Below are 46,117 nucleotides of genomic sequence, written 5' to 3'. Positions count from 1 at the left end.
GGGGGGGGGGGGGGGGGGGGGGGGGGGGGGGGGGGGGGGGGGGGGGGGGGGGGGGGGGGGGGGGGGGGGGGGGGGGGGGGGGGGGGGGGGGGGGGGGGGGGGGGGGGGGGGGGGGGGGGGGAGAAATTGGGAACCTTTTGGGGTAGAACCCCACGACTCCCGACGATCGGGCGGGCGCCCCCACCCAGGGTCGCCCGGCCTGCACGCCCCGACCCCCATCGGAGCGCGTCGGCCCACCTCGCCATCCCCCACGGTTGGAGCGGCGGGCACGTGATCCATCCTGCGCGCCGTCCATGGATTTCCAGTGACCGGAGTATGTCCACTTCTTGACAATCGGCCACGGGTCGGAACGGCAGGTCACGGGTGGTGTGCGGCGGCCCGTCCCCGGTGCGGCATGTCCATGGCCGCGGCCGCGGAGCGCCGTGGGGCCGTCGCCCTCGCCGGCTGGGCCGCTCGGCGTACCCTGGGAGCCTGACCCGGCCCCTGCGTTCCGCGTGCCGGGCCCATCACGCTGCCCGGCGGCCGCAGGTCACGCCACCGGGCGCTCCGCCTGGATGCAACGGGACAGAAGAGACTTCATGAGCCTGACCGGTTTGCTCGACGTCGTGGCCCGCGACGCCGCCCTCGCCGAGGCGATCGAGGCGGCGGCGGGCGGCCACCGCCCCCATCTCGACCTGGTCGGTCCGCCCGCCGCCCGGCCCTTCGTGGTCGCCGCGCTGGCCCGCTCGCTGGCCGCGGGGGCCGGCGAGCGCGGTCGCCCGGTGCTCGCCGTGACGGCCACCGGTCGGGAGGCCGAGGACCTGGCCGCCAGCCTGCGCTCGCTGCTGCCGCCGGACGCGGTGGCCGAGTTCCCCGCCTGGGAGACGCTGCCGCACGAGCGGCTCTCGCCGCGCTCGGACACCGTCGGGCGGCGGCTCGCGGTGCTGCGCCGGATCGTCCACCCGCTGGCCGAGGACGTCACGGCCGGCCCGCTGCAGGTGGTGGTGGCGCCGGTCCGCTCGGTGCTGCAGCCGCAGGTCAAGGGGCTGGCGGAGCTGGAGCCGGTGGCGCTGAAGCACCGGGACACCGCGGACCTGGCCGAGATCGCCCGCCGGCTCTCCGCGGCCGCCTACGCCCGGGTCGAACTGGTCGAGAAGCGCGGCGAGTTCGCGGTCCGCGGCGGCATCCTGGACGTCTTCCCGCCGACCGAGGAACACCCGCTGCGGGTGGAGTTCTGGGGCGACGAGGTCGAGGAGATCCGTTACTTCAAGGTGGCCGACCAGCGGTCGCTGGAGATCGCCGAGCACGGGCTGTGGGCGCCGCCCTGCCGCGAACTGCTGCTCACCGATCAGGTCCGGGCCCGGGCCGCCGAGTTGGCCACCGGGCACCCCGAACTCGCCGAGATCCTGGGCCGGATCGCCGAGGGCATCGCGGTCGAGGGCATGGAGTCGCTGGCCCCGGTGCTGGTGGACGACATGGAGCTGCTGCTGGACGTGCTGCCGGCCGGCTCGGTGGCGGTGGTCTGCGACCCGGAGCGGGTCCGCACCCGGGCCGCCGACCTGGTGGCGACCAGCCAGGAGTTCCTGCACGCCTCCTGGGTGGCCGCGGCGGCCGGCGGCGAGCGGCCGATCGACGTCGAGCAGATCGACGTCTCCGCCGCCTCGCTGCGCTCGCTCGCCGAGGTGCGCGAGCACGCGGCCGAGATCGGTCTGTCCTGGTGGTCGGTCAGCCCGTTCGCCACCAGTGACTCGGACGTCAGCGCCATCCTGGAGTTCGACACCAACACGCTGACGCTGGGCATGCACGCGGTGGAGGCCTACCGCGGCGACACCGCGCGGGCGATCGCCGATGCCAAGGAGCGACTGGCCGCCGACTGGCGGGTGGTCATGGTGACCGAGGGTCAGGGTCCGGCCTCCCGGCTGGCCGAGGTGCTCGGCAACGAGGGCATCCCGGCCCGGCTGGTGCCCGAGCTGCTCGACGCGCCGACCCGGGACGTGGTCTACGTCAGCTGCGGCTCGATCGAGCACGGCTTCGTGGACGAGGCGCTCAAGCTCACCGTGATCACCGAGACCGACCTGTCCGGCCAGAAGTCCTCCACCAAGGACATGCGCCGGATGCCCTCCCGCCGGCGCAACGCGATCGACCCGCTGGCGCTGGCCGCCGGCGACTACGTGGTGCACGAGGCGCACGGCGTGGGCCGGTACGTCGAGATGGTGCAGCGCACCGTGCAGGGCGCCACCCGCGAGTACCTGGTGCTGGAGTACGCGCCGGCCAAGCGCGGCCACCCCGGCGACCGGCTCTTCGTGCCGACCGACCAGCTCGACCAGGTGACCAAGTACGTCGGCGGCGAGGCCCCGACGCTGCACCGGCTGGGCGGCGCGGACTGGGCGAAGACCAAGCAGCGGGCCAAGAAGGCGGTGAAGGAGATCGCCGCCGACCTGATCAAGCTCTACTCGGCCCGGATGGCGGCCCCCGGCCACACCTTCGGCCCGGACACCCCCTGGCAGCGCGAGCTGGAGGACGCCTTCCCCTACGCGGAGACGCCGGACCAGCTGACCACCATCGCCGAGGTCAAGGCGGACATGGAGAAGTCGGTCCCGATGGACCGGCTGATCTGCGGTGACGTCGGCTACGGCAAGACCGAGATCGCGGTCCGGGCGGCCTTCAAGGCGGTGCAGGACGGCAAGCAGGTGGCGGTGCTGGTGCCCACCACGCTGCTGGTGCAGCAGCACTTCTCCACCTTCGCCGAGCGGTACGCCAACTTCCCGGTGGTGGTGAAGGCGCTCTCCCGGTTCCAGACCGACAGCGAGGCCAAGGCGGTGCTGGAGGGGCTCTTCGAGGGCTCGGTGGACGTGGTGATCGGCACCCACCGGCTGTTCTCCTCGGAGACCCGGTTCAAGGACCTCGGCCTGGTGATCGTCGACGAGGAGCAGCGCTTCGGCGTCGAGCACAAGGAGCAGCTGAAGAAGCTGCGGGCCAACGTGGACGTGCTCACCATGTCCGCGACCCCGATCCCGCGCACCCTGGAGATGGCGGTCACCGGCATCCGCGAGATGTCCACCATCACCACCCCGCCGGAGGAGCGGCACCCGGTGCTGACCTTCGTCGGCCCCTACGACGAGAAGCAGATCTCCGCCGCGATCCGGCGCGAACTGCTCCGCGAGGGCCAGGTGTTCTACATCCACAACCGGGTCGAGTCGATCGACAAGGCGGCGGCCCGGCTGAAGGACCTGGTCCCGGAGGCGCGGGTCGCCACCGCGCACGGGCAGATGGGGGAGACCCAGCTGGAGAAGGTGGTGGTCGACTTCTGGGAGAAGGAGTTCGACGTGCTGGTCTCCACCACGATCGTCGAGTCCGGCATCGACATCTCCAACGCCAACACGCTGATCGTGGAGCGCGGCGACACCTTCGGCCTCTCCCAGCTGCACCAGCTGCGCGGCCGGGTCGGCCGCGGCCGGGAGCGCGGCTACGCCTACATGCTCTACCCGCCGGAGAAGCCGCTCACCGAGACCGCGCACGAGCGCCTGGCCACCATCGCCCAGCACACCGAGATGGGCGCGGGCATGTACGTCGCGATGAAGGACCTGGAGATCCGCGGCGCCGGCAACCTGCTCGGCGGCGAGCAGTCCGGGCACATCGCGGGCGTCGGCTTCGACCTCTACATGCGGATGGTCGGCGAGGCGGTGGCGGAGTTCCGCGAGTCGCTGGCGAGCGGCGGCGAGGTCGAGGAGGAGCCGCTGGAGGTGAAGATCGAGCTGCCGGTGGACGCCCACGTGCCGCACGACTACGCCCCCGGGGAGCGGCTGCGGCTGCAGGCCTACCGGTCGATCGCGGCGGTCAACTCCGAGGCGGACATCGAGCAGGTGCGGGCCGAGCTGACGGACCGTTACGGCAAGCTGCCGGACCCGGTGGAGAACCTGCTGCTGGTCGCGGCGCTGCGGCTGTACGCCCGGCGCTGCGGCGTCGCGGACATCACCTTGCAGGGCAACTTCGTCCGGTTCGGGCCGGTGGAGCTGCGCGAATCGCAGGAGCTGCGGCTGAACCGGCTCTACCCGCGCAGCCAGGTCAAGGGGACCACCTCGCAGCTGCTGGTGCCGCGGCCGACCACGGCGCGGATCGGCGGCAAGCCGGTGGTCGGGCGGGAGCTGCTCGCCTGGTGCGGGACCTTCCTGAGCACCATGTTCGAGGAGCTGGCGGCGGGGAAGAAGTAGGCGTTCTCGCAGGAGGCGAGGTGAGCGGCGGGCGGCCTTCGGGTCGTCCGCCGCTCTTCTTGGTGTGCGCGGCGCTTGGTGTGCGCGGCGCTTGCGTGGACCCGGTGCGGTGATCAGGTGTGCGGTGGCCCGGTGTGCGGTGGTCGGGTGCGCGGTGATCAGTTGAGGGTCCACTGGCCGGTCTGGTCGGCGAAGCCGCTGTCCAGGCCGAACTGCGCCTTGACGATCTTGGCGGTGGCGGGCACCTCGAAGGTGACCACGCCGAGCGCGCTGTCGCCGGGGGCCAGGTTGACCGGGGTGGCGAAGGCCTGCCCGGCGGTGGTGTCGGTGACCGCCTCCGCGCCGTAGGACTGGCCCTGGTCGTCGACCACCTTCGCGCCGTTCTCCGGCGCGTCGCTGTAGGCCGCGGTGCCCGTGTTCTTGAGCCGGAACTGCACCGCGATCCACCGCTTGCCGTCGGCGGGCTTGAGGTAGCCGTCGGTGCTCTGCACGTTGTCGGTCACCTTGACCACGGTCACGTCGTCGGACGCGCCCTTGTCCATGCCCTTGAGGCCGATGGTGTCGCCGACCTTGGCGGTGCTGGACGGCTTGCTGCTGTTGCTGCCGGCCGCGGGGCTGCCGGGGGTGCCCACGCCGGAGGTGGAGGCGGCGGCGGAGGTGGCGCCGGCGGCGGCCTTGGGCTTGGTGGTGACCGAGCTCCCGTTGTCCGGGCCGCAGGCGGTGGTGGCGAGGGCGAGCAGGGTGCCGCCGGCCAGCAGTGCGACGGAGGTGGAGCGGCGGCGGGCGGTGGCGGTGCTGCGCATGGCTGGTTCCTCGGTTCGGTCGATGGTCCGGGTGTCCCGGTCGGGGCGCCCCGTTCGGCGATGGCTCCATCAGAGCAGATGACTGTGAACGTCGTCAACAGTAAAATGGAGAAGTGCTCTGTTCACGCGTGAACATGGATCTCCGAGTCGGCTGGCTATGCTGGGTGATCACACGCCGTCGTCCAGCGAGGAGCCGCCATGCCGCCGAGCCCTGAGGTGACCGCCGTCGAGATCGCCCGGCTGGCCGGGGTCGGCCGGGCCGCCGTGAGCAACTGGCGCAAGCGGCACGCCGACTTCCCGCAGCCGGTGGGCGGCAGCGACAGCAGCCCGACCTTCGCGCTCACCCAGGTCGAGGAGTGGCTGCGGCGCCAGGGCAAGCTGGCCGAACTGCCGCTGGCGGAGCGGTGCCGCCGGCAACTGGACGCGCTGCGCGACCCGGCCGGCCACCCCGCGGCCCCGTTGCTGCCGGCCGGCGCCTTCCTGCTGCTGCTGCACCGGGCGCCCGAGCGCTGGGCGGAGCTGGCCGGTCAGTCCGACCCCAAGCTCGCCCTGGCGCTGCCGCGGGCGGTCGGCGAGGTGGTGCGGGCCGCACTCGGTGAGCAGGCCGGGGAGCTGGAGCTGCCGGCGCTGTACGGCAGCACGCAGCTGGAGCTCTGCCGGCTGCTGGCCGAGCTGGCTGCCGGGGAGTCGCCGGCCGGGGCCTACGAGGCGCTGCTGGCCGGTGCGCGGCAGGTGCACCAGCTGCCGGGTGAGGCGGCGGCGCTGCTGGTGGCCCTGGCGGGGGACGCGCTGTCGGGGGAGGGCGCTGCCGCGGGAGAGGACGGCGCGAAGGGGGAGGGCGGCGCGTTGCTCGACCCGAGCTGCGGGCTCGGGCAGCTGCTGCTCGCGGCGCCGGTCGCCGGCGTGCGGCACGGGCAGGAGCGGGACGCGGTGACGGCCGGCGCCGCGCTGCTCCGGCTCGCCCTGCGGACCCCGGCCGCGACACCGGGCCCGCTGCCGCTGCTGGTCCGCGGCGGGGACGCGCTGCGGGCCGACGGCCACCCGGGGCTGCTCGCCGACGCGGTGCTCTGCCGGCCGCCGTTCAACGAACGGGACTGGGGGCACGAGGAGTTGCGCTACGACCCGCGCTGGCTCTTCGGCCAGGCACCGCCCCGCGGCGAACCCGAACTCGCCTGGTTGCTGCACTGCCTGGCCCACACCCGCCCCGGCGGCCTGGCCGCACTGCTGCTGCCGCCCACCGTCGCCTCCCGCCGCTCCGGCCGCCGGCTGCGCGCCGAGCTGCTGCGCGCCGGTGCGCTGCGCGCGGTGGTCGCGCTGCCCGCGGGCGCCGCCCCGCCGCACGGCGTCCCGCTGCACCTGTGGCTGCTGCGCCGGCCCGACCCGCAGCAGCCGCCCGCCCGGCGGCTGCTGCTGCTCGACGCGACCGCCGAGCAGCCCGAGCAGTTCGACTGGCCGACCCTGCACCGGACCGTGCTGACCGGCTGGCAGGCCTTCGACCGGGGTGAGGCGGTGGACCGTCCGGGAGCGGCCCGGGTGGTCGACTCGATCGAGCTGCTGGACGACGACACCGACCTGGCCCCCGCCCGCCACCTGCCTCCGCCGCCCGCGCCGGGCGGAGCCACGGGCGTGGACCGGCTGCGCGGGCAACTGGCGGAGCTGCTCGGGCCGTTGGCAGAGCTGGATCGGGCACTGCCGGCGGTGACGGCGGCAGCGGCCGACCCGGGGGCCGGCCCGCTGCTGACCACGCTGGGGGAACTGGCGCGCGGCGGGGCGCTGGAGCTGTTCTCCTCCGGCACCGGCCCGGCCACCCGGCTGCCCGCCGAGGCCCCGGGAACCACCGCGGTGCTCACCGACCAGGACCTGGCGGCCGGGCGGGGGCCGAGCCTGGCACTGGCCGAGCCGGACCAGGCCGCGGTGCTGGCCCGCCCCGGCGACGTGCTGGTCCCGGTGCTGGGCGGCGGCACCGCACTGGTGGTGCGGGCCGGCGAGCCGGCGGACGGCGCGGCGCTCGGAGCACGGCTGCACCTGCTGCGGCCGGATCCGGCGCTGCTCGACCCCGAGTTCCTGGCCGGCCGGCTGCGCTCCACCGCCGCGGCCCGCACCGCCGCCACCCACGCCTCCACCACCGCTCGGCTGGACGTCCGCCGGGTGCAGCTGCCGCGGCTGCCGGTGGCGCAGCAGCGGGTGCTGGGCGAGGCGTTCCGCCGGGTCGCGGCCTTCGAGGCGGGGGTGCGGCAGGCGGCGGAGCTGGCACGGGAGTTGGCGCAGCAGCTGACCGACGGGCTGGCGGAGGGGGTGCTCGGGGTGGAGTGAGGGGTGGCGTGCGGGATACCGCCCGGGATGGGGCGGGGTCACGGGCCGGTAGCGGTGTGCGCAAGGCCGGGCGCGGGTGGGGGCGCGGGCGGTACCTTGGTGAAGATCATCGTCGGGGACCACGTCGCGGGGGCGGATACGCATGGCAGGCCAGTTTCCCGGGCAGTTCGGGCCGGCACCGGTGCCTCCGGCGGGTCCGGCGAAGGGGCCGTTCGGGATCGGCGGCAAGGTGCTGTTCTGCCTGATCGGGGTGGGCTCGATCGGGCTGCTCGGGTTCGTCCCGGCACTCGCGCTCGCCATCCGGCACCGCCGGCGGGCCGACGTGGCGGGGGCCGTGGTGTTCGCCGGGCTCTGGCTGCTGATGGTGGTCTGCGCGGCGGTGGCCGGGGCGAACCGGCAGGCCACGGTGCCCAACACCATCGGGATGGTCACCATGGTGGTGCTGATCCTGGCGGCGCCGACCCACTTCCTGCTGATGGACCGTCGCGGCCGGACCGCGGGTCAGGCGCCGCCGGGGTGGGGGGTGGCGGGGCCGAACCCGGAGGTCCTGCCGTACCCGCCGGCGAGGCAGCCGGCACCGCCGTACCAGTGGCTGGAGGTCACGCACCCGCAGTACGCGCAGCCGCAGTGGGCGCGTCCGGATCACGCGCAGCGGGGGTACGCGCAGCCGACCCCGCCGCCGCAGCCGGTCCTGTCCCCGCACCCGTCTCCGACCCCGCACCCGACCCCGGTCCCGCCGGTTGCCGAGCCGGCCGACCGACCCGTCCAGACGCCCACCGAGGAGCTCCGGCAGCTCGGTGAACTGCTGCGCCGGCAGGCCGAGGGCGGGCAGCAGTGAGTGCCGCCGCGGAACGGGTGATCGGCGGACGCTACCGGCTGGCGGAGAAGATCGGCCACGGCGGGATGGGCCAGGTCTGGGCCGGTTACGACGAGCGGCTCGACCGCCGGGTGGCGGTCAAGCTGCTGCGCACCGAGTCGCTGCTGGGCGGCCCGGGCAGCGGGGAGCCGGCCGACCGGGAGGACGAGCTGCGCCGGCGGTTCCTGCGCGAGTGCCGGATCACCGCGGGGCTGGACCACCCGGGACTGGTCACGGTCTTCGACGCCGGCGAGGACGCGGGCGAGCTCTACCTGGTGATGCAGCGGCTGCCCGGGGTCGGACTGGGCGACCTGATCGCCGAGGAGGGCCCGTTCCCGATCCCGTGGGCGGTCTCGGTGGCCGCGCAGATCTGTGCCGCGCTCTCGGTGGTGCACGCGGTGCCGGTGGTGCACCGCGACCTGAAGCCGAGCAACCTGATGGTCCGTCCGGACGGCCGGGTGGTGCTGCTGGACCTGGGCATCGCCACCGCGCTGGACGGCAGGCACACCCGGCTCACCATGACCGGCGTGCCGATCGGCAGCCCCTCCTACATGGCCCCCGAACAGGCGCTCTCGGGCGTGGTGGACGCCCGCACCGACCTCTACGCACTGGGCTGCCTGCTGCACGAGATGCTGGCCGGCGAGGAGCCGTTCCGGGCGCCCACCGCGCTCGGGGTGCTGCGCCGCCAGGTGGACGAGGCACCGGAGCCGTTGCGCCGGCGCCGGCCCGAGGTGCCGGCGGAGCTGGAGGTGCTGGTGCTGGACCTGCTGGCCAAACCACCGGCCGACCGCCCGGCCGACGCGCAGACGGTGTACCAGCGGCTCGGCCCGCTGCTGCCCGCGGCCCTGGCCGGGCCGTGCCCGCCGTACGGGCCGCAGCCGGACCCGACCACGCCGTTCCACTACCCGCACCGGCCGCTGCCGTGGAGCACGGTGGCGGGGGCGGGCGGTGGCACCGGTGCTGCTGCGGCGGTGCCGGCGGGGGCGGCGATGATCTTCCCCGCCGTCCAGGCCGGGCCCGCTGCGTCGGGGGTGGCCGGGGTGCCGGCGGTAGCCGCAGCGGCGGACGGCCCGGCTGCACCGGCCGACCTGGCCGCCGCCTGTGCCCAGGTCTCCGACCTGCTCGCCGAGCACCGCTACGCCGAGGTGATCGACCTGGCCGCCCGGCTGCTCCCGGTCGCCCGCGCCACGCACGGGGACGGCGCGCCGCTGGTCGGCACGCTGCGCACGATCTACGCCCGCACCCTGCTTCAGGAGGGCCAGTACCGGGCGGCGCTGCCGGAGTACCAACTGCTCGCCGCTGCGGCGACGGCCGCGGGCGGACCGCTCGACCCGCAGGCACTGGACCACCGCCGCAAGGCCGCCGCCTGCCTGGAACAACTCTGCCGCGCCCCCGAGGCGCTGGCCGAGTACCGCGCCCTGCTGGGCGACCACACCACCCGGTTGACCAGCGGCCAGGACACCGACCCGGCCCGCTGCTTCGACCTGCGCGAACGGATCGGCCTGCTGCTGGCGGGCGCCGGGGACGCCGAGGGCGCCTGGGAGTGGCTGCTCGCGCTGCTCTTCGACCGCGAACCGCTCCAGGGCCCGCACCACCCGGAGGTCCAGCGCCTGCGCAACCACCTGGACCGGCTGCAGCACCACCGCCGCACCGGCCTCCAGCCCCTGGACCCGCGCACCGGCAGCTGGCCCCGTCCGCAGCCGCCGGGCGGGCGGTAGCGGTTCCGGGTCAGCCCGACTCGGTGCTGATCACCATCGCCCGGCCACGAATTGATGATGAGTCAGGTGATCTGACCGTGCTCACTCATTCGGTGCAACATCTGGGCAACCCGCACCCCGCCTCTCTATCCTCGTGTCCCGTCAGGAGTCAGACGCCACCGCAGCCCCGCCCGGGAGGCCCCGCGTGATCCGCAGTTACTCCGTCCTCCGCTCCCGCCCCAGCCGGCCCGAGCTCCGGTCTGAGCTCAGGCCCGAGCTCCGGCCCCGCTCCCGAGGGCGGCGGCTGCTGCCGGCCGTCGGGGCGGTGCTGGTCGCCGCGGTGCTGGCCGGGTGCGGCAGCCAGCCGCCGCGGCCCGGGGCGGCGGCGCTGGTCGGCCACGACAAGATCAGCGAGGCGTCGGTGCAGGCCCGGGTGGCCGACTTCCGGGCCCAGGCGTCCCGGCTGCCGGGCAACGGGCCGTACCAGGACCCGGCCGGGTTGGTGTCGATGACCGTCAACGGGATGGTCTTCAGCGACCTGGTGGACCACGCGCTGGCCGACCACCAGCTGAGCGTCACGCCCGGTGAGGTGGCCCAGCTGCGGGCCGACGAGACCCAGGCGGCCGGCGGCGAGGACGCGCTGGAGCGGATGCTGCTGCTCAAGTACGCGGTGCCGGCGCAGGACATCGACGCCTACTTCCGCGAGCAGGTGGGCCTGCAGAAGCTGGCCGCGCTCGGCGGGCAGCAGGTGGCGACCATCGAGGGGAACCGGACGGTCAACCAGTTCCTCACCCAGGCCGCCACCGAGCTCAAGGTGACGGTGAACCCGCGCTACGGCCGCTGGGACGACCAGCAGTCGGTGCTGGACCAGCCGGGCGAGGACTGGCTGCCGCAGTCCGGGGCCGCCTCGTAAGTCCGGGGCGGCCTCCTCGCGGTAGGTTCGAGGGGTGGACACGGACACCCCGCAGAACGACGTCGCGAAGACGGCCGGCACCCCGAAGCTGACCCTGCTCACCACCACCCACCGGATCGCCCCCGGCCTGCTCAGCTGGCCGGCCTGGTCGGCGCTGCACGCCGCGCCGCTGGTGCTGGCCGCCGACCCGCAGCACCCGCAGCTGCCGGCGCTCGCGCAGGCCGGGGTGGTGGTCGAGCAGCTGCCCCGCAGCACCGCCCCCGCGCTGGCCCGCGCGCTCGTCGAGCGGGCCCCGGTGGTCTTCCTGGGCAGCCCGGACGGCGACCCGGGGCTGACCGACGCGCTGGCCCGGATCGCCGTCGAGGAGGCCGGCCGGGCGCCGGAGATCGAGCTGTTGCCCGGCTCCTACGACCTGCCCGGCGCCCGACTGCTCGACCTGGTCGCGGTGATGGACCGGCTGCGGTCGCCCGGCGGCTGCCCGTGGGACGCCGAGCAGACCCACGAGACGCTGGTGAAGTACCTGGTCGAGGAGGCCTACGAGCTGGTCGAGGCGATCGAGGAGGGGGACCGGCAGACCCTGCGCGAGGAGCTGGGCGACGTGCTGCTGCAGGTCTTCTTCCACTCCCGGATCGCCGAGGAGCACGCCGAGGACCCGTTCACCATCGACGAGGTGGCCGGAGAACTGGTCGAGAAGCTGATGTACCGGCACCCGCACGTCTTCGGCGACTCGGACGCGAACACCGCCGACCAGGTGGAGGCGAACTGGGAGGAGCTCAAGGCGGCCGAGAAGCAGCACCGGGAGTCGGTGCTGGACGGGGTGCCGGCCGGTCTGCCGGCGCTGGCCTACGCGGCCAAGCTGGTCTCCCGGGTGCGCCGGGCCACCGAGGAGCAGCGGCAGCGGCTGGCCGGGGTGCCGGACGCGCCGTACGCGTTGCCGGCCGAGCTGACCGAGGAGACGGTGGGCGCGCTGCTGCTGGCCGTGGTGCAGCGCGCGCACGACGCCAAGGTGGATCCGGACGCGGCGCTGCGGGCGGCCGCGCGGGGTTACCGGGACGCGGTGCGCTCGGCCGAGGGGCTGTCGGCCAGCTGAGTCGCCGCCGCCCGCTGGCGCGGGACGACCTCGCCGATCGCCTCGCCCAGCGGGTCCAGCAGCTCGGCCAGCCGGTCCAGCTGGCCAGGCAGCTCGGCCATGGTGACGATCCGCTCGCCGTCGGGGCCGGCCACGCAGAAGAGGTCGATCGGACCGAGGTGCTTCTCGGCGGTGACCACCAGGGCGGCGATGTCGCTGGGCTGGTGGACGTCGGAGCTGACCCCGATCACCGGGCAGCCGGGCCGGTCCAGGGCGGCGGCCAGGTCCTCGGCGACCCCGGGGTGCGGGTCGGCGACCAGCAGGCCGGCGGCGCCGGCCGCGGCGAACCGGCGGGCGGGCGCGTCGCCGTCACCGCCGTCGAGTACCGCGATGACCACGACTGCCCCGGCTACTCGCATGGCCTGCTCCTCCCTGAGGGACGCCGCCGCACCGGGCGCCCGCACACGTACCGGAGGATCGTAGGCTCTCCTGACCCTCCGCAACAGGGATTACCCGCCAGGTGACCAGGCTCACTCCTGCCCGGGACGGGTTACCGTCGAGGCATGCCGGAGCCGCTCGAGTCTTCCCCGCCACCCCTGTTCACCTGGGAGTTCGCCGCCGACCCCTACCCGGCGTACGCCTGGCTGCGCGAACACGCCCCCGTGCATCGGACCACCCTCCCGAGCGGTGTCGAAGCCTGGCTGGTCACCCGGTACGCGGACGCCCGGCAGGCGCTGGCCGACGCCCGGCTCTCCAAGAACCCGGCCCACCACAGCGAGCAGGCGCACCGCACCGGCCGGGTGGGGATCCCGGGGGAGCGGCAGGCGGACCTGATGACCCACCTGCTGAACATCGACCCGCCGGACCACACCCGGCTGCGCCGGCTGGTCTCCAAGGCCTTCACCCCGCGCCGGGTGGCCGAGTTCGAGCCGCGGGTGCAGCAGCTGACCGACCGGTTGATCGACGGCTTCGCGCAGCGCGGCTCGGCGGACCTGATCCACGAGTTCGCCTTCCCGCTGCCGATCTACGCGATCTGCGACCTGCTCGGCGTGCCGGCCGAGGACCAGGACGACTTCCGGGACTGGGCCGGGATGATGATCCGACACGGCGGGGGTCCGCGCGGCGGGGTGGCCCGGGCGGTCAAGAAGATGCGCGGCTACCTGGCCGAGTTGATCCACCGCAAGCGGGCCGACCCGGGCGACGACCTGATCTCGGGTCTGATCCGGGCCAGCGACCACGGCGAGCACCTGAGTGAGAACGAGGCCGCGGCGATGGCCTTCATCCTGCTCTTCGCCGGCTTCGAGACCACCGTGAACCTGATCGGCAACGGCATGTTCACGCTGATGCGGCAGCCGGCCGAGCGGGACCGGCTGCAGGAGTCGCTGCGCCGCGGCGAGCGCGCCCTGCTCACCACCGGGGTGGAGGAACTGCTGCGCTACGACGGGCCGGTGGAGCTGGCCACCTGGCGGTTCGCCACCCGCCCGGTGACCATCGGCGGGGTGGAGATCCCGGTCGGTGACCCGGTGCTGGTGGTGCTGGCCGGGGCGGACCGCGATCCGAACAGGTTCGAGCACCCGGACGTGCTCGACCTGGCCCGCAGCGACAACCCGCACCTGGGCTTCGGGCACGGCATCCACTACTGCATCGGCGCCCCGCTGGCCCGGTTGGAGGGGCAGGCGGCGCTGGCCACGCTGCTGACCCGGCTGCCGGACCTCGCGCTCGCGGCGGACCCGGCCGAGCTGCGCTGGCGCGGCGGTCTGATCATGCGCGGACTGCGCGAACTTCCGGTTTCTTTCACTCCGGAGAAAGAGAACGGTCAGGCCCGTTAAGGCATCTGACGTTATGTCGTCAGATGCCAATTCAGGATCGTCTGAATGCGCATCAAACCGGACAAAGCCGAGCGGTTAGTAGGCGACCCACGACTGCCCGTGATTCCGGTGTGATGTGGGCGATATGAGCTTGTGATTGCTCCGTCAATCTGCTTACCCTCCCAGGAGTTCGCAGCTGCGAACCCCGCGCGCGGTACGCCGAGTCCTGCCCACCGCGCCGTCGGGACACCGACCTACACCTGGGGCAGGGGCGGGGGACCCACGATTTCTGCCGGATCCCTCGGCTAGGGGTGAAGCCGCGTCAAGCGGCCGGGCCAACCTCACGGGCCCGAACCCGACAGCTCACCTCGCAGGCGTCCGGAGAGGGACAGTTCATGCTGCTCAAGGGCAATGGTCGCCATCGTCGTCGCACCCAGGCCGAGAAGGCGGTCGCCGCGGCGGGTGTCGTCGGGGCGGGCCTGGCGGTGCCGCTGCTCACCGCGACCGGCGCGCACGCGGCCCCGGTCTCGGTCTGGGACAAGGTCGCCAACTGCGAGAGCACCAACGACTGGTCGATCAACACCGGCAACGGCTTCTACGGCGGCCTGCAGTTCACCTCCTCGACCTGGGCCGCGTACGGCGGCACCCAGTACGCGCCGCAGGCCGACCAGGCCAGCAAGGCGCAGCAGATCTCGGTCGCCGAGCGGGTGCTGGCCGACCAGGGGCCGGGCGCCTGGCCGGTCTGCTCGGTGGCGGCCGGGCTCTCCCGCGGCGGTGCGCCGGCCGCGGTGGACGCCGCTGCCCCGGCCGCACCGCAGGCCAAGCCGGCCGCCCCGCAGCAGCGCAGCGCCCCGAAGCCGCAGGCCAAGCCGTCGGCGGCGGCGCCGCAGTCGGCTCCGGCCGCGCAGTCGGCCGCGCCGAGCTTCCCGGGCAAGGCCGGCTGGGACGCGAACGGCAAGGTCTTCTGGTACCAGCACAACGGCGGCTGGTACTGGACCAGTCACCAGAGCGTGTACGACCAGTACGCCGCGCCGCAGGCCCCGGCGCAGACCCAGGCGCCCGCCCCGGCCGCCGCGCCCGCCGGTCACGACTACACCGTGCAGGCCGGCGACACGCTCTCCTCGATCGCCCAGGCCCAGCACCTGAGCGGTGGTTGGCACGCGCTCTACCAGGACAACCAGCAGACGGTGGGCCAGGACCCGAACCTGATCCTGCCCGGCCAGGTGCTGCACCTCGGCTGACCGGCAGCGTGCTCGGCCCGGCGTCCGAGGGGCGCCGGGCCGCCCCGCACCGCCGGCCGGCCGCGGGGCGCGGGCCCGGGTGACCCCGCCCGTGCATTCAGGTGAACTACCGTCGGGTAGCCGAGCCACACCGTGAGACGGACGCCGGGTCCGGGTCTGAGCCGCGGCCGGTGCGGTTAGGCTCTGGTCGTAACGACCCGTATCCACGTCCGCTGGACCGCTTCCGCCTAGGAGATGCCTCGTGCCGTCCATTGATGTCGTCGTCGCCCGTGAGATCCTCGACTCGCGCGGCAACCCCACGGTCGAGGTCGAGGTGGGCCTCGACGACGGCAGCACCGGCCGTGCCGCTGTCCCGTCCGGCGCCTCCACCGGTGCCTTCGAGGCGCTGGAGCTGCGCGACGGTGACAAGAACCGCTACTTCGGCAAGGGTGTCGAGAAGGCCGTCCTCGCCGTCATCGAGCAGATCGGCCCGGAGCTGGTCGGCTACGACGCCACCGAGCAGCGGCTGATCGACCAGGCGATGCTCGACCTGGACGCCACCCCGGACAAGTCCTCGCTCGGCGCCAACGCGATCCTCGGCGTCTCGCTGGCCGTCGCGCACGCCGCCTCCGAGGCCAGCGACCTGCCGCTGTTCCGCTACCTCGGCGGTCCCAACGCGCACGTGCTGCCGGTCCCGATGATGAACATCCTCAACGGTGGTTCGCACGCCGACTCCAACGTCGACATCCAGGAGTTCATGATCGCGCCGATCGGCGCCGAGTCGTTCTCCGAGGCGGTCCGCTGGGGCGTGGAGGTCTACCACACCCTCAAGGCGGTGCTGAAGGAGCGCGGCCTGTCCACCGGTCTGGGCGACGAGGGCGGCTTCGCGCCGAACCTGGACTCCAACCGCGAGGCCCTGGACCTGATCACCGAGGCCATCAAGAAGGCCGGCTACGTGCCGGGCCAGGACATCGCGCTGGCCCTGGACGTCGCCGCCACCGAGTTCCACCAGGACGGCGCCTACCAGTTCGAGGGCAAGTCGCTGTCGGCCGCCGAGCTGATCGACTACTACGCCGAGCTGGTCGACAGCTACCCGCTGGTCTCCATCGAGGACCCGCTGAGCGAGGAGGACTGGGACGGCTGGAAGGCCATCACCGACCGCCTCGGCAGCAAGGTCCAGCTGGTCGGTGACGACCTGTTCGTGACCAACCCGCAGCGCCTGGCCCGCGGCATCGAGACCGGCACGGCCAACGCCCTGCTGGTGAAGGTGAACCAGATCGGTTCGCTGACCGAGACCCTGGACGCCGTCGAGCTGGCCCAGCGCAACGGCTACCGCTGCATGATGTCGCACCGCTCGGGCGAGACCGAGGACGTCACCATCGCCGACCTGGCCGTCGCCACCAACTGCGGCCAGATCAAGACCGGTGCCCCGGCCCGCTCCGAGCGCGTGGCCAAGTACAACCAGCTGCTGCGCATCGAGGAGATCCTCGACGACGCCGCCGAGTACGCGGGCCGCGCGGCCTTCCCGCGCTTCCGCTCTGCGGAGTAACAAGCACAGCCGCTCCGCGGAGTAACAAGCACAGCCGCGCTGCGGAGTAACAGGCACAGTCGCCACGAGGGCTGATCGGCCACAGAGGCCGATCGGTGCAGCCCGTTCGAGGGCTGACCAGTCCTGCCTGACCGGTGCCCTGGCCGCCACCCCGTAGGGTGGGGGCCGGGGCACCGGCACGAGTGGGAGGGGTCAGGAGATGGCAGGCTGGAAGATCCCGGGCCTGGGCGGCCGGCCGCGGTTCACCAGCCGGGCCACCGTGCTCGTCCTGGTGCTCTGCTCGCTGGTGGCGATCCTCGCCTACCCGACCCGGCAGTTCATCAACCAGCAGGACCAGATCAGCGCCCAGCGGGCCAAGGCCGAGCAGGCCCGCCAGCAGGTCCAGCAGCTGACCGTGGCGTGGGCCCGCTGGCAGGACCCGGCCTTCGTCAAGGCGCAGGCGCGCGAGCGGCTGCACTACGCGATGCCCGGCGAGACCCCGTTCGTCTCGGTCGACCCGTCCCCCTCGGCCAACCCCGCCCCGCCCACCGCCGGTGGCCCGCAGACCGCGGCCCGGACCGCCGCCCAGGCGGCCAAGCCCTGGTACGCCACCGTCTGGGACTCGGTGGACGCGGCCGCGACCCCCGCGCCCGCCCCCGTGGCCAGCAGCGCTCCGTGACAGGCAGCGCCCCGTGACGCGTCCGCGAGAAGCCGGCCCCCGCGAGAAGAACAGCAACTGACATGACACTTGAGAACCAGCCGGTCGCCGACCGCGACCTGGCCGCCGTGGCGGCCCAGCTCGGCCGCGTCCCGCGCGGCACCCGCGCGGTGGCGCACCGCTGCCCGTGCGGCAACCCGGACGTGGTGGAGACCGCCCCCCGGCTGCCCGACGGCACGCCCTTCCCCACCCTCTACTACCTCACCTGCCCCAAGGCCGCCTCGCTGATCGGCACCCTGGAGGCGGACGGCGTGATGAAGGAGCAGAGCGCCCGGCTCGCGGCCGACCCCGAACTGGCGGCCGCCTACCAGAAGGCGCACGAGGACTACATCGCCCGCCGCGACGCGATCGAGGTGCTGGAGGGCTTCCCCTCGGCCGGCGGGATGCCGGACCGGGTGAAGTGCCTGCACGTGCTGGTCGGCCACTCGCTGGCGGCCGGCCCCGGGGTCAACCCGCTGGGCGACGAGGCGCTGGCGATGCTGCCCGAGTGGTGGCGCAAGGGCGCCTGCGTGAGCGAGCAGCAGGTCGAGGACGGGGTCGCGGCGCTGGCCGAACAGCGCGCAGCGGCCGAGGACCACGAGGCCGTGATCGCGGCCAAGGAGCAGAAGACCGCCGAGCGGGCGGCGAAGCGGGCGGCGAAGGCGGAGGAGCAGCAGTGAGCGTCACCCGGGTCGCCGCGATCGACTGCGGCACCAACTCGATCCGCCTGCTGATCGCCGACCTCGACCCGGAGACCGGCGCGATCACCGACCTGGACCGCCGGATGCTGATCGTCCGGCTCGGCCAGGACGTGGACCGCACCGGCCGGCTGGCCCCGGAGGCGCTGGAGCGCACCTTCGCCGCCTGCCGCGAGTACGCCGCGGTGATCGCCGAGTACGGGGTGGGCCCGGAGCGGACCCGCTTCGTGGCCACCAGCGCCTCCCGGGACGCGGAGAACAGCGCGGACTTCACCAAGGGCGTGCGGGAGATCCTCGGCGTCGAGCCGGAGGTGGTCACCGGTGACGAGGAGGCGCAGCTCTCCTTCACCGGCGCCACCAAGGAGCTGACCGGCGGCGCGGTGCCGGCCCCCTACCTGGTCTTCGACCTGGGCGGCGGCTCCACCGAGTTCGTGCTGGGCGGCGAGCACGTGCACGCGGCCCGCTCGGTGGACATCGGCTGCGTCCGGCTGACCGAGCGGCACTTCGCCGGCACCGAGGTGCCGACGCCGGCTCAGATCGCGGCGGCCCGGGCGGACATTTCGGCGGCGCTGGACCTGGCCGCCGAGGTGGTGCCGCTGACCGAGGCGGCCTCGCTGGTCGGCCTGGCCGGCACGGTCACCACGGTGGCGGCCATCGTGCTGGAGCTGCCGGAGTACGACTCCACCCGGGTGCACCACGCGCGGGTCTCGCTGGCCCAGGTCCGCGAGGTGACCGAGCGGCTGCTGGCGGCCGACCACGCCGAGCGGGCGGCGATCCCGGTGATGCACCCGGGCCGGGTGGACGTGATCGCGGCGGGCTCGCTGGTGCTGCTCTCGATCATGGAGCGGACCGGCGCCGCGGAGCTGGTGGTCAGCGAGCACGACATCCTGGACGGGATCGCCTGGAGCACCGCGGGCTGAGGGCCCGTCGGTCCACCCCTCGGTCCGCCCGCCCGTCCCGGTGGGCGGACCGGTTCGTGGACAGCGCTCCGGGCTCCGTCCAACTGCGTGGTGGCGGGGTGTCGCGGGAAAGTTCGTGAATTTCTTCACATGGGATTCCGGTCTTTCGGGTCAGTCCCGGGGGTGGTTCGTCCGGATTGGCGGGAGTGAAGGCCGGCGGCCGGGGCGGCCCGAAGGATCCCAGGTGGGGCTCCGGATCGGGCGGTGGAATCGAAATGGCACTCGGGAACCCCGCCGGTGCGCGGATCGTTGCTGCTCAGCCGGGGGAGCGGAATCGAAACGTCCGCCGGGGCGGATCTTGGAGCGCTTGACTGCCCCTCAGGCCCCGATGTGCGGCCGGGCAGTGTAGCAGAGGGTGTCCAGAACCTTGTGACGGGCCTCACGAGGGCTGCTCAAGGCGGGGGTGGATACTTTCGGATATGAGCACCACGGAGCGTCCTCGCATCCTCATTGTCGGCGGTGGTTACGTCGGCCTGTATGCCGCGATGCGCATCCTCAAGAAGATGCGCTACGGGGAGGCGACCGTCACGGTCGTCGACCCGCGGTCGTACATGACGTACCTGCCCTTCCTTCCCGAGGCGGCCGGCGGCAACGTCGCGCCTCGCAACCTCGTCGCGCCGCTGCGCAGCGCCCTGAAGAAGGCGGAGGTGCTCACCGGTCACGTGACCGAGGTGGACCACGCCCGCAAGGTCGCCACCATCGCGCCGCTGGCCGGCGACTCCTACGAGCTGCCCTTCGACTACCTGGTCGTGGCCACCGGCTCGGTCTCCCGCACCTTCCCGATCCCCGGCCTGGCCGAGCACGGCATCGGCATGAAGACGGTCGAGGAGGCGATCAGCCTCCGCAACCACGTCATGGCGCAGCTGGACAAGGCCGAGTCCACCACGGACCCGGAGATCCGGCGCAAGGCCCTCACCTTCGTGATCATCGGTGGCGGCTTCGCCGGCATCGAGACGGTCGCGGAGATCGAGGACATGGCCCGCGACGCCGCCAAGATCTACAACACCGTCAGCCGCGACGACATGCGCTTCATCGTGGTCGAGGCGGCCAACCGGATCCTGCCCGAGATGGGCCCGGACCTGGGGCTGTGGACCAAGGAGAAGCTCGAGGAGCGCAACATCGAGGTCTTCATCGAGACCTCCATGGACTCCTGCGTCGACGGCCACGTGGTGCTGAAGAACGGCGTCGAGTGCGACGCCTCCACCATCGTGTGGACCGCGGGCGTCAAGCCCAACCCGGTGGTGAACAACTTCGGCCTCCCGCTGGGCCCGCGCGGCCACGTCGACACCGCGGCGACCCTGCAGGTGCAGGGCTTCGACTACGTCTGGTCGGCCGGCGACAACGCCCAGGTGCCTGACCTCGCCGCCGGCGAGGGCGCCTGGTGCCCGCCGAACGCGCAGCACGCGGTGCGCCAGGCCGTGGTCCTCGGCGACAACGTGGTCTCCGGCATGCGGGGCTTCCCGCAGAAGGAGTACAAGCACAAGAACCTGGGTGCGGTCGCCGGTCTCGGCCTGCACAAGGGCGTGGCGATCCTCTTCGGCAAGTACAAGCTGAAGGGCCGTCCGGCCTGGTGGTTCCACCGCCTGTACCACGGCGCCATGGTGCCGACCATGAACCGCAAGGTCCGGGTCTTCACCGACTGGACCCTCGCGATGTTCCTCAAGCGCGAGGCCGTCGGCCTCTCCCAGATGGAGAAGCCGTACGGCGCCTTCCAGGAGGTCACCGCCTCCGTCCCGGCACCGGCCAAGCCGGTGGACGCCGAGGCCGACAAGGCACTCGCCAGCAAGTAAGCGACTGGCCCCGGCGGCAGGGAGTCCGGGGCATGAGTCGGAGGCTCTCCGCCCGGCAGCGCTGCCGGACCACGACCTCCGTGGTGCTCAGCCGGCCGTGCGACCGGGCGGAGTACAAGCGCACAGGGCGCAGCAAAGGGCCTCGGCCCGGTGGTGACCACCGGGCCGAGGCCCTTCTGCATGCCCTGCGGTGCAGGCCTTCCGTCGGCAGGCCGCCCGGGGCCGCCGTCAGGCGGCCTTGATGCTCTCCAGGATGTCCAGCTTGGCGGCCCGGCGGGACGGCCAGACGGCGGCCACCAGGCCGACCAGCCCGGCCAGCGCCAGGAAGAGCAGCAGCTTGCCGACCGGCAGCACGGTGCTCAGCCCGGCCAGCGAGCCCCGCAGCGTGCCGTTGACCGCCCAGGCCAGGAAGCAGCCCAGCCCCAGCCCGAGCACCGCGCCGAAGAGCGAGATCACCACCGACTCCAGCCGGACCATCTGCTTGACCCCGGACCGGTTCAGCCCGATCGCCCGCAGCATCCCGATCTCGCGCCTGCGCTCGAAGACCGACATCGCCATGGTGTTGACCACGCCGAGCACGGCCACCAGGACCGACATCGCCAGCAGCCCGTAGAGCATGTTGAGCGCGAAGCTGATCACCGAACTGGCCTGGTTGCGCAGGTCGGCCTTGCTCTCCACCTGGACCAGCGGGTTCTCGCCGCCGGCCGCCACCAGGGCCTGGCGCAGCGCCGGGCTCTCCCCGGCCGTGCCCTTGACCAGCACCTGGCCGTAGGAGGCGGGGACCCCGTGGGCGGCCAGCGTGGCGTTGCTCATGGTGAGTTGGCCGACCACCGGGCTCCGGTCGTAGATCCCGCCGACCGTCAGGCTGCCGGTGCTGCCGTCCGGGAAGAGGACGGGCAGCGAGTCGCCCACGGCCAGGTGCCCGGTCCTGGCGGTCGGGGCGTCGACCAGCAGCTGTCCCTGGCCCAGCGCGGCCGCCGAGCCGCTCTGCATGGTCAGGTCGAGCAGCGCGGGCGCCTGGGCCGGGTCCAGGCCGGTGACCTGGCGGCCCTGGCCGCCGATGGTGAAGTACGCGCTGTTCACCGGCGAGCTGGCGGCCACCCCGGGCGCCTTGGCGATCTGCCCGGCCAGGTCCGGGGAGACGTTCAGGCCGTTGGAGAGCTGGACCGAGTAGTCGGCGCGCAGCGAGCTGGTCATCGTCCTGTCGAGCCAGCCGTTCAGCGAGGCGCCGAGCACGGTCAGCGCGCTGACCAGGGTCAGGCCGATGGTCAGGGCGGAGGCGGTGGCCGCGGTGCGGCGCGGGTTGCGCACCGCGTTCTGCCGGGCCAGCTTGCCGGAGACCCCGAACAGCCGGCCGAGCACCGGGCCGAGCAGCGCGATCAGCGGGCGGGAGAGCAGCGGGGTCAGGACGAAGATCCCGACCAGCATGGCGGCCGCGCCGCCGGCCACCGTCCACTTGCCGTCGCTGCCCTGGGTCGAGCCCAGCAGGACCAGCGCCAGGCCGCCACCGGCGATCACCGTGCCGATGCCGTTGCGGATCACCAGGCTCTTCTGGGTGGCCGGCGCCTCGCCGGTGCCCATCGCGGCCACCGGCGCCACCCGGGCGGCCCGGCGGGCCGGCAGCAGTGCCGAGACCACGGTCACCGCGAGCCCCACCAGCACGGTGGCGACCACCGTGGTCGGGCTGACGACCAGCGGCCCGGTGGGCGTGTCGCTGCCCAGGTGGCCGACCAGTGCCTGCATGCCGGCGCCGATGCCGATCCCGGCGAGCAGACCCGCCACCGAGGAGAGCAGGCCGATCAGCACGGCCTCCAGCAGCACCGAGCGGGTGACCTGCCTGCGGCTGGCCCCGATCGCCCGCAGCAGCGCCAGCTCCCGGGTGCGCTGGGCGACCAGCATGCCGAAGGTGTTGGCGATGATGAAGATGCCGACGAAGAGCGAGATGCCGGCGAAGGCCAGCAGCATGGTGCGCACGCTCGACATGTCGCGGGAGACCTGGTCGCGCTGGTCGGCGGTCAGCCGGTCGGCGGTCCGGGCGGTGATGTCGCCGCTGTGCGGCAGCAGCGGCAGCACCTCGTCGAGCAGCGCCTGCTGGCTGGTGCCGGGGGCGGCGGTGAGCGAGATCTCCGAGTACTGGCCGGGGGCCAGCAGCAGGTGCTGGGCGGTCGCGGTGTCGAAGAGCACCAGCGGGTCGCCGGAGCTCACCTTGGGGTCGTCGGTGGTGAAGACGCCGGTGAGGGTCTCGGTCAGGGCCGGGCCGTTGGTGGCGACCCGGACGGTGTCGCCCACCCGGTAGCCGGCCTTGCGGGCGGTCTGCTGGTCGAGCGCGATCTCGCCGGCCCGCTGCGGCCCGCGGCCCTCGGCCATCGGGTAGCGCGGGTCGGCGCCGGCGGTGTTCGGCACCCAGTTGGCGCCGCGGGAGTCGCCGGCGATCGCCTTGCCCTGCTTGTCGGCCACGGCGGTGAAGTCGCTCACCGTGCCGCGCACCGAGGCGGCGCCGGGCAGCTTGGCCAGCTGGTCCACGGTGCCGGCGGTGAGCCTGGGGGTGGTGGCCGTCGCGCGCTCCTCGGGGGCGGCGGTGGCCTGCGCCCCGCGGTCGGTGACCAGCACCGAGAGGTCGGCGTAGCTCTTCGAGTAGCTGTTCTTCAGGGCCGAGCCGAAGGTGTCGGAGAAGACCAGGGTGCCGGCCACGAAGGCGGTGCCGAGCAGCACGGCCAGCATGGTCATCAGCAGTCGCCCCTTGTGGGCGAGCACGTTGCGCAGCGCGGTGCGGTACATGGTGGGTGTCGGTTCCTTCCGGCGCGGCGTCAGCTGGTGCGGCCCTTGGCGTCGAACCGGCGCATCCGGTTCAGCACGCCGTCGGCGGTGGGGGCGGCCAGTTCGTCGACGATCCGGCCGTCGGCCAGGAAGACGACCCGGCCGGCGTAGGAGGCGGCCACCGGGTCGTGGGTCACCATGACGACGGTCTGGCCGAGTTCGCGCACCGAGTTGCGCAGGAAGTCGAGGATCTCGGCGCCGGAGCGGGAGTCGAGGTTGCCGGTGGGTTCGTCGGCGAAGACGATCTCCGGCCGGCTCGCCAGGGCCCGGGCGCAGGCCACCCGCTGCTGCTGGCCGCCGGAGAGCTGGGCCGGGCGGTGGCTCAGCCGGCCGGACAGGCCGACGGTGTCCACCACCGCGCGCAGCCACTCCTGGTCGACCTTGCGTCCCGCGATGTCCATCGGCAGCGTGATGTTCTCCAGCGCGGTCAGCGTGGGGAGCAGGTTGAAGGCCTGGAAGACGAAGCCGATCTTGTCCCGGCGCAGCTGGGTGAGCTGCTTGTCCCGCAGGCCGACCAGCTCCGTCCCGCCGATCGTGGTGGAGCCGGAGGTGACCGCGTCCAGCCCGGCCATGCAGTGCATCAGGGTGGACTTCCCGGAGCCGGAGGGGCCCATGATCGCGGTGAACTCGCCCTGGTGGAAGGCCACATCCACCGAGTCGAGGGCCACCACCCGGGTCTCGCCGGAGCCGTACACCTTGCTGAGGCCGACTGCTCGGGCGGCGGCTCGGCCGGTCTGGAGGGCGGCTGCGGTCGTCGTGGTCACGGGCACTCCTGGGGTCGGCCGCCGGGCGTGACGGGGCGGCGGCGGTGCGGTTCGGGGAATACCTCCATGCTCGGTGCCGCATTCGCCGCTTTCGTCGCTCCGGCGGACGGTTGGTCCGCCGACCGCGAGGCTTACCCGGGAGGTCGAAATCTCCTCCTCCGGTATGACACCGCCCCTGATGGCCGGAACCGGCGGGTGGCCTGGCCAAATCGCAGACAGTTCGTCAGATGGCAAGGAAACATGACAACTTCCTGCCCAAGGAACATGCGCGAGGGGGAGGTGGGCGGCTAGGCTCAGGGGTGGCCCGCACACGGGTGGAGAGGTCCGGCCCGGATGGTGGAACGCAGACACGGGCAGCTTAAAACTGCTTGGCCGTGAGGCCGTGCCGGTTCGAGTCCGGCTCCGGGCACCAAAGTTGCACGACCGGGCGGCGCCCCGGCTCCCCAGGGAGTCGGGGCGCCGTCGTTCTCCCGGCTCCGGGCGGGTGGGTGGACCGCGCCTCCGCCGGATCCTTTGCCAACGCATTACCATTGGCCCCGGCGGGCGGCGCCGTGCCGCCCTGGGAGGAAGAGCATGAGGAGCAGCAACCCGGTCTTCTCGCGGGTGGGGTCGTTCAGCCGCGACCCCCGGTACGCGGGCTTCGGCACCGCGGGCGGGTACGGAGCCGCGGGCGGCCACGGCGCTGCCGGCACCGGCCCGGCGGCCGGGTACGGCGGCTACGGCGCGGCCGGACCGGCGACCAGCGCCGAGCAACTGGACGAGCTCTACCGCCGGCCGGCCGCCGGGCCGCAGGCGACCGGCCGGATGACCATCGACGACGTGGTCGCCAGCACCGCGCTCACCCTGCTGACCGTGGTGGCCGCCGGTGCGGTGGCCTGGTTCGCACTGCCCACCGCGAGCTTCGGCATCGCCGGCGCGGCGGCGCTGGCCGCGCTCGTGGTCGGCCTGGTGATCAGCTTCCGGCGGAGCGTCAACCCGGCCCTGGTGCTGCTCTACGCGGGCCTGGAGGGCTTCTTCCTCGGCGCGCTGACCAAGGTCTTCAACACCCTCTGGCCGGGCATCGCGGTCCAGGCCGTGCTGGGTACCGCCGCGGTCTTCGCGGGCATGCTGATCGCCTACCGGACCGGGCGGATCAAGGTCACCGAGCGGTACGCCAGGATCGGGCTGGCGATCGCGCTCGGGTTCGTGCTGCTGTTGGCGGTGAACCTGGTCGCCGCGCTGTTCGGCGCCTCGCTGGGGCTCGACTCCGGGCCGCTGGGCATCGTGGTGGGGCTGGTCGGGATCGGGCTGGGCGCCTTCTTCCTGTCGCTGGACTTCGCCGCGGTGGAGCAGGCGATCCGCGGCGGCGCGCCGCGCCGGGAGTCCTGGCGGGCGGCCTTCGGGCTGACCCTGTCGCTGGTCTGGATCTACCTGGAGCTGCTGCGGCTGATCGCGATCCTGCGCGGCGACGACTGAGGCCCCTCGCTCGACGTCCGCGGTGCCCGTGCCACCTGGTGGTGCGGGCACCGCGGCGTTCCGGGGGGCGTGGCGGGGGCCCGTCCGGGCGGCCCGGGGCGGGCGCTAGGCTCGCCGCATGGCTGAAGGCGGACTGGCGGAGTTGGCGGCGGCGGTGGACCGGCTGGCGGACCGGTTCCGGGCGCTGCCGCAGAGCGCCCTGTTGCTGGCGGTACCCGGTCACCCGTCGCGGGCCGCGGCCGGGTTGGCGCTGGCCCGGCAGCTGGCCGGCTGGGCGCAGCAACTGGAGGAGGGTGCCGCGGCGGTGCCGCGGGAGATCCCGGAGGCCGGCGTCTTCGCCGTCGGCGACCAGCTCTCGGTGACCGGCCACGACCTGGTGCTCGCGCTGGCGGAAACGCCGACCGCCGCGCCCGGCCTCCTCGCGGAGGCGGTCGCGGCGGTGCGGGCGACGGCCGAGCTGACCGGCTGAGCGGGCGTCAGGCCGACTGAGCGGGTGTCAGACGCTGGCCACCACGCGGTCGGCCAGGACGTAGACCGCCTCCTCGTCGGTGGAGAAGGTCAGCGAGTAGGAACCGGAGAAGCGCGAGCCGCCGAGCAGCCGGACGTCCTCGCCGGCCCGGACCGCGTCGATCAGCCGATAGGCGGCCTCCCGGTCGCCGGGGGCCACGCAGAGCGTGGTGCCGTCGGCGAAGGCGTACACGTCCAGGGTCCCGAGCGGGCCGGGGCGCACGTCGGTGAGCGCGATCCGCTCCTCGGCCAGCGCGGTCAGCCGGGTGTCGGTCCACTCGCGCGAGGGCGTCTGGCTGGGCACGAAGTCCGGGTGCGAGGGGTGGCGGCGCGGGTCCGGTGCCGGCGCGGGCTGCTCCACCGGCTCCGGGTCGAGCAGCCCGGCCTCCAGGCCGGTGGCCAGCAGGTCGGCCTCGCGGGCCGCGCGCGCCTCGTGCGAGGCGGCGAGCTCGGCGCCCGGCGCGGTGCCGCCGGTGGGGCCGGCGGGGCCGCTGGGGCCCGGCAGGGTGCCGCTGTCCTGGAGCATGTCCTCCAGGGCCGAGCGGAGCGCCTCGCCGAAGGCCGGGTCCATGGTGCCCGCGTTGTCCACCGCGTCGTCCGGGCCGGTGGGGCGCGGGAAGAAGACCGGCCAGTTCGCCACCGGGCCGGTGCCGGGCAGGGTCTCGCCGTCGGCGGTCTGCCACGGCGGGGTGTCCAGCAGCGGGTCGTCCTCGGCCGCCCGGGCCTCCTGCTCGGCCCAGAACGCCCGGGCCTCGGTGATCTCCCGTTCCCGGTCGGCGGCCAGCGCCTCGGTGACGGCGCGGCGTATCGCGTCCTCGTCCACCGCGGCCGGTGCGGCGAGCCGGGCGGTGGCCAACGTGCGCAGGGCGCGCAGCTGAACCAGCACGGCGGTCGAGACGGCGATCAGAAGCAGCAGCAGGATGACGTACACGGCGCTCACGGAACGTACTCCTCGCGCGGAGTGGAACAAGGGAACGTCTCCACACTGCCGCATGGACAGGTGTTGCCGCAGGGGAAGATGTCCGAAATGCCGGTGATGTTGGTCATTGTCCGCAAATCCCAAGCGTGCTGTGGTGTACGCTGCGCGGTTGGGCGACTTCGCTGCGTCGAAGTCGGTGCCCCGGGAGACGAGTTGAGGGCCGAATCGCATCATCTGATGTGATCCGGCCCTCAATTACCGTACGTGACGCCGAATGGGTGGTGCGCTACGGAGGGGAGTCGCGTGACTCCGTTCCGTCTCCAGTGCCCCTCCAGTGGGCCTCAAGCAGCTCGGCTCAGCCGCTCGATGCTCTCTGGTCGCGGCTGAGCTGCTCCTCCGCTGCGGGCGGGTGCCGCCTGCCATCCCGGCCGAAGGCCGGAGATGGCAGGCGACCCCCACCCTCCGCTGCGTCTCAGCTCAGCCGCTCGATCACCATGGCCATGCCCTGCCCGCCGCCCACGCACATGGTCTCCAGGCCGAACTGCTTGTCGTGCCACTGGAGGGAGTTGATCAGCGTGGTGGTGATCCGGGCGCCGGTCATGCCGAAGGGGTGGCCCACCGCGATCGCGCCGCCGTTGACGTTCAGCTTCTCCAGCGGGATGCCCAAGTCCCGGTAGGAGGGGATGACCTGGGCCGCGAAGGCCTCGTTGATCTCGACCAGGTCGATGTCGTCGATGGTCATCCCGGCCCGCTTGAGCGCCTGGCGGGAGGCCTCGACCGGGCCGTAGCCCATGATCTCGGGGGAGAGCGCCGACAGGCCGGTGGAGACCACCCGGGCCAGCGGGGTGATGCCCAGCTCGCGCGCCTTGGTGTCGGACATGATGACCAGCGCGGCGGCGCCGTCGTTCAGCGGGCAGCAGTTGCCGGCGGTCACCGTGCCGTCGGGGCGGAAGACCGGCTTGAGACCCTGCACGGCCTCCAGCGTGACGCCCGCGCGCGGGCCGTCGTCGGCCGACACCACGGTGCCGTCCGGGGTGGTGACCGGGGTGATCTCGCGCTGCCAGAAGCCGGCCTTGATCGCCGCCTCGGCCAGGTTCTGCGAGCGGACGCCGAACTCGTCCTGGTCGGCCCGGGTGATGCCCTTGAGCGCCGCCAGGTTCTCCGCGGTCTGGCCCATCGCGATGTAGGCGTCCGGCAGCAGGCCGTCCTCGCGCGGGTCGTGCCACTCGCCGCCGCCCTCCGCGGCGCGCGTGGCGGTGCGGGCCACGGCGTCGGCGAAGAGCGGGTTCTGGGTGTCCGGCAGGCCGTCGGAGCTGCCCTTGATGCTGCGCGAGACGGTCTCCACGCCGGCCGAGATGAAGATGTCGCCCTCGCCCGCCTTGATCGCGTGCAGTGCCATCCGGGTGGTCTGCAGCGAGGAGGAGCAGTAGCGGGTGATGGTGGTGCCGGGCAGGTAGTCCATGCCGGCCTGGACCGCGACGATCCGGGCCAGGTTGTGGCCCTGCTCGCCGCCGGGCAGGCCGCAGCCCAGCATCAGGTCGTCGATCAGGCGCGGGTCGAGCTCCGGGACCTTGGCCAGCGCGGCGGCGATGATCTGCGCGGTCAGGTCGTCCGGGCGCACGTCCTTCAGCGAGCCCTTGAAGGCGCGGCCGATCGGCGAACGGGCGGCGCTGACGATGACGGCTTCGGGCATGACGGCTCCTCGGTGCGGTCCGAACGGCTACGGGGAGGAAAGTTACTCTCAAGTAGCGCGCACGTCATCCGTGCTCGGCTGTGAGTTGGCCGACTCCGCGGCCAGGGCGGTGCCGGTGGCGGTCGTGGCGGCGGTGCCGGCGGTTCCGGCGGTGCCGGCACTCGGGCCGGTCGTCGGATCCGCGGCGCTCGGGGCCACGCCCTCGGCGCCCGGCAGGCCGAGCCGCAGCCGGTGCTTGACCAGGGCCCAGCGCCGCCCGCCCGCGCCGACCGCGCCGGCCGCCACCTCGGTGCCGGACTGCCCGGCCGCGGTCGCGGCGGCCACCGCCATCGGCAGCACCGCCTCGCGGCGGGCCGGCGGCTCCGCCTCGGCCTGCGGCCACAGGTCCAGCGCCGCGCAGAGCGAGGGCAGCACCGCCATCGCGGCGGTGGCGTAGCCCTGGGCGGAGGGGTGGAAGCGGTCGGAGGCGAACATCTCCGGGCGGGCGGCGAACTCGGGACCCAGCAGCGAGCCGAGCGAGACGGTCCGCCCGCCGGACTCCACCACCGCGATGGTCTGGGCCGCGGCCAGCTGCCGGCTGACCCGCCGGACCAGCCAGCGCAGCGGCGGCCGCACCGGCTTGATGGTCCCCAGATCCGGGCAGGTGGCGACCACCACCTCGCAGCCCAGCGTGCTCAGGTCCCGCACCGCCTCGCCGAGGTGCCGCACGGCCTGCGCGGCCGGGGTGCGCCGGGTGACGTCGTTGGCGCCGATGATGATCACCGCGACCTGCGGCCGGGCCACCGAGGCGAGCCGCACCTGCCGTCCCAGGTCATCCGACCGGGCACCGGAGACGGCGACGTTGACCAGCCGCACCGGCCGCTCGGCGACCGCCGCGAGCCCGGTGGCGAGCAGCGCCCCCGGGGTCTCCCGGCTGCGCCGCACCCCGAGGCCGACCGCGGTGGAGTCGCCCAGCAGGGCCAGCACCACCGGCTCCTGCTCGGTGCAGCCGGGGTCGGCGAAGTCGGTGCCGTAGACGCCGTCCGCCTTCGGCGGGTCGCCCTCCAGCAGGCCGATCGCCCGCACCGCCAGCCGGCTCTCGGTGATCACCAGCCCGGCCAGTCCGGCACCCAGCAGCCCGAGACCGCCCCCGCCGTACGCCGCCGCGGTGGCGATCCTCCTGGCGACCCGCGCCCTCGACTGCTGGACCCCTGGCATTGCCGACCCCCTTCGTCTCCGTCCGGTCGCCGTGGGTGTGGCGCCGGTCTCCCGCCGGGCTGCTGCGCTCCCTCTCTACAGCGCGCGCGCCCACCGCCTCCATACCCGAACGCACCTGAGCGCTACCGGAGGGCATCGGCCATCCGGAGCCATAGGCTTGACCCACCGAAGAGCAACGGCCAAGGCCACAGACCGGGAGGACCCCCGTGCGGTACCACAATTCGATCATCGAGCTGGTCGGCAACACCCCGCTGGTGAAGCTCACCAAGGTCACCGAGGGCATCTCCGCGACCGTGCTGGCGAAGGTCGAGTACTTCAACCCCGGTGGCTCGGTCAAGGACCGCATCGCGATGCGGATGATCGAGGCGGCCGAGGCGTCCGGTGCCCTCAAGCCCGGCGGCACCATCGTCGAGCCGACCAGCGGCAACACGGGGGTGGGCCTGGCGATCGTGGCCCAGCAGAAGGGCTACAAGTGCATCTTCGTCTGCCCGGACAAGGTGTCCACTGACAAGATCAACACGCTCCGGGCCTACGGCGCCGAGGTCGTGGTCTGCCCGACCGCCGTCGCCCCCGAGCACCCGGACTCCTACTACAACGTCTCCGACCGCCTGGTCCGCGAGACCCCCAACGCCTGGAAGCCGGACCAGTACTCCAACCCGGAGAACCCGGCCTCGCACTACCACTCCACCGGTCCGGAGCTGTGGGAGCAGACCGAGGGGAAGATCACCCACTTCGTCGCGGGCGTCGGCACCGGCGGCACCATCTCGGGCACCGGCCGTTACCTGAAGGACGCCTCCGAGGGTCGGGTGCAGGTGGTCGGCGCCGACCCGGAGGGTTCGGTCTACTCCGGCGGCACCGGGCGCCCGTACCTGGTCGAGGGCGTCGGCGAGGACTTCTGGCCCACCGCCTACGACCGCACCGTGGCGGACGAGATCGTCGCGGTCTCGGACAAGGACTCCTTCCAGATGACCCGCCGCCTGGCCAAGGAGGAGGGCCTGCTGGTCGGCGGCTCCTGCGGGATGGCCGTGGTGGCGGCGCTGGAGGTGGCCCGTCGGCTCGGGCCGGACGACGTCGTGGTGGTGCTGCTGCCGGACGGCGGCCGCGGCTACCTGTCGAAGATCTTCAACGACGACTGGATGGCCGACTACGGCTTCCTGCCCACCGCCGAGGACGAGGCCACCATCGGCGAGGTGCTGGCCCGCAAGGAGGCCGTGCGGACCCAGGGCATCCCGCAGTTCGTGCACATGCACCCGGGCGAGACGGTCGGCGAGGCGGTGCAGGTGCTGCACGACTTCGGCGTCTCGCAGATGCCGGTGGTCTCCCCGGGCGCCGGCCACCCGGACATCATGGCCGGCGAGGTGATCGGCTCGGTGGCCGAGCGCGACCTGCTGGCGGCGCTGTTCAGCGGCGGCGCGCAGCTGACCGACCGGCTGGAGCAGCACATGTCGCGGCCGCTGCCGGTGGTCGGCTCGGGCGAGTCGGTGACCGGTCTGATGGGCGTGCTGGAGGCGAACGACGCCGCGGTGGTGCTGGTGGACGGCAAGCCGCAGGGCATCGTGACCCGGCAGGACCTGCTCGCCTTCATGGCGGGCCGGGCCGCGCACTGACCCGTCGTCAACTCGTCCGGGCGGCTCCGGTTTACCTGATGGTTCGTTTTCCGACCACCTGGTACACCGGCGTCATACGGGCGCAGCACCCGGTTAACACGAGTCCGGCACTGTAGTGAGCACGGCAAGACGCCGAGCGTGACGGCGGCGGACGGGAGCGGCTCCCCGTCCGGCGCGGTCGCAGGCGCCCCGCACCGGCCTGACCCGGTGCGCGGCGCCCGCCGCTCGGCCTCCGGTGCCGTGCTTCTCCTTCCTGGCCCGTCCGCGGGCCCGGAGGGGTCCCACGTGGGAGCCGTCGTCGTCCCGCCCCTGCCGCCCGTCGTCCGGTGGGCACGCAGGGTGTGACGGCCCCCACGGCACCTCGCGCCCTCGTCGGCGCGGCTCCGCGGCTCCCGGGTGGGGGAGTCGGTCGGGGCACCGTGGGGCCGGCCCCGGTCTTCGGGGCCGGCCCCCGCTCCGTCCGCGCGGATCCCGGCCCGGTCCCCGCACCGCCCCGCGCTCCGTTCGCACCGGCTCCATTGGGCCGGCGGGCTGCTCCTCGCCTACGCTCGCCCCATGACCAGCACCGAGGAAACCCCCCGCTACGTCCGGCTCAGCATCGAGCTGATCGCCGAGATCACCGACGAGGCGGCGCTCAAGGCCGCCGCGCTCTCCCAGGTCGAGGACGACGAGTACCTGGACGACGAGGAGCGGGCCCAGTCCGTCGAGGCGATCGAGCTGGACCCCAGCGGTTCGCTCGCCCACTTCATCGACCCGGTCGCCCTGCTCGGCGACGTGCCCGGGATCGAACTGACCCAGGCCACCTGGGAGTCCGCGCAGACCGAGTACGACCCCGACGGCGACAGCCTGGAGTACGGGGACGAGGACGCCGAGTAGTTCCCTCCCGCTCCCGCTCCGCACCGTTCCGACGTACCGTCCACCGCTTGCCGGTTGGGCGGTATGTCCATTTTTGGCGCGATCTTTCGTCATCTCATACGATCTGATCCTCTTCGGGGGAACCGCTTGGCCCTGGAATGAGTCATTACATCCGATTTGGCCATCAGGGTAGGGAGACGAACGTGGCGGCACGGGAAGAGCGGGAGCGGGCGGCAACTCCCGGGGCCTGGAGCCGGCGCGGGGTGCTCGCCGGTCTGCTCGGCGCCCCGGTCATGCTGCTCGCGGCCTGCAACGGCGGCGGCAACGCCCGTACCGGGGGCGGCGGGAGCGGTCCGGCCGGCGGCGCGAGCCCGTCCCCGAAGACCTCGGCGGCGCGGATCACCGTCTCGCCCGCCGACGGCACCGCGAACGCCCCCTTCACCAGCCCGGTGACCGTCACCGTCACCGGCGGCACCCTCGGCACGGTGACCGTCACCGACGCGAGCGGGCAGCGAATAGCCGGGCAGCTCGCCCCCGACGGGCGCAGCTGGACCAGCACCGCGCCGCTGAGCAGCGGCACCCGCTACACCGTGGCGGCCGGCGCGGCCGACGGCGAGAAGCTCGCCGTCGCCGCCGACACCTCCTTCGCCACCGCCACCCCCGCCACCACCTTCGTCGGTCGCTTCACCCCGGAGGACGGCAGCACGGTCGGGGTCGGCATGCCGGTCTCGATCACCTTCAACAAGCCGATCACCGACCGCAAGGCGGTCGAGCGGGCGATCTCGGTGGTCGCGGACCCGGGCGTCGAGGTGGTCGGCCACTGGTTCTCCGCCACCCGGCTCGACTTCCGCCCGCAGCAGTACTGGGCGAAGGGCACCAAGGTGACCCTCAAGCTGCGGCTCAAGGACGTCGAGGGCGCCAAGGGGGTCTTCGGCACCCAGTCCAAGGACGTCTCCTTCACCGTCGGCCGGGCCCAGACCTCGGTCGCCGACCTGGCGGCCGGCACCCTCACGGTGACCACCGACGGCCGGGTCGGCGCGGTGTACAAGGTGATCGGCGGCTCCCCGCAACACCGCACCTGGGCCGGGAAGATGGTCATCTCGGAGCGCTTCGACCAGACCAAGATGGACTCCGCCACGGTCGGCCTGGGCGACGAGTACAACATCCCCGACGTCCCGCACGCCCAGCGGCTGACCACCTCCGGCACCTTCATCCACGGCAACTACTGGTCGCCCGCCTCCGCCTACGGCCACGCCAACACGAGCCACGGCTGCATCGCGCTGCGCGACGTCAAGGGCGCCGGCGACCCGGGCACCGACGGCGCGAAGTTCTACGCCTCCTCGATGGCCGGCGACGTGGTCGAGGTGGTCAACTCCGGCGACCGCACGGTGGACCCGGCCAACGGCCTGGGCGCCTGGAACCTCTCCTGGGCCGACTGGAAGGCCGGCAGCGCACTCTGACGGTTCCTGCTCCTGCGGACGGTTCCTACCCTTGAGTCTCCAGTGACGGGAGACCCCAAGGTGGTGGCCATGGACGACGACACCCTGCGCACGATCGGGGAACTGGCCGGGCTGACCGGACTTCCGGTCAAGACCATCCGGTTCTGGTCCGACACGGGCGTGGTGCCGCCGACCGCCCGAACCCCCGCCGGCTACCGGCTCTACGGCGCCGAGGCGCTGGCCCGGCTCGACCTGGTGCGGACGCTGCGCGACCTCGGCGTCGACCTCGCCACCGTCCAGCGGCTGCTGGACCGCGAGGTCACCGTCGCCGAGGTCGCCGAGGCCCACGCCGAGGCGCTGGACGTGCAGATCAGGACCCTGCGGCTGCGCCGGTCGGTGCTGCGTGCGGTGGCCCGGCGGGGGGCCACACCCGAGGAGATGGAACTGATGCACAAGCTCGCCAAGCTCACCGACGGCGAACGCCGCCGCCTGATCAACGACTTCATCGACGAGGCCTTCGGCGACCTGGACGCCTCGCCGGAGTTCGTGGCCATGATGCGGGCCGCGATGCCGGAGCTGCCCGAGGACCCGACCGGCGAGCAGACCGAGGCCTGGGTGGAGCTGGCCGAACTGGTCCAGGACCCGGACTTCCGCGCCGCCGTCCGCCGGACCGCCGAGTACCAGGCCCGCGACCAGGCCGCCGGCACCCCCGTGGACCCGGCGGCCAACCAGGCCCTGGTCGACCTGGTCCGCTCCCGCGCCGGCGCCGCCCTGGCCACCGGCATCACCCCGGACGCCGCGCAGGCGGTCCCGGTGGTGGCCGAGTTGGCCGGTGCCTTCGCGAAGACCTTCGCCCGCACCGACGACCCGGAGTTCCGCCGCTGGCTGCTGGACCGCATGGAGCACGGCAGCGACCCGCGCTACGAGCGCTACTGGCAGCTGCTCGGCACCATCAACGGCTGGCCGCCGAAGCCCGCCCTGGTCCCGGTCTTCACCTGGTTCACCGCGGCGCTGCGCGCCCAGGCGGGCTGACCGGACCGGGCCTGCCCAGTGCATCGCCTGCCCAGTGCGCCGCCCGCTCAGTGCATCCGCTCGGCCGTCGCCGCGCGGGCGCGCAGGGCGCTGGCCTCCGCGTGGGCGCCCTGGGCCTCGAGGATCCGGGCGCGGTACTCCATGGCGTGGCCGTCGCCCAGTTCCTCGGCGCGGCGGAAGGCGGCCACGGCGCGGTCCAGCCGGCCGTGGTCGTGCAGGGCCACGCCCAGGGCGGTGATCGGGAAGGCCTCGTCCTGGGCGAGGATCGGCGGCACCCAGCGGTCGACGCCCGCCGGATCCTCGCGCTCCAGCGCCTGCTTGACCAGGCCGAGCATGGCGTCGGGGTCGCCGGCGACGGCCGCGCGCTCCCAGACCACCTGGGCCAGGTTGGTGTCGCCGGCCTGCGAGTGCAGCAGCCCGAGGTTGTACCCGGCGCCGACGTTGCCGGCCTGCCAGGCCGTGTTGAGCCAGTGCAGGGCGCGCTGCCGGTCGCCCGCCGCCAGCATCGCGACCCCGAGGTTCGCCATCGCGACCACGTCGCCCCGGGCGGCGTCGGCCTCGAAGGCGGCCAGCGCCGCGGGGGTGGGGGTCGTCCCCAGCGCGAACCTGGTCGAGACGATCTCCGGTTCCCGGCGGCGCCGACGGAACCAGCGGAACACGCTCACTCCCCCGTCCTGGCCACGCCGATCGGGCAGCTGGCGCCGGTGCCGCCGAGGCCGCAGTAGCCGTTCGGGTTCTTGGCGTCGGAGAGGTACTGCTGGTGGTAGGGCTCGGCCGGGTAGAAGGGGCCGGCGGGGGCGATCTCGGTGGTGATCGGGCCGTGGCCGAGGGCGGTGAGGGCGGGTTGGAAGGCGTCCCGGGTGGCGGTGGCGGCGGCCAGCTGGGCGGGGGAGTGGGTGTAGAGCGCCGAGCGGTACTGGGTGCCGACGTCGTTGCCCTGGCGGAAGCCCTGGGTCGGGTCGTGGGCCTCCCAGAAGGTCTTCAGGAGGGTCTCGTAGGAGACGAGCCGCGGGTCGAAGACGACGCGCACCGCCTCGGTGTGGCCGGTCAGGCCGCTGCACACCTCCTCGTAGCTCGGGTTGGGGGTGTGGCCGCCCTGGTAGCCGGCCAGGGTGGTCCAGACGCCGGGCAGGCGCCAGAAGGTCCGCTCGGCGCCCCAGAAGCAGCCGAGGCCCAAGTCGGCGACCTCGAGACCGGCCGGGTAGGGCCCGAGCAGCGGGTGGCCGAGCACGGTGTGCGGCTCGGTCAGGGTGAAGGCGGGCGCCGGGCGGCCGGGCAGGGCCGAGTCGGCGGTGACGAGCGCGGTCTCGCGGCGGTTGAACAGCATGCCCGGTCAACGCGCGGCGGTCTCCGCGGATTCCTCCCCGCCCCGGCCGCGGGCACTACGCTCGTCGCCATGACCGATCATCAGCACCCTCAGGGCTTCGAGACCCTTGCCATCCACGCGGGTCAGGAAGCGGACCCCCAGACCGGGGCGGTCGTCCCTCCGATCTACCAGGTCTCCACCTACAAGCAGGACGGCGTCGGCGGCCTGCGCGGCGGCTACGAGTACAGCCGCTCGGCGAACCCGACCCGCACGGCGCTGGAGGAGTGCCTGGCGGCACTGGAGGGCGGGCAGCGCGGGCTGGCCTTCGCCAGCGGCCTCGCTGCCGAGGACACCCTGCTGCGCACGATCCTGGCGCCCGGCGACCACATCGTGATCCCGAACGACGCCTACGGCGGCACCTACCGCCTGTTCAACAAGGTGCTGACCCGCTGGGGCGTGGAGTTCTCGGTCGCCGACACCCAGCACCCCGAGAAGGTGCGCGAGGCGCTGCGGCCGAACACCAAGGCGGTCTGGGTGGAGACCCCGAGCAACCCGCTGCTCGGCATCACCGACATCGCCGCCGTCGCGCAGCTCGCGCACCAGGCGGGCGCGCTGCTGGTGGTCGACAACACCTTCGCCAGCCCGTACCTGCAGCAGCCGTTGGCGCTGGGTGCCGACGTGGTGGTGCACTCCACCACCAAGTACATGGGCGGTCACTCGGACGTGGTCGGCGGCGCGCTGGTCGCGGCCGACGCGGGCCTGGGCGAGGAGCTGGCCTACCACCAGAACGCGATGGGCGCGGTCTCCGGTCCCTTCGACGCCTGGCTGGTGCTGCGCGGGATCAAGACGCTGGCCGTGCGGATGGACCGGCACTGCGCCAACGCCGAGCAGATCGTCGCGCTGCTGGCCCGGCACCCCAAGGTCACCAAGATCCACTACCCGGGTCTGGCGAGCCACCCCAACCACGAGGTGGCGGCCAAGCAGATGAAGGCCTTCGGCGGCATGGTCTCCTTCCAGGTGGCCGGCGGCGAGGAGGCGGCGGTCGAGGTCTGCAACCGGACCAAGGTCTTCACCCTCGGCGAGTCGCTGGGCGGCGTGGAGTCGCTGATCGAGCACCCGGGCCGGATGACCCACGCCTCGGCGGCCGGCTCGCCGCTGGAGGTCCCGGCGGACCTGGTGCGGGTCTCGGTCGGCATCGAGAACGCCGACGACCTGGTCGCCGACCTGGCCCAGGCCCTGGGCTGACGAGGCGATCACCGCGTGGGGCGCCCACCGGCGCCCTACGCTGGGCCGCATGGAGAGCTGGCCGATCACCCTGGACGACGTGCGCGGTGCGCACAAGATGCTCGCCGGCGTGGCCCGGGTGACCCCGATGGAGAGCAGTCGCCACCTCTCCGCCCTGCTCGGCGCCCCGGTCCACCTCAAGTGCGAGAACCTGCAGCGCACCGGCTCGTTCAAGCTGCGCGGCGCCTACGTGCGGATCGCCGGGCTCTCCCCGGTGCAGCGGGCCGGCGGGGTGGTGGCGGCCAGCGCCGGCAACCACGCCCAGGGCGTGGCGCTGGCCGCCACCATGCTGGGCGTGCCCGCCACCGTCTTCATGCCGCGCGGCGCCCCGCTGCCCAAGGTGGCGGCCACCCGGGACTACGGCGCCGAGGTGAAGCTGCACGGCGCCACGGTGGACGAGGCGCTGGAGGCCGCGCAGCGGTTCGCCGAGCTGACCGGGGCGGTCTTCATCCACCCGTTCGACCACGTGGACATCGTCACCGGTCAGGCCACCGTGGGGCTGGAGATCCTGGAGCAGTGCCCGGAGGTGCGCACCGTCCTGGTCGGGGTGGGCGGCGGCGGGCTGATCGCCGGGATCGCGGTGGCGGTCAAGCTGCTCCGCCCGGACGTGCGGGTGATCGGGGTGCAGGCGGCGGGCGCGGCCGCCTACCCGCCCTCGCTGGCCGCCGGGCGCCCGGTGACCCTGCCCTCCTTCCACACCATGGCCGACGGGATCATGGTCGGGCGGCCCGGCGACCTCCCGTTCGAGCTGGTCAACACGCTGGCCGACGGCGTCCGCACGGTCAGCGAGGAGTCGCTCTCCCGGGCCCTGCTGCTCGGCCTGGAGCGGCTCAAGATGGTGGTCGAGCCGGCCGGGGCCAGCCCGATCGCGGCCCTGCTGGAGCACCCCGAGGCGTTCGAGGGCCCGGTGGTGGCGGTGCTCTCCGGCGGCAACATCGACCCCCAGCTGATGCAGCGGGTGCTGCGGCACGGGCTGGCCGCGGCCGGCCGCTACCTGTCGCTGCGGGTGCGGCTCAGCGACCGCCCCGGCGCGCTGGCCGGCCTGCTCGGGGTGCTGACCAGGGTGGATGCCAACGTGCTGGACATCGCGCACGTGCGCACCGACCCGGCGCTCGGCCTGACCGAGGTGGAGGTGGACCTGCACCTGGAGACCAAGGGGCCGGAGCACTGCCAGGCGGTGGTGGGGGAGCTGGGGGCGGCGGGGTACGTCGTCGGGCGGTGAACCCGGCGCGGCGAACCCGGGCCGTTGTGCGCTATTCCGGTGGCCCGGCGGGCCGGAGCGGGGAACAGTGGACCTGTACCGCGCCTTGCCACCGACGAGATGGGACAGGCCCATGCCGCCAGCCATCCAAGCAGAGCAACTGGTCAAGACCTTCGGCGACGTACGCGCCCTGGACGGGGTGAGCCTGGACGTCCCGGAGGGGACGGTGCTGGGCCTGCTCGGGCCCAACGGCGCCGGCAAGACCACCACGGTCAAGGTGCTGACCACCCTGCTGCGCCCGGACTCCGGGCGCGCCACGGTGGCCGGGGTGGACGTGCTCAGACATCCGAACCAGGTCCGCAGCCTGATCGGCCTGTCCGGCCAGTACGCGGCGGTCGACGAGTACCTGACCGGCCGGGAGAACCTGCAGATGGTCGGCGAGCTCTACCAGATGAGCGCGCGCGAGGCCAAGGCCAGGGCCCGCGAGCTGCTGGACTGGTTCAACCTGGGCGAGGCCGCCGACCGGACCGCCAAGACCTACTCCGGCGGCATGCGCCGCCGCCTCGACCTGGCCGCCGCGCTGGTGGTCCGCCCGCCGGTGATGTTCCTGGACGAGCCGACCACCGGGCTCGACCCGCGCAACCGGCTGGCCCTGTGGGAGGTCATCGAGGGCCTGGTCGACCAGGGCACCACGCTGCTGCTCACCACCCAGTACCTGGAGGAGGCCGACCGACTGGCGCACGACATCGCGGTGGTCGACCACGGCAAGGTGATCGCCCGCGGCACCGCCGACCAGCTCAAGGCGCAGATCGGCGGCGAGCGGGTGGAGGTGGTGGTGCACGACGCCGAGCAGATCGCCACCGCCGTGGAGGCGTTGAAGAGCTACGCGGTCGGCGACCCGAGCGTGGAGCGCAACACCCGGCGGATCACCATGCCGGTCACCGGCGGCGCCAAGGTGCTCGCCGACGTGATCCGCGAACTGGACTCCCGGGAGATCGAGATCGACGACATCGGGCTGCGCCGGCCGACCCTGGACGACGTCTTCCTGTCGCTCACCGGGCACGCCACCGCGGCCGAGGGCGAGACGGGCGAGGAGGCCTGAGATGACCGCATCCAGCGTGACCGAGCACGCCATCGGCGCCGCGATCCCGCGGCAGCGGCACGGCCTGGCCGCCATGGCGCACGACTCCTGGGTGGTGGCCCGGCGCAACCTGCGCCGGATGCTGCGGATCCCGGAGATCGTGGTCTTCGGACTGATGCAGCCGGTGATGTTCGTGCTGCTCTTCTCCTACGTGATGGGCGGTGCCATCAAGATCCCGATGGCCGGCTCGAGTTCCTCGATCTACATCCAGTTCCTGATGGCCGGCATCTTCGCCCAGACCGTCACCTTCGCGGTGGCGGGCGCCTCGGCCGGCATCGCGGAGGACATGACCAAGGGCCTGGTGGACCGGTTCCGCTCGCTGCCGATGACCCGCTCGGCGGTGCTGGTCGGGCGTACCCTGGCCGACCTGTGCCAGACCGCGTTCACCCTGGTGGTGCTGGCCCTGGTGGCGCTGGCGGTCGGCTGGCGGATCCACCACAACGTGCTGAAGGCGGTGGCGGCGTTCGCGCTGCTCCTGCTGCTCGGCTACGCCTTCTCCTGGATCGGGGCGCTGATCGGGCTGTCGGTGCGCAGCCCGGAGGCGGCCACCTCGGCCGGGCTGATCTGGCTCTTCCCGCTGACCTTCATCTCCAACGCCTTCGTGCCGATCAGCAGCATGCCGGGCTGGCTGCAGGCGGTGGCCTACTGGAACCCGTTCAGCTCGACCGTGCAGGCCTGCCGCAACCTCTTCGGCAACCAGGTGGGGCCGGTGGACCAGGCCTGGCCGATGCAGCACGCGGCGCTGGTGTCGGTCTGTTCCTCGCTGGTGGTGATGGCGGTCTTCTCCTGGCTGTCGGTGCGCAAGTACCGGTCGGCGGTCCAGTAGGCGGGGTCCGCTCCGCGGTCCAACAGGCAGGAAAAGCCGAGCGCCCCGGACCGGTTTCGGTTCGGGGCGCTTCGGCGGGTGCCGCCGGGGTCAGCCGGTGAAGGGCTTGACCTCGAGGATCTTGACGCTCGCCTTGCGGCCGTTGGGCAGCTCGTACTGGGCCTCGTCGCCGATCTGCTTGCCGTCGATGGCGCGGCCGAGCGGGGACTGCGGGGAGTAGACGTCCAGGTCGTCGTCGTCACTGGCGACCTCGCGCGAGCCGAGCAGGAACTTCATGGTGTCGTCCGGGTCGTCGGAGAACGCGACGGTGACCACCATGCCGGGCGCGACCACGCCGGAGTCCGCGGGGGCCTCGCCGACCTTGGCGCGCTCCAGCAACTGGGTGAGCTGGCGGATCCGCAGCTCCATCTTGCCCTGCTCCTCGCGGGCAGCGTGGTAGCCGGCGTTCTCCTTGAGGTCCCCTTCTTCGCGCGCGGCCTCGATCTTCTGCGTGATCTCGCTGCGCATGGGGCCGGTCAGCGTGGCCAGCTCGTCCTTGAGCTTGTCGTAGCCGGACTGAGTGAGCCAGGTCACGTTCTCGCTGGTCTGGGTCACGGGTGCTCCTCGTCGGTGCTGGGAGGTGCTGAGGGTTGGAATCAGCAGGGTGGTACGGATAGGTGCTCTCTACAAAGCAACGCCCACGTCCGAGCCGTCCGGCACGGAAGGGGCGAAACCACGAGCCTAACAATGTCCGGCCCGTGGTGGGAGTGCCGTCGCGGCGCGTTAACGCTCCGTTTGCGGTCCGGTCCGTACAGGAATGCCCGGTGACCGCGCTCGTCAAGCCCGTGCGGGGTCCCCGCGGCGGGCTACTTCGAGGGGGTGCAGCCCATCAGCTCGGCGGTGGTGCCGCGGGCCGTGGTCCTGATCGTGATGTTCTGCACGAAGCTGGTGCCCTGCTTGGGGACCGGGACGTCGAGCTGGCCGACCACCGAACCGTCGGCGGCCTGCGAGCGGATGGTGCAGGTGCCGCCGGTGCCGGAGTCCTTGAGCACCGACAGCTCGGCCTGCACCTGGGAGTCGGAGACGATGCTGAAGGTCGGCACCGCGCCGTTGAGCTTGCTCGCGGTCTCGATGTACGAGCCGCCGAGCCAGGCCACCAGGCCCACCACCAGCACGGCCAGCACCACGCCGACCAGCTTGAGCGTGCGGTCCGCCTGCTGGTCGCTGCGCCGGCCGTAGCGGCCCTGCGGCGCCGGTCCGGGCGTGCTGCTGGTGGCGGTCATGGTGGTTCAGTCCCTTCCGGAGGAGGCCGGCTGCTGCGTCGCAGCCCCGGGCGTCGAGCGCGGGAATGTGCGGGCCTTCCAGTCCGTCACTATAGGGGGACGATGCTGAGCCCGGACATTCCCGGAAGGAACCAGGCGTTGACTGAGCAGTTGCGGCTTATGGCGGTGCACGCGCACCCGGACGACGAGTCCAGCAAGGGTGCGGCCACCATGGCCATGTACGTCGCCCAGGGCGTTGAGGTGCTGGTGGCCACCTGCACCGGCGGGGAGCGCGGCTCCGTGCTCAACCCCAAGCTCCAGGGCGACCCCTATGTCGAGGAGAACATCCACGAGGTCCGCCGCAAGGAGATGGACGCCGCCCGCGAGATCCTCGGGGTGGAGCAGGCCTGGCTGGGCTTCGTCGACTCGGGCCTGCCCGAGGGCGACCCGCTGCCCCCGCTGCCGGAGGGCTGCTTCGCGCTGCAGGACGAGAAGGCGGCCGCCGAGCCGCTGGTGCGCCTGATCCGCGAGTTCAAGCCGCAGGTGATCACCACCTACGACGAGAACGGCGGTTATCCGCACCCCGACCACATCATGACCCACAAGATCACCATGCTGGCCTTCGAGGCCGCCGGGGACCCGGACGCCTACCCCGAGGCGGGCGAGCCCTGGCAGCCGCTGAAGCTGTACTACAACCACGGCTTCCCGATGGCCCGGATCCGTGCGCTGCACGCCTACCTGACCGAGAACGGCCAGGACTCGCCCTACGGCGAGTGGATCGAGGGCTGGGAGAAGAGCGGCCGCAAGGAGCGCGAGATCACCACCCGGGTGCAGTGCGTCGACTGGTTCGAGACCCGGGACCGGGCGCTGATCGCGCACGCTACCCAGATCGACCCGGACGGCCCGTGGTTCCGGGTGCCGCTCGCGGTGCAGCGCGACGTCTGGCCGACCGAGGACTACGAGCTGGCCCGCTCGCTGGTCGACACCGACCTGCCGGAGGACGACCTGTTCGCCGGCCTGCGCGCGGCCAGCCTGGCGGGTGACGCCGTCAAGTAGCGGCGCACGGTCGCGCGGAGCGGAGGCCGCGCCGACTCACCTGGTGGGGCGGTCCGTTGGCGACACGCCCCACCCCGGTGTCGGCTGCGGAGCGATCCCGGGTCACCATGGGAGCCATGAATACCCCCGCGATCCTCGCAGCCGCCTCCGATTCGGGCTTCGACCCGAACTCGGTCACCCCCGGGCTGCTCGGTTTCCTCGTCTTCTGCGGCCTCGGTGTGGCCACCTGGTTCCTGGTGAAGTCGATGAACGGCCAGTTCAAGCGGATCGACTTCGCCGAGGAGCCCGAGCAGCCCAAGGAGTAGTCCCGCAGCGGGGCCGCTCCGCGGGCCGCCCGCGCGCCGCTACCGGGCCGCGGTGGCCAGCCACTCCTCGAAGGTCTGCCGGCCGCGCGGCCCCGGCCCGGTGGGCAGCAGCGCGCCGTCCACCAGCTGCCGCCCCGCCCTGCCGGGCAGCCGCACCGGCAGCACCAGGCAGTGCCGCCCGCGGGCCCGGGCCAGTCGCCGCACCGCGTCCGGCATCCGCACCTCGCCCGGCCCGGCCAGCTCCGGCGCCATGCCCTGCGGCCCCTGGTCGACGAAGTCCGCCAGAGCCGCCGCCACCTCGCGCACCGCGACCGGTCGGCTGAGCATGCTGGGCGCCACGACCACCGGCCCGGCGGTCAGGAACCGCTCGGTGAACTCGTGGAACTGGGTGGCCCGGAGCACCGTCCACGGCACGGCGGAGGCCCGGATCAGCTCCTCCTGGCGGAGCTTGCCGGCGTAGTAGCCGTAGTCGACCCGGTCGATCCCGACGATCGAGAGCGCGATGTGGTGCCGCACCCCGGCCCGTTCCCCGGCGGCCAGCAGCTGCCGGCTCGCGGTCCCGAAGAAGGCCAGGGCCGCCGAGCGCCGGGTGGTCTTCCGGTCCGTGACGTCGATCACGGCCGCAACTTCGGTCAGTGCCCGCTCGAGTCCCTCGCCGCTGATCACGTCGACCCCCGCGGAGCGGGCCAGGACCACCGGTTCGTGCCCGGCCGCGCTCAGTGCGGCGACCACGTGCCGCCCGGTCTGCCCGGTTCCGCCTGCCACTGCCACCCGCATCGCCCGTCACTCCCGTCCTGTGTTGCCGAACCCCGTTCTCCAGCAGACAGCGCCGGCCCGGCGGATGTGACATCCGGATGTGACCTCCGGCACCGGGCCGGGCTGCCGAGCGGGTGCCGGCCGACCGGCCGGTAGCCTGACTCACTCGGGCTGTTCCTCCCCGGTTCGGCTTCCAAGGGTGGACGGCTATGCTGCGCGCCGGGAACCGTGCTACGACACGCCGGCGTCCCGATAGGCACGATCAAGTACGAACGAAGGCGGCGACGTGAGCGAGATGCAGCTGGACGGCACCAGCCCCGGACCGCGCCGCCGTGCGCGCGGGGCCGAGTCGACAGCGTCGGCGGGCGGCGGCCGGGCAGCGGCACGCAAGGGCAAGAAGAAGCCCAAGCGCAAGGGCCTGCGGATCCTGGCCTACACCACCGCCGGCCTGGTGCTGGTGGCCGCGGGCGGCGCCGGGTACGTCTACGAGATGCTCAACGGCAACATCAAGCACTCGGCGCTGTTCGCCGGCACCTCCGGCGACGCCGGGCACGAGAAGCCGGACGCCTTCGGCCGCACCCCGATCAACATCATGGTGATCGGCTCCGACACCCGCGACAACGCCGCCGACTGCGCGATCGGTGGCGACTGCGGCCCCGGTGCCAACGCCGACGTGGAGATGGTGCTGCACGTCTCGGCCGACCGCAGCAACGCCACGGTGATGAGCATCCCGCGTGACACCGTCACCGACCTGCCGGGCTGCAACGACGCCCAGAACCACACCACCATGAAGCCGCACCGGGACCTGATCAACAGCACCCTGGACTACGGCCCGGGCTGCACGGTGGCCGCCGTGCACCAGCTGACCGGCATACCCATCGACCACTTCATGATGGTCGACTTCACCGGCGTGGTGCAGATGTCGGACGCGGTCGGCGGTGTGCCGGTCTGCGTTGACAACAACGTCTACGACCCCTACTCGCACCTGAAGCTGAAGAAGGGCAACCACACCCTGCAGGGCATGTCCGCGCTGCAGTTCGTGCGGACCCGGCACGGCTTCGGCGACGGCAGCGACCTGGGCCGCACGGTGGCCCAGCACATGTTCCTCAGCTCGATGGTCCGCCAGCTGAAGAGCGCGGGCACCCTCACCAACCCGGCGGCGGTGCTCTCGCTGGCCAACGCCGCCACCAAGGCGCTGACCGTCGACGACGGCCTGAGCGGCATCACCAACCTGGTGGGCCTGGCGGACGACCTCAACAAGGTCCCGGCCAACCGCATCACCATGACCACGATGCAGAACGACCCGGACCCGTCCAACAACGCCCGGGTGCTGGTCGCCCCCGCCGCGAAGAACCTGTTCGGCGCGATCATCAACGACGTCTCGCTGACCGCCGGTGACGGCTCCAAGTCCTCGGCGGCCGCCCAGGCCACCACCACGGCCGACCCCAACGCCACCACGGCGGCGCCGGCGCCGGCCGCCTCCCCGGCCGCCCCGGCCGCGGGCGGGGCGCCGAAGTCCGAGATCGCGGTGCACGTGAAGAACGGCAGCGGGATCAGCGGGCGGGCCGGTGAGGTGGCCGACGCGCTGAAGGCGGCCGGCTACAGCTCCGGCACCGCTGCCACCAACGCCACCGGCACCGACGACACCAGCGAGGTCACCTACACCGCGGGCCGCCAGGCCGACGCCCAGGAGGTGGCTGCCTCGGTCGGCCTGCCCGCCTCGGCGGTCAAGCCCGGCACCGGCCCGGGCATCACCCTGGTGATCGGCAAGGACTGGCCGAGCGGCGCCACCTTCGGTGGCGGCTCCGGCGGCGCCGGTGGCGCCAGCCAGGCCCCGGCGCCGGTCAACACCCAGGCCGCGCTCAACAACGCCTCGGTGCAGACCGCCGACGACAGCACCAAGTGCGCCCAGGTCTCCACCCAGGACACCGTGGCGATCAACGGCGTCGGGATGAGCCCGATCAAGGCCTACGACAAGAGCCCCGGGGTGCCCGACTCCGCCAACTGACCGACGTGGTCGGCTCCGTCGCGCCGACGCCCCCGTGACCCACCCTTGGGTTCTAACGGTCGTTGCAACACCCCAGCTCAAGGGGTGCGATGGACTTCGAGATCCGCAAGGACCGGAAGGCACAGGGAGCGAGGCAGCTGACGCGTGAGCGGGAGGCATACTTCCAG

Annotated in this window: 38 protein-coding genes, 1 tRNA gene and 1 riboswitch; of the genes, 27 read left to right on the top strand and 12 right to left on the bottom strand. The window is 73.2% G+C overall.

The window, feature by feature from the left end; translation table 11 throughout:
• The first annotated feature begins 578 nt into the window (after positions 1-578).
• Positions 579-4,190, top strand: coding sequence for a transcription-repair coupling factor (gene mfd / locus ACQRUO_RS17855; RefSeq protein WP_428316931.1), 3,612 nt, complete (start codon positions 579-581; stop codon positions 4,188-4,190).
• A gap of 158 nt (positions 4,191-4,348) precedes the next feature.
• On the opposite strand, the gene ACQRUO_RS17850 is transcribed toward mfd, so the two are convergent.
• A complete protein-coding gene (locus tag ACQRUO_RS17850) occupies positions 4,349-4,993 on the bottom strand; it encodes a DUF4352 domain-containing protein (protein WP_428316930.1) in 645 nt (214 codons plus the stop codon).
• Between the two features lie 198 nt (positions 4,994-5,191).
• Here ACQRUO_RS17850 and ACQRUO_RS17845 point away from each other — a divergent pair, with 198 nt between their 5' ends.
• The 5 genes from ACQRUO_RS17845 (at position 5,192) to ACQRUO_RS17825 (ending at position 11,862) form a co-directional block, all read left to right on the top strand.
• Complete coding sequence (locus tag ACQRUO_RS17845) at positions 5,192-7,306, top strand: N-6 DNA methylase (RefSeq protein ID WP_428316929.1); 2,115 nt, start codon at positions 5,192-5,194, stop codon at positions 7,304-7,306.
• Positions 7,307-7,448: 142 nt separating this feature from the next.
• Positions 7,449-8,144, top strand: coding sequence for a hypothetical protein (locus ACQRUO_RS17840; protein ID WP_428316928.1), 696 nt, complete (start codon positions 7,449-7,451; stop codon positions 8,142-8,144).
• On the top strand, positions 8,141-9,880 hold the full coding sequence (locus tag ACQRUO_RS17835) for a serine/threonine-protein kinase (protein ID WP_428316927.1): 1,740 nt from the start codon (positions 8,141-8,143) through the stop codon (positions 9,878-9,880). Before ACQRUO_RS17840 ends, ACQRUO_RS17835 begins: the two co-directional genes overlap by 4 nt.
• Positions 9,881-10,184: 304 nt before the next feature.
• Positions 10,185-10,772, top strand: a complete 588-nt coding sequence (locus tag ACQRUO_RS17830; RefSeq protein WP_428316926.1) for a hypothetical protein — start codon at positions 10,185-10,187, stop codon at positions 10,770-10,772.
• A gap of 34 nt (positions 10,773-10,806) precedes the next feature.
• A complete protein-coding gene (locus ACQRUO_RS17825) occupies positions 10,807-11,862 on the top strand; it encodes a MazG family protein (protein ID WP_428316925.1) in 1,056 nt (351 codons plus the stop codon).
• Here the strand turns inward: ACQRUO_RS17825 and ACQRUO_RS17820 are convergent.
• On the bottom strand, positions 11,817-12,260 hold the full coding sequence (locus tag ACQRUO_RS17820; RefSeq protein WP_428316924.1) for an SDR family NAD(P)-dependent oxidoreductase: 444 nt from the start codon (positions 12,258-12,260) through the stop codon (positions 11,817-11,819). The two genes, ACQRUO_RS17825 and ACQRUO_RS17820, sit on opposite strands and share 46 nt — an antisense overlap.
• A gap of 144 nt (positions 12,261-12,404) precedes the next feature.
• On the opposite strand from ACQRUO_RS17820, the gene ACQRUO_RS17815 reads away from it, so the two are divergent.
• The 7 genes from ACQRUO_RS17815 to ACQRUO_RS17785 all read left to right on the top strand — a co-directional run bounded on the left by ACQRUO_RS17815 (position 12,405) and on the right by ACQRUO_RS17785 (position 20,541).
• Positions 12,405-13,670: a cytochrome P450 family protein gene (locus tag ACQRUO_RS17815; protein ID WP_428316923.1), complete on the top strand. Its 1,266-nt coding sequence runs from the start codon at positions 12,405-12,407 to the stop codon at positions 13,668-13,670.
• 220 nt (positions 13,671-13,890) lie between these two features.
• Positions 13,891-14,042: riboswitch (cyclic di-AMP (ydaO/yuaA leader) on the top strand.
• 2 nt (positions 14,043-14,044) lie between these two features.
• Positions 14,045-14,890: a transglycosylase family protein gene (locus tag ACQRUO_RS17810; RefSeq protein ID WP_428316922.1), complete on the top strand. Its 846-nt coding sequence runs from the start codon at positions 14,045-14,047 to the stop codon at positions 14,888-14,890.
• Between the two features lie 241 nt (positions 14,891-15,131).
• Positions 15,132-16,418, top strand: coding sequence for a phosphopyruvate hydratase (gene eno, locus ACQRUO_RS17805; RefSeq protein WP_428316921.1), 1,287 nt, complete (start codon positions 15,132-15,134; stop codon positions 16,416-16,418).
• 199 nt (positions 16,419-16,617) lie between these two features.
• Positions 16,618-17,076 carry an FtsB family cell division protein gene (locus ACQRUO_RS17800; protein ID WP_428316920.1) on the top strand — a complete coding sequence of 153 codons (459 nt, stop codon included), beginning with the start codon at positions 16,618-16,620 and terminating at the stop codon, positions 17,074-17,076.
• 62 nt (positions 17,077-17,138) lie between these two features.
• A complete protein-coding gene (locus ACQRUO_RS17795) occupies positions 17,139-17,774 on the top strand; it encodes a DUF501 domain-containing protein (protein ID WP_428316919.1) in 636 nt (211 codons plus the stop codon).
• Positions 17,771-18,712: an exopolyphosphatase gene (locus ACQRUO_RS17790; protein ID WP_428316918.1), complete on the top strand. Its 942-nt coding sequence runs from the start codon at positions 17,771-17,773 to the stop codon at positions 18,710-18,712. Before ACQRUO_RS17795 ends, ACQRUO_RS17790 begins: the two co-directional genes overlap by 4 nt.
• 458 nt (positions 18,713-19,170) lie before the next feature.
• Positions 19,171-20,541 (top strand): NAD(P)/FAD-dependent oxidoreductase, encoded by a 1,371-nt coding sequence (locus ACQRUO_RS17785; RefSeq protein WP_428316917.1) that lies wholly within the window; start codon positions 19,171-19,173, stop codon positions 20,539-20,541.
• A 228-nt stretch (positions 20,542-20,769) separates the two neighbouring features.
• Here the strand turns inward: ACQRUO_RS17785 and ACQRUO_RS17780 are convergent, their stop codons facing one another.
• Together ACQRUO_RS17780 and ACQRUO_RS17775 are read right to left on the bottom strand one after the other, a co-directional pair.
• Positions 20,770-23,319, bottom strand: a complete 2,550-nt coding sequence (locus ACQRUO_RS17780; protein ID WP_428316916.1) for an ABC transporter permease — start codon at positions 23,317-23,319, stop codon at positions 20,770-20,772.
• A gap of 29 nt (positions 23,320-23,348) precedes the next feature.
• Positions 23,349-24,122 (bottom strand): ABC transporter ATP-binding protein, encoded by a 774-nt coding sequence (locus ACQRUO_RS17775; RefSeq protein ID WP_428316915.1) that lies wholly within the window; start codon positions 24,120-24,122, stop codon positions 23,349-23,351.
• Between the two features lie 327 nt (positions 24,123-24,449).
• Here ACQRUO_RS17775 and ACQRUO_RS17770 point away from each other — a divergent pair.
• From ACQRUO_RS17770 to ACQRUO_RS17760, 3 genes are all read left to right on the top strand, one after another.
• Positions 24,450-24,534, top strand: a tRNA-Leu gene (locus ACQRUO_RS17770).
• 161 nt (positions 24,535-24,695) lie between these two features.
• Positions 24,696-25,577 (top strand): Bax inhibitor-1/YccA family protein, encoded by an 882-nt coding sequence (locus tag ACQRUO_RS17765; protein ID WP_428316914.1) that lies wholly within the window; start codon positions 24,696-24,698, stop codon positions 25,575-25,577.
• A gap of 118 nt (positions 25,578-25,695) precedes the next feature.
• Positions 25,696-26,046: a hypothetical protein gene (locus tag ACQRUO_RS17760; RefSeq protein WP_428316913.1), complete on the top strand. Its 351-nt coding sequence runs from the start codon at positions 25,696-25,698 to the stop codon at positions 26,044-26,046.
• Positions 26,047-26,073: 27 nt separating this feature from the next.
• On the opposite strand, the gene ACQRUO_RS17755 is transcribed toward ACQRUO_RS17760, so the two are convergent.
• The 3 genes from ACQRUO_RS17755 to ACQRUO_RS17745 form a co-directional block, all read right to left on the bottom strand.
• Positions 26,074-27,024: a hypothetical protein gene (locus ACQRUO_RS17755; protein WP_428316912.1), complete on the bottom strand. Its 951-nt coding sequence runs from the start codon at positions 27,022-27,024 to the stop codon at positions 26,074-26,076.
• 451 nt (positions 27,025-27,475) lie between these two features.
• The gene (locus ACQRUO_RS17750) at positions 27,476-28,696 is read right to left on the bottom strand and encodes an acetyl-CoA C-acetyltransferase (protein WP_428316911.1); all 1,221 of its coding nucleotides are present in this window, start codon (positions 28,694-28,696) and stop codon (positions 27,476-27,478) included.
• Positions 28,697-28,744: 48 nt separating this feature from the next.
• The gene (locus ACQRUO_RS17745) at positions 28,745-29,893 is read right to left on the bottom strand and encodes an SGNH/GDSL hydrolase family protein (protein WP_428316910.1); all 1,149 of its coding nucleotides are present in this window, start codon (positions 29,891-29,893) and stop codon (positions 28,745-28,747) included.
• Between the two features lie 206 nt (positions 29,894-30,099).
• Here ACQRUO_RS17745 and ACQRUO_RS17740 point away from each other — a divergent pair, with 206 nt between their 5' ends.
• From ACQRUO_RS17740 to ACQRUO_RS17725, 4 genes are all read left to right on the top strand, one after another.
• Complete coding sequence (locus ACQRUO_RS17740; protein WP_428316909.1) at positions 30,100-31,500, top strand: cystathionine beta-synthase; 1,401 nt, start codon at positions 30,100-30,102, stop codon at positions 31,498-31,500.
• A gap of 555 nt (positions 31,501-32,055) precedes the next feature.
• Positions 32,056-32,376 carry a hypothetical protein gene (locus ACQRUO_RS17735; protein WP_428316908.1) on the top strand — a complete coding sequence of 107 codons (321 nt, stop codon included), beginning with the start codon at positions 32,056-32,058 and terminating at the stop codon, positions 32,374-32,376.
• 272 nt (positions 32,377-32,648) lie between these two features.
• Positions 32,649-33,815 carry a L,D-transpeptidase gene (locus tag ACQRUO_RS17730; protein WP_428316933.1) on the top strand — a complete coding sequence of 389 codons (1,167 nt, stop codon included), beginning with the start codon at positions 32,649-32,651 and terminating at the stop codon, positions 33,813-33,815.
• Between the two features lie 69 nt (positions 33,816-33,884).
• Positions 33,885-34,826 (top strand): MerR family transcriptional regulator, encoded by a 942-nt coding sequence (locus ACQRUO_RS17725; RefSeq protein ID WP_428316907.1) that lies wholly within the window; start codon positions 33,885-33,887, stop codon positions 34,824-34,826.
• Between the two features lie 47 nt (positions 34,827-34,873).
• Here the strand turns inward: ACQRUO_RS17725 and ACQRUO_RS17720 are convergent, their stop codons facing one another.
• Positions 34,874-35,491, bottom strand: coding sequence for a tetratricopeptide repeat protein (locus ACQRUO_RS17720; RefSeq protein WP_428316906.1), 618 nt, complete (start codon positions 35,489-35,491; stop codon positions 34,874-34,876).
• Positions 35,488-36,153: a peptide-methionine (S)-S-oxide reductase MsrA gene (gene msrA / locus ACQRUO_RS17715; RefSeq protein WP_428316905.1), complete on the bottom strand. Its 666-nt coding sequence runs from the start codon at positions 36,151-36,153 to the stop codon at positions 35,488-35,490. Before msrA ends, ACQRUO_RS17720 begins: the two co-directional genes overlap by 4 nt.
• A 69-nt stretch (positions 36,154-36,222) precedes the next feature.
• Between msrA and ACQRUO_RS17710 the strand changes: the two genes are divergently transcribed.
• The 4 genes from ACQRUO_RS17710 (at position 36,223) to ACQRUO_RS17695 (ending at position 40,584) form a co-directional block, all read left to right on the top strand.
• Entirely contained in the window at positions 36,223-37,377 is a 1,155-nt protein-coding gene (locus tag ACQRUO_RS17710; protein ID WP_428316904.1) for a cystathionine gamma-synthase, read from the top strand.
• Positions 37,378-37,426: 49 nt separating this feature from the next.
• Entirely contained in the window at positions 37,427-38,638 is a 1,212-nt protein-coding gene (ilvA, locus tag ACQRUO_RS17705) for a threonine ammonia-lyase (RefSeq protein WP_428316903.1), read from the top strand.
• Between the two features lie 112 nt (positions 38,639-38,750).
• A complete protein-coding gene (locus ACQRUO_RS17700) occupies positions 38,751-39,719 on the top strand; it encodes an ATP-binding cassette domain-containing protein (protein WP_428316902.1) in 969 nt (322 codons plus the stop codon).
• Position 39,720: 1 nt separating this feature from the next.
• Entirely contained in the window at positions 39,721-40,584 is an 864-nt protein-coding gene (locus ACQRUO_RS17695; RefSeq protein WP_428316901.1) for an ABC transporter permease, read from the top strand.
• Between the two features lie 90 nt (positions 40,585-40,674).
• On the opposite strand, the gene greA is transcribed toward ACQRUO_RS17695, so the two are convergent.
• Together greA and ACQRUO_RS17685 are read right to left on the bottom strand one after the other, a co-directional pair.
• Positions 40,675-41,178, bottom strand: coding sequence for a transcription elongation factor GreA (gene greA / locus ACQRUO_RS17690; RefSeq protein WP_428316900.1), 504 nt, complete (start codon positions 41,176-41,178; stop codon positions 40,675-40,677).
• Positions 41,179-41,429: 251 nt separating this feature from the next.
• Complete coding sequence (locus ACQRUO_RS17685) at positions 41,430-41,846, bottom strand: DUF4307 domain-containing protein (RefSeq protein ID WP_428316899.1); 417 nt, start codon at positions 41,844-41,846, stop codon at positions 41,430-41,432.
• Between the two features lie 138 nt (positions 41,847-41,984).
• On the opposite strand from ACQRUO_RS17685, the gene mca reads away from it, so the two are divergent.
• Positions 41,985-42,881, top strand: coding sequence for a mycothiol conjugate amidase Mca (mca, locus tag ACQRUO_RS17680; protein ID WP_428316898.1), 897 nt, complete (start codon positions 41,985-41,987; stop codon positions 42,879-42,881).
• Between the two features lie 116 nt (positions 42,882-42,997).
• Positions 42,998-43,186, top strand: coding sequence for a hypothetical protein (locus ACQRUO_RS17675; RefSeq protein WP_428316897.1), 189 nt, complete (start codon positions 42,998-43,000; stop codon positions 43,184-43,186).
• Positions 43,187-43,225: 39 nt separating this feature from the next.
• On the opposite strand, the gene ACQRUO_RS17670 is transcribed toward ACQRUO_RS17675, so the two are convergent.
• Positions 43,226-43,951 (bottom strand): SDR family oxidoreductase, encoded by a 726-nt coding sequence (locus ACQRUO_RS17670; RefSeq protein ID WP_428316896.1) that lies wholly within the window; start codon positions 43,949-43,951, stop codon positions 43,226-43,228.
• Between the two features lie 286 nt (positions 43,952-44,237).
• Here ACQRUO_RS17670 and ACQRUO_RS17665 point away from each other — a divergent pair, with 286 nt between their 5' ends.
• Positions 44,238-45,950 carry an LCP family protein gene (locus ACQRUO_RS17665; protein WP_428316932.1) on the top strand — a complete coding sequence of 571 codons (1,713 nt, stop codon included), beginning with the start codon at positions 44,238-44,240 and terminating at the stop codon, positions 45,948-45,950.
• Positions 45,951-46,117: the final 167 nt, after the last annotated feature.

The sequence above is a fragment of the Kitasatospora sp. LaBMicrA B282 genome, from assembly GCF_050325825.1.
Taxonomy (GTDB): domain Bacteria; phylum Actinomycetota; class Actinomycetes; order Streptomycetales; family Streptomycetaceae; genus Kitasatospora.
The sequence above is the reverse complement of the archived record's forward strand: the minus strand, read 5'-3'. Positions and strand labels throughout refer to the sequence as shown.

Coding starts and splice junctions, on each gene's coding strand:
- ACQRUO_RS17760 (WP_428316913.1), top strand. CDS start 25,696: ATGGCTGAAGGCGGACTGGCGGAGTTGGCGGCGGCGGTGGACCGGCTG.
- ACQRUO_RS17725 (WP_428316907.1), top strand. CDS start 33,885: ATGGACGACGACACCCTGCGCACGATCGGGGAACTGGCCGGGCTGACC.
- ACQRUO_RS17820 (WP_428316924.1), bottom strand. CDS start 12,260: ATGCGAGTAGCCGGGGCAGTCGTGGTCATCGCGGTACTCGACGGCGGT.
- ACQRUO_RS17810 (WP_428316922.1), top strand. CDS start 14,045: ATGCTGCTCAAGGGCAATGGTCGCCATCGTCGTCGCACCCAGGCCGAG.
- ACQRUO_RS17750 (WP_428316911.1), bottom strand. CDS start 28,696: ATGCCCGAAGCCGTCATCGTCAGCGCCGCCCGTTCGCCGATCGGCCGC.
- ACQRUO_RS17800 (WP_428316920.1), top strand. CDS start 16,618: ATGGCAGGCTGGAAGATCCCGGGCCTGGGCGGCCGGCCGCGGTTCACC.
- ACQRUO_RS17785 (WP_428316917.1), top strand. CDS start 19,171: ATGAGCACCACGGAGCGTCCTCGCATCCTCATTGTCGGCGGTGGTTAC.
- ACQRUO_RS17685 (WP_428316899.1), bottom strand. CDS start 41,846: ATGACCGCCACCAGCAGCACGCCCGGACCGGCGCCGCAGGGCCGCTAC.
- ACQRUO_RS17780 (WP_428316916.1), bottom strand. CDS start 23,319: ATGTACCGCACCGCGCTGCGCAACGTGCTCGCCCACAAGGGGCGACTG.
- ACQRUO_RS17700 (WP_428316902.1), top strand. CDS start 38,751: ATGCCGCCAGCCATCCAAGCAGAGCAACTGGTCAAGACCTTCGGCGAC.
- mfd (WP_428316931.1), top strand. CDS start 579: ATGAGCCTGACCGGTTTGCTCGACGTCGTGGCCCGCGACGCCGCCCTC.
- ACQRUO_RS17745 (WP_428316910.1), bottom strand. CDS start 29,893: ATGCCAGGGGTCCAGCAGTCGAGGGCGCGGGTCGCCAGGAGGATCGCC.
- ACQRUO_RS17675 (WP_428316897.1), top strand. CDS start 42,998: ATGAATACCCCCGCGATCCTCGCAGCCGCCTCCGATTCGGGCTTCGAC.
- ACQRUO_RS17765 (WP_428316914.1), top strand. CDS start 24,696: ATGAGGAGCAGCAACCCGGTCTTCTCGCGGGTGGGGTCGTTCAGCCGC.
- ilvA (WP_428316903.1), top strand. CDS start 37,427: ATGGAGAGCTGGCCGATCACCCTGGACGACGTGCGCGGTGCGCACAAG.
- ACQRUO_RS17845 (WP_428316929.1), top strand. CDS start 5,192: ATGCCGCCGAGCCCTGAGGTGACCGCCGTCGAGATCGCCCGGCTGGCC.
- ACQRUO_RS17695 (WP_428316901.1), top strand. CDS start 39,721: ATGACCGCATCCAGCGTGACCGAGCACGCCATCGGCGCCGCGATCCCG.
- ACQRUO_RS17840 (WP_428316928.1), top strand. CDS start 7,449: ATGGCAGGCCAGTTTCCCGGGCAGTTCGGGCCGGCACCGGTGCCTCCG.
- ACQRUO_RS17795 (WP_428316919.1), top strand. CDS start 17,139: ATGACACTTGAGAACCAGCCGGTCGCCGACCGCGACCTGGCCGCCGTG.
- ACQRUO_RS17850 (WP_428316930.1), bottom strand. CDS start 4,993: ATGCGCAGCACCGCCACCGCCCGCCGCCGCTCCACCTCCGTCGCACTG.
- ACQRUO_RS17815 (WP_428316923.1), top strand. CDS start 12,405: ATGCCGGAGCCGCTCGAGTCTTCCCCGCCACCCCTGTTCACCTGGGAG.
- msrA (WP_428316905.1), bottom strand. CDS start 36,153: ATGCTGTTCAACCGCCGCGAGACCGCGCTCGTCACCGCCGACTCGGCC.
- ACQRUO_RS17730 (WP_428316933.1), top strand. CDS start 32,649: ATGCTGCTCGCGGCCTGCAACGGCGGCGGCAACGCCCGTACCGGGGGC.
- ACQRUO_RS17665 (WP_428316932.1), top strand. CDS start 44,238: ATGCAGCTGGACGGCACCAGCCCCGGACCGCGCCGCCGTGCGCGCGGG.
- ACQRUO_RS17710 (WP_428316904.1), top strand. CDS start 36,223: ATGACCGATCATCAGCACCCTCAGGGCTTCGAGACCCTTGCCATCCAC.
- ACQRUO_RS17735 (WP_428316908.1), top strand. CDS start 32,056: ATGACCAGCACCGAGGAAACCCCCCGCTACGTCCGGCTCAGCATCGAG.